Genomic DNA, 55,309 nt, shown 5'->3' on the forward strand with positions numbered 1-55,309 from the left:
TGCGGCGGTCACGGCACCGAAACGGGCCGGCGGCCTCAGAAGTCGCGCTTCTCCTTGATGCGGGCGGCCTTGCCCCGCAGGTTGCGCAGGTAGTAGAGCTTGGCGCGGCGGACGTCACCGCGGGTGACGACCTCGATCTTCTCGATCGAGGGGCTGTTGAGCGGGAAGGTCCGCTCCACGCCGACGCCGTAGCTGATCTTGCGGACCGTGAAGGTCTCCCGAGCGCCGCCGCCCTGCCGCCGGATCGCCACGCCCTGGAAGACCTGGATCCGGCTCCGGTTGCCCTCGGTGACGCGGACGTGCACCTTCAGCGTGTCGCCCGGACGGAAGTCCGGGACGTCGGCACGCAGCGCGGCCTTCTCGATCTCCTGGATCAGGGTGTGCATGACAGCGGTTCCTCATGGTCGGCAGCGGACATCGAGAGGCCCCTGATGAGGGTCGGGGCGTCGCGCCGCGCAAGTGGATCGTGCTTCGTGGAAGTCGTGAGGCAGCCCGGACACGGGGCGCCGACGCTCTAGTCTGCCACAGCTTTGCCACCGGGCGGCAATCCGGCTCCGGCGACGGCCTCGCCGCCGGGCGGCAGTCCGGCCTCGGCGAGCACCTGCCGGTCGCGTTCGTCCAGGTCCGCCGGGTCCAGCTCGGCCGCCAGCTCAGGGCGGTTGGCGACGGTACGGCGCAGCGCCTGGTCCCGGCGCCAGCGAGCGATCGCGCCGTGGTGGCCCGACAGCAGGACGTCGGGAACGGCCCGGCCCCGCCAGACCGGGGGCTTGGTGTAGACGGGCCCTTCCAGCAGAGTCTGCATGCGACCCGGGGCGAAGGAGTCGTCGGCGACCGATTCGGCGTTGCCCAGCACGCCGGGCACCAGCCGGCCGACCGCCTCGACGATGACCAGCACGGCGGCCTCGCCGCCGGCCAGCACGTAGTCGCCGATGCTCACCTCGTCGACCCGCATCCGGGTCCGGGCCTCCTCGACGACCCGCGAGTCGATGCCCTCGTACCGTCCGCAGGCGAAGACCAGCCACGGCTCCGCGGCCAGTTCCACCGCCATCGCCTGGGTGAACGGCCGCCCGCTCGGCGTCGGCACGATCAGCCGCGGCACCGGCGGCCGCCGTCCCTCCGTTGCGCCGTGCTCCGCACCGGCGGCCTGCTCATGCGCAATGGCCTGCACGTCAACTGTCTGCACGTCAACTGTCTGCGCATCAGTGGCCTGCCCGGCCGGGATGGATCGCGCGCCGGTGGCCGGTACGGACGGGGGCGGGGCGATGGTGTCGAGGGCCTCGCCCCAGGGGTCGGGCTTCATGACCATGCCCGGGCCGCCGCCGTACGGGGTGTCGTCGACGGTGCGGTGCCGGTCGTGCGTCCACTGGCGCAGGTCGTGGACGTGCACGTCGAGGAGGCCGCGGAGCCGGGCCTTGCCCAGCAGGGAGACCTGCAGCGGGGCGAAGTACTCCGGGAAGATCGAGATGATGTCGAGCCGCATGGTTCAGGACTCGTCCAGCAGGCCGGGAGGCGGGTCGATGACCAGGCGGCCGCCGGCGACGTCCACCTCGGGGACGAGGGCGGCGACGAAGGGGACGAGGGCCTCACCGCCGGTGTCGCGCCGGATGACCAGCAGGTCCTGGCCGAAGTGGCGGACCTCGGTAACGGTGCCGACGGTGCCGCCGCCGGTGGTCACCGCCGTCAGCCCGATCAGTTCCTGGTCGTGGAACTCGTCGGGGTCACTCAGAGGAACCAGGTCCCCGGCGTCGACGACCAGCCAGGTGCCGCGCAGATCCTCCGCGGCGGTGCGGTCGTCGACGCCGGCGAAGCGCAGGAGCAGACGTCCCGAATGCCAGCGGGCCTGCTCGACCGTCAGCGGGCCGGCCTGCCCGGGATCGGTGGCGAGCACGGTGCCCGGGGCGAACCGGACATCGGGATCGTCGGTCCGGACGTCCACCGTGACCTCGCCTCGGATGCCGTGCGGGCGGCCGATCCGGCCGACTACCACCTGATCGTCCATCGTCGGTCAGGCGTTCCGGGCGGCGCCGGGGCGGGTCACGGCGGTCATGTCAGCGGACCTCGTTGACGTCGAGCAGGTCCACCCGCACGTACCGGCCGCCGGACAGGCCGCCGATCACGGTGCGCAGGGCCTTGGCGGTACGCCCGCTGCGGCCGATGACCTTGCCGAGGTCCTCGGGGTGCACCCGCACCTCCAGGACCCGGCCGCCCTTGATCCGGCGGGGTCGCACCTGGACGTCGTCCGGGTGCTCGACGATCCCGCGGACCAGGTGCTCGAGCGCTTCTTCGAGCACGCGTCAGCCCTCGCTCTTGGCTTCAGCGGCCTCGCCCGAGTCGGCCTTGGCCTTGGGCTCGGCCTTCTTCTTGGACTTGGGGGTGGTGGCGGCGCCCTCGTCTTCCTTCATGGCCTCCTGGACGGCGGCCTGGTAGAGGGCCTTGCGGTCGGCCTTGGGCTCGGCGACCTTGAGCGTGCCCTCGGCGCCGGGCTCGCCCTTGAACTTCTGCCAGTCGCCGGTGATCTTGAGGATGTTCAGCACCGGCTCGGTCGGCTGCGCGCCGACGCCCAGCCAGTACTGCGCCCGCTCGGAGTTCACCTCGATCAGCGAGGGCTCCTCCTTGGGGTGGTACTTGCCGATCTCCTCGATGGCCCGCCCGTCCCGCTTGGTGCGGGAGTCGGCGACGACGATCCGGTACTGCGGGTTCCGGATCTTCCCCAGACGCTTGAGCTTGATCTTGACTGCCACGGGTGTGGTGTTCTCCAGATTCCAGATGGCTGAGCGGGCCCGCATCCAGGTGGGGACACCGTTGCCGGCCGCTCGATGGACTCCGGGCCGCCAGGACGAGAGAGGGCGCCTGCCGATACCGGGTTTCCAGCCTGCCATTGTGCCAGACGATGACCGTGGAGACGCAATCGATCAACGACGAGCCGTCACGCCGGGTGGCCGGCGCGGCCGGCCGGCACGCTCGCGTCCGCGAGTCCCCGCGGACGCACCGGACGACGTGCCGGGACCGTGCCGGAAGACCCGACCGGCCCGGCGGGGGCACCCCTCATCAAGCTCACCGAACGGCGCCGGAGTCCGGGACGGCGGGTGCTCCGGCCGTGCCGTTCGGCGGGGTCGCCGGACGGCACGGCGCGGATCACTTCTTCTTGCGGGTCTGCAGCTTGCCGAGGTCGGGCATCTGGAAGCCCGGCGGGAGCTGGCCGGGCAGGCCGCCCGGCAGACCGCCGCCCAGGCCCGGCGGCAGGCCCTGGGGCAGCGCGTCCGGCGTGGGCTGCCCGTCGCCGGCGCCCTTGGCCGCGGCGGCGCGCTTGCGGGGGTCGCCGCTGCGCTGCTTGCCCTTCTTGGTCTTGGCGTTCTTGCCCTTGGCGGCCTTGCGGCGGCCGCCGGGCATGCCGGGCAGGCCCATGCCGCCGGCCATCTGCCGCATCATCTTCTGGGCTTCGAAGAACCGGGTGACCAGGCTGCCGACCTCGCCGACCGTGGTGCCTGAGCCGGCCGCGATCCGGGCCCGCCGGGAGCCGTTGATGGCCTTGGGGTTGGCGCGCTCGTAGGGCGTCATCGAGCGGATGATGGCGGCGACCCGGTCCAGGTCCTTGTCGTCGATCTGGCTGACCTGGTCGCGCACCTGGCCCATGCCGGGCAGCATGCCCAGCAGGTTGCCGATCGGCCCGAGCTTGCGGATCATCATCATCTGCTCGAGGAAGTCCTCGAGGGTGAAGTCCTCGCCCGAGGCGAACTTGGTGGTCATCTTGGCGGCCTGCTCGGCGTCGAACGCCTTCTCCGCCTGCTCGATCAGGGTGAGGATGTCACCCATGTCGAGGATCCGGCCGGCCATCCGGTCGGGATGGAAGAGGTCGAAGTCCTCCAGCTTCTCGCCGGTGGAGGCGAACATGATCGGCCGGCCGGTGATGTGCCGCACCGACAGCGCCGCGCCGCCGCGGGCGTCGCCGTCCAGCTTGGTCAGCGCCACCCCGTCGAAGCCGACCCCGTCCATGAACGCCTGGGCGGTGTTGACCGCGTCCTGGCCGACCATGGCGTCGACCACGAACAGGATCTCGTCCGGGGAGACCGCGTCGCGGATGTCGACGGCCTGCTGCATCATCTCGGCGTCCACGCCGAGCCGGCCGGCGGTGTCGATGATGACCACGTCGTGCTGGGCGTGCCGGGCCTGCTCGATCGAGCGGCGGGCCACGGCGACCGGGTCGCCGACGCCGCTGCCCGGCTCGGGGGCGAACACCGGCACCCCGGCCCGCTCCCCCACCACCTGCAACTGCTGGACGGCGTTGGGCCGCTGCAGGTCGGCGGCCACCAGCAGCGGGGTGTGCCCCTCGCCCTTGAGCCAGCGGGCCAGCTTGCCGGCCAGGGTGGTCTTACCGGCGCCCTGCAGACCGGCCAGCATGACCACGGTCGGCGGGGTCTTGGCGAACCGGATCCGCCGGGTCTCGCCGCCGAGGATCTCGATGAGCTCCTCGTTGACGATCTTGACGACCTGCTGGGCCGGATTCAGCGCCTGGGAGACCTCGGCGCCGGTGGCGCGCTCCTTGACGTGCGCGATGAAGTCCTTGACGACGGGCAGCGCCACGTCCGCCTCCAGCAGCGCGATCCGTATCTCGCGCGCGGTGGCGTTGATGTCCGCTTCCGACAGCCTGCCCTTGCTGCGCAGCGAGGAGAAGACCGACGTCAGCCGGTCGGAGAGCGTCTCGAACACGTGTGCGACCCGTCCTAGAAGACTTGAAGGGAATCTACTTCAGGGTATCGAGGAATCCGGGGGACACCGTCCTGTATACGAAGTGCGCGCCGCCCCTCCACACCGGCGGTCGCAGGCAGTCTGGCCCAGCCCGTACCGTCGGGCTTATGACCAGGTATGGCCCCATGTTCGGCCCTGACTTCACCTTCCTCGGCGTGGACCGCTGCGACCTTACCGACCCGGAGTCGTTCGCCGACGCCGACATCGTCATCCTCGGCGCGCCCTTCGACGGCGGCACCTCGGCCCGCTCCGGCGCGCGGTTCGGCCCCAAGGCGCTGCGCGAGGCGTGCTACCTGCCCCACGACGGGTCCCGGCCCAGCCTGGCCCTGCGGGTGGACGGGCTGAAGGACCTGCGGGTGTACGACGCCGGCGACGTGGAGTGCTACTCGGGGGACGTGGAGACCAGCATCGCCAACATCGAGGAGGCCGTGCACACGATCGCCTCGTCCGGTGCGATCCCGCTGGTGCTGGGCGGCGACCACACGCTGGCGCTGCCGGACGCCCGGGGGGTGGCCCGCCACCACGGCTTCGGGCAGGTGTCGATGCTGCACTTCGACGCGCACGCCGACACTGGGAACATCGAGTTCGGGCACCTGTACGGGCATGGCCAGCCGATGCGGCGGCTGATCGAGTCGGGGGCGATCCGCGGCGACCGGTTCCTGCAGATCGGGCTGCGCGGCTACTGGCCGGAGCCGGAGACGCTGAGCTGGATGGCCCAGCAGCGGATGCGCTCGTACGAGATGACCGAGATCGTCAGCCGCGGCCTGGAGACCTGCCTGTCGGAGGCGTTCGCCATCGCGCTGGACGAGTGCGAGGGGGTGTTCCTGTCGGTGGACATCGACGTGTGCGACCCGGGCCACGCCCCCGGCACCGGCACCCCGGAGCCGGGCGGGCTGTCGGCCCGGCAACTGCTCGACTCGGTCCGGCGGATCTGCTACGAGCTGCCGGTGGTGGGCATGGAGATCGTCGAGGTGGCGCCGCCCTACGACCACGCCGACATCACCGCCTACCTCGGCAACCGGGTGGTGCTGGAGGCGCTGTCGGGCATGGCCCGCCGCCGCCACGACGCCGAGCACGGCACCACCTGGGACCCCACCCGCCCCCTGCTCGACGGCCGCTGACCCGTCCGTCCGCCACGGAACGCGTGCTCCAGACAGGCGCATGCTCTGGCCGGAACGCATGCTTCAGACGGAAGGCGTGCTCCAGACGGAAGGCATGCTCCAGACGGAAGGCGTGCTCTGGCCGTTGGCCTGCGGGTGACGGCGATCGCCAGGAGCCGGGGGGCCAGGGCGGCCGGCGCCGCCCGGCGGGGAGGGATTTAGCGGAGGGCGGCCAGGATTTTCTCGCGCAGGGACGACAGGGCGGCGGGGGTCTCCAGGGGGCGGCCCTCGCCGTCCACCACGTAGAAGACATCGACCGCCTCGGCGCCGAGCGTGTCCACCCTGGCGCCCACAACCTGCAGGCCGCAGGCGCCGATGGCCTGGCCGATCCGCCACAGCAGGCCAGGCCGGTCGTGCGCGCGGACCTCGACCACCGTGGCGGTGCTGGAGGCGTCGTCGACGATCGTGACCCGGGGCGGCGGCACCGGGACGCCGGGCCGCCTACGCACCGCGGCGGCGCGCTGCTCCAGCCGGGCCGCCACGTCCAGCCGCCCGGCGAGCATCCGGCGCAGGTCGGCCTCTAGGGCGGCGGGCTCGGGCGGGGTGCCGTACTCGGGGACGGCGACGAAGTCCAGCACGGCGGTGCCCACGTCGGCGGCCGAGAACACCCGGGCGGTCCGCACCACCAGCCGGTGCAGGGCCAGCACCCCGGCCGCCCGCCACAGCAGGCCGGGCCGGTCCCGTACCGCGACGGTGACCCGGGAGCCGACGACCCGGACGGACGCCCCGTCGTGGCGGGCCAGCGCCAGGTCCCCGGGGGCCGGGTGCAGGTCCTCGCGCGGGGGCGTGGTGCCGGTCAGCCGGGCGTCCACCCGCCGCACCAGCTCCTCGACCAGCCGGGCCTTCCAGGCGCCCCAGGCGGCGGGCCCGGTGGCCTGCGCGTCGGCGACCGCCAGCGCCGCCAGGATCTCCAGCACCTCCCGGCCCCGGCCGGGCACGGCGCACACGCCGTCCAGGACGGTCTGCACGGTCACCGGGTCGTCCAGGTCGCGCCGGGTGGCGGTGTCCGGCAGTAGCAGGTGGTGGCGGACGACCGTCTCCAGCACGTCGGCGTCGCCGTCGGCGAAGCCCATCCGGACGGCCATCTCGCGGGCCAGCACGGCGCCGGTACGGGAGTGGTCGCCGGGCAGCCCCTTGCCGATGTCGTGCAGCAGCGCCCCCACGAGCAGCAGGTCAGGGCGGGCGACGTCGCGGGTCATCGCGGCGGCCCCGGCGGCGGCCTCCACCAGGTGCCGGTCCACGGTGAACCGGTGGACGGGATTGCGCTGGGGCCGGTTGCGCACCCGCTCCCATTCGGGCAGCGCCCGGACGATCAGCCCGGCCTGGTCGAGGGCCTCCCACACGGTGATCGCCGGGGCCCCGGCGCCCAGCAGCGACACCAGAGCGTCCCGGGCCTCGGCGGGCCACGGCACCGGCAGCGGCGGGACCTTGTCGGCCAGCCGTTCCACAGTGGCGGGGGCCAGCGGCAGCCCGGCCTGGGCGGCGGCGGACGCCACCCGCAGCGGCAGCACCGGGTCGGTCAGGTCGGCGCCGCGGGCGAGTACGACCTCCCCGTCGTGCTCGACGGCCCCGTCGCCCACCGGCCGCCGTTCGATCCGGACGGCGCCCGCCGCGCGGACGCTGCGGCTCCGGTCGGCGCAGTAGCGGTCGACGTGCCGCCAAAGGTGGTCGGCGGCGTAGGTGACGGTACGGGCGGCCTCGACGATCGCGCGGAGCAGGGCGGTGCCGTCGGCCAGGCCCAGGGCCCGCGCCACGGCCTCGTGCTCCTGCAGGACGAGGCGGTCGGTGGCCCGTCCGGTCGTCTCGTGCAGTGCATGCCGGACGTCCAGCAGCAGGTCATGGGCGGCGCGCACCCGCTCGCCGGGGCCCGGCGCCGCCCAGGTGGCGGCCGCCGCCTGCATGACGTGGACATCGCGCAGCCCTCCCCTGGCCTCCTTGAGGTCGGGTTCGAGCAGAAACGCCAGCTCCCCTTGGTCGGCCCAGCGCCTCCGGGTCAGCTCGGCCAGCTCGGCCAGCCGCCGCCGGGCCTGCAGCCGCCAGTCGGCCAGCACCGCCGTGCGCAGCTGGTCGGCCAGCTCCTGGTCACCGGCCAGCCGGCGGGCGCCGAGCAGGCCCATGGCGGCCTTCAGGTCCGATCCGGCGACCTGCCTGGCCTCTTCGAGGGTGCGCACCGAGTGGTCCAGGCGCAGCCCGCGGTCCCAGATCGGGTACCACAGCCGGTCGGCGATCTCGGCGATGTCCGGCCGCCCGCGATGCACCAGCACCAGATCGAGGTCGCCGCCGGGGGTCAGCTCCCCGCGGCCGTGGCTGCCCACCGTGACCAGCGCGACCTCGTCCCCGGCCCCGGTCTCCGCCAGCAGTTCGGCCAGCCAGCGGTCGAGCTCGGCTCCCCGCCGCGCCCGCGCCGCCGCCAGCTCCGCACGCGCCCCGTCCGGCCCGCCGCCCCTGGCGTCCCCTCCGCCCCCCGCACCGTCCCGCCCAACGGCCGCAGCCGGCTCCTCAGCGGCCGGCCGGCCGGCCCCGCCGGTGGTCGCGGGCTGCGCTCCGGGGCCGTTCGCCGGTTCGGTGGGGGCGTCGATGTCCGTGTCCGTGCCCGTCTGCATGCCCGTCTCCGTGCTCACCGGCCGCTCCGCTCGCCGTCTCCGTCAAAGGTCGCCGTCTCCGCCAAAGGCGGAAGGGCGTCCCGTACCGCGGGCATCGCGGTTCGGGACGCCCTTCCTCGTCTCGCGTCCTGAGCGATCGCTCCCCCGATCCGAGGCCCCGGTTACAGGGCCTCGGCGCCGGTCTCCCCGGTGCGGACCCGCACGACCGTCTCGACCGGCACGGCCCAGACCTTGCCGTCACCGATCTTGCCGGTCTGCGCCGCCTTGACGATCACGTCGATGATGTCCTCGGCGTCGGCGTCGTCCACCAGCACCTCGACCCGCAGCTTGGGCACCAGGTCCACCTTGTACTCGGCGCCGCGGTAGACCTCGGTGTGGCCCTTCTGCCGGCCGTAGCCGCTGGCCTCGCTGACGGTCAGGCCCTTGACCCCGAAGGTCTCCAGGGCGGCCTTGACCTCGTCCAGCTTGAACGGCTTGATGACCGCGGTGATCAGTTTCATGGCTATGCCTCAACCTTCGTGGGGGCACTGTCGGCGACCTTCGCCGAGGGCAGCGGGGCGGCCGCCCCGGCACCGGCGTGGATGCCGCCGAAGTCGTAGGCGGTCTCGGCGTGCGAGGTGCTGTCGATGCCGGCGACCTCGTCCTCCTCGCCGATCCGGAAGCCCATCGTCATGTCGATGATCTTGCCGATGATGAAGGTGACGACGAAGGAGTACGCCAGCGTGGCGACCACGCCGACCGCCTGCTTGCCCAGCAGCCCGACGCCGCCGCCGGCCAGCAGCCCGTCGGCGCCGGCCTCGTTGACGGCCGTGGTGGCCAGGATGCCGATCAGCAGGGCGCCGACGATGCCGCCGACCATGTGCACACCGACCACGTCGAGCGAGTCGTCATAGCCCAGCTTGTACTTCAGGCTGACCGCAAAGGCGCACACGGCCCCGGTGACCAGGCCCAGCGCGATGGCGCCCAGCGGGGTGACGAACGCGCAGGCCGGGGTGATGCCCACCAGGCCGGCCACCGCGCCGGAGGCGATGCCCAGCGTCGTGGAGCTGCCGTCGCGCAGCTTCTCCACCACGATCCAGGCGAAGGCCGCCGCGCTGGTGGCGACGAGGGTGTTGATGAAGGCGACTGCGGCCGTCCCGTTGGCGCCCAGCGCGGAGCCGGCGTTGAAGCCGAACCAGCCGAACCACAGCAGCGCGGCGCCCAGCAGCACGAACGGCAGGTTGTGCGGGCGCATCGGGTCGCGCGGCCAGCCCTTGCGCTTGCCCAGCACCAGCGCCAGCGCCAGCGCGGCCGCACCGGCGTTGATGTGGACCACGGTGCCGCCGGCGAAGTCCAGCGCGCCCAGCCCGGCGCCGATCCAACCGCCCTCACCGTCCTCGGGGCCGAAGAACCACACCCAGTGGGCGATCGGGGCGTACACCAGGGTGGCCCACACGACCGTGAACACCACCCAGGCGCCGAACTTGGCACGGTCCGCGATCGCACCGCTGATCAGCGCGACGGTGATGATGGCGAAGGTGGCCTGGAAGGCCACGAAGACCAGCGAGGGGATGCCGCTGCCGTCGTCGGTGGTCGCCGAGGTCTCCAGCCCGACCAGGCCCCAGTCGCCCAGGCCGCCGATGAAACTGTTGAGGCCGCCGCCGTCGCTGAAAGCCAGCGAATAGCCGTACAGCACCCACACCATGCCCACGGTGGCCATGCTGACGAAGCTCATCATCATCATGTTCAGTACGCTCTTGGCCCGGGTCATGCCTCCGTAGAAGAAGGCCACGCCGGGGGTCATGAGCAGCACGAGTGCGGCGCTGGCCAGCACCCAGGCGGTACTACCGCTGTCGATCTTCATCTCGGAGAGAGCCCCTCCTCGGCACGGAACGTCTGACTGCGTTAGAGGTTCCGGCCCCGTGGTTTCACCCGAACGCCCCCGGTGTTTCAAGGGTGTGAAACCCGTACCCGTGATGTTTCGGAAGTGTTTCCGAAATCTCACCGCTGGTGCGTTCCAAGGCACCGGGGTTCCCGATCCCGCTATGGGATGAGCGACGTTTGGCATCCCTCCGGAAAGGGAAAGGCGCCCCACCCCGCGAAGGGTGGGGCGCCCGCGCCCAGATGACGGTCAGTCTCCGATGATGGCGTCCACGAACGCCTCCGCCTCGAACGGCGCCAGGTCGTCAGGGCCCTCGCCCAGTCCCACCAGCTTGACCGGCACACCCAGCTCGCGCTGCACCGCGATCACGATGCCGCCCTTGGCGGTGCCGTCCAGCTTGGTCAGCACGATGCCGGTGACGTTGACCACCTCGGCGAACACCCGGGCCTGCTGCATGCCGTTCTGACCGGTGGTGGCGTCCAGCACCAGCAGCACCTCGTCCACCGCGGCCTGCTTCTCCACCACCCGCTTGACCTTGCCGAGCTCGTCCATCAGCCCGGTCTTGGTGTGCAGCCGGCCGGCGGTGTCGACGATCACCGTGTCGACCTTGCCGTCGACGCCCCGCTTGACCGCGTCGAAGGCGACGCTGGCCGGGTCGGCGCCCTCGTCCTTACGCACCACCTGGGCACCCACCCGGGCGCCCCAGGTCTCCAGTTGGTCGGCGGCGGCGGCGCGGAAGGTGTCGGCGGCGCCCAGCACGACGCTGCGCCCGTCACCGACCAGCACCCGCGCCAGCTTCCCGCAGGTGGTGGTCTTGCCGGTGCCGTTGACGCCGACCACCATCACCACCGCGGGCCGGGTGCCGTGCGGCGCGGTGCGCAGCCCCCGGTCGGTGTCCTCGGCGAACCCGTCGCTGACCTGCTTGAGCAGCTCCTCCCGGAGCAGCCCACGGACCTGCGCGGGGGTGCGGGCGCCCAGCACCTGCACCCGGGTCCGCAGCGCCTCGGTGATCTCCCGGGACACCGTCACGCCGATATCGGCGCCGATCAGGGTGTCCTCGATCTCCTCCCAGGCCTCGTCGTCGAGCGTATCCCGCGACAGCAGCACCAGCAGCGTCCTGCCCAGCGCGTTCTGGGACCGCGCCAGCCTGGCCCGCAGCCGGACCAGCCGGCCCGCCGACGGCGGCGGGACCTCGATCTCCGGTTTGGGCGGCGCCACCGGCTCGGCCGGCGGCGCCGGCGGCGCGCGCTCCAGCGTGGGCGCCGCCTCTCGTTCCAGGACGGCGGTCGAGCCCTCGCCGGTCGGCTGCGACGGCGGCGGCGGAGCGGGCGGGCGGGTCGTGCGGCGCCCGGGCCTCAGCAGGAGCAGTCCGCCCACCACGACGGCGAGTACGGCCAGCGCGATGATGAGGAGGATCACAGGTTCCATAGCGCCCACCAGTGTTCCAGACACCCCGCCATGCCATCACCAAGGCCATCGCCAAGGCCACCGGCAGTTCCCCGGAGCGGACGGCGGGACGGCCCGTGTTCTCCGGGCCTTGCGGACATGCCCGGAAAAACGCCGATCAGGCCGATTCCCGCTCGCGCATCCGCTGGCTGATGACCTGGGTGACGCCGTCGCCGCGCATGCTGACGCCGTACAGCGCGTCGGCGCCCTCCATGGTGCGCTTCTGGTGGGTGATGATGATCAGCTGGGACGACTCCCGCAGTTCCTCCAGGATGCCCAGCAGCCGCTGGGTGTTGGTGTCGTCCAGCGCCGCCTCGACCTCGTCGAGCACGTAGAACGGGGAGGGGCGGGCTTTGAACACCGCCACCAGGATCGCGATCGCCACCAGCGACCGCTCCCCGCCCGACAGCAGCGACAGCCGCTTGACCTTCTTGCCGGGCGGGCGGGCCTCCACCTCCACGCCGGTGGCGAGCATGTCCTCGGGGTCGGTGAGCACCAGCCGGCCCTCCCCGCCGGGGAACAGCCGGGTGAAGATCCGCTCGAACTCGCGGGCGGTGTCGGCGAAGGCCTCGGCGAACACCCGCTGCACCCGGTCGTCCACCTCCTTGACCACGGTGAGCAGGTCGCGGCGGGTCTTCTTGAGGTCCTCCAGCTGGGAGGTCAGGAACGCGTGCCGCTCCTCCAGGGCGGCGAACTCCTCCAGCGCCAGCGGGTTGACCTTGCCGAGCTGGTTCAGCTTGCGCTCGGCGGCCTTGGCCCGCTTCTCCTGGACGGTCCGGTCGTAGGGCTCGGGCCGGGCGTCCTCCTCGGCGTCGGGCGCCGGGGGAACGAGCTGATCGGGGCCGTACTCGGCGATCAGGGTGGCGACCTCCAGCCCCATCTCCTCCATCGCCCGCTCCTGGAGCCGCTCCAGCCGCAGCCGCTGCTCGGCGCGGGCGACCTCGCTGCCGTGCACCACGTTGACCAGCTTCTCCAGCTGGGAGGACAGCTCCCGGACCTGGGTGCGTACCACCTTCAGCTCGGCCTCGCGGTCGGCCTTGGCCCGCTGCGCGGCCTCCCGTTCGGCGACGGCGGCGTGCAGGGACAGCTCGATCCGCTCCAGCGCGGCCCGGGCGCCCGCCAGCACGGCGCGGGCGACCTCGGCCTGCCGCCGCCGGCGGGCCCGTCGGGCGGCGGCCCTGGCGCGCTCCTCACGCTCGCGCCGCGCGCCCCGCTCCAGCGCGTCGGCCCGCCCGGCGATCGCCTGCACCCGCTCCTCGGCGGTACGGACCGACAGCCGGGCCTCCATCTCGGCGGAGCGGGCCTGCTGGACCCGCTCGGCGAGCAGTTCCCTGGTCTCGGTGTCCTCGCCGAGGTCGTCGGCGACCTCGGCGGCGGCCTCCGCCTCGGCCAGCTGAGCCTCCAGCTCGGCCACCGCCCGCAGGTCGTGCTCGCGGGCCTGGTTCGCGGCGTCCAGCGCCTTGCCGAGCCGCTCGACCTCGCCACGTGCCGCTCGCACCGCCGCCTCCAGTCGGGCGGCGTGCTTGGCCTCCTGCGCGGCCTGCGCCTCGAACTCCCGCAGCCTGCCGCGCGCCCGGTCCAGGACGGCCTGGGCCTGGTTGACGCCGCTCTGCGCCTGGTGGACAGCCGCCTGGGCGTCCTCCAGCGCCGCCTGGGCCGCGGCCTCGGCCTCGGCGGCGGCGGCCAGCGCGGACGCCGACTCCTCCGCCTGGGCGCGGGCGGCCTCCAGCGCCTCGACCGCCTCGTCCAGGGTGGCGCGCATCTGCAGCAGGCCCTGGGCGCCGCCTGCGCCGCCGCCCTGCGCCCAGTGCGCCCCGAGCAGGTCCCCGTCCCGGGTGACGGCCCGCAGGGCGGGCTCGCGCCGGACGAGCTCAGCGGCGGCGTCCAGGTCGTCCACCACGACCAGGCCGCGCAGCAGGGCCCGCAGCGCGGGGCGCAGCGCGTCGGGGACCGTGATCACGTCGGCCGCGTACCGCAGCCCCGGCGCCTGCGGCTCGTCGGGGGCCGGGCCGTCGCCGACGACCAGCCCGGCGCGCCCGGCGTCCTTGGCGCGCAGCAGCGCCAGCGCGGCCCGCGCGGTCTCCAGCGAGCCGACGGCGATGGCCTGCGCGGCCTCGCCCAGCGCGGCGGCCACGGCCGTCTCGTAGCCGGGCTCCACGGTGAGCTGGGACGCCACGGTGCCGAGCACCCCGTCCAGGCCCGCCGACAGCAGCACCTCGCCGCCGTCGGCGGCGCTGCCCAGCGTCAGCTCCAGCGCCTCGATACGGGCCTGGAGGGCGGCGACGTCCTTCTGGGCGGCCTGGTCGGCGCCGCGGGCCGCCGCGACAGCCTGGCGGGCGGCCTTGAGCGCCTGGCGGGGACCGTCCTCGGCGGCGCGGGCGGCCTCGACCGCCTCCTTGGCCGCCGCCAGCGCCTCCTGCGCCATCTCGTGCTCGGCGGCCAGCTCCGGGTCCTCGGCGACCTGGGCGTCGTAGGCCTCATACTCGGCCTGCGCGGCCTCGGCCCGCCGCGCAGCGTCGGCGCGGGCCTCGGCAAGGCGGCCGATCTCCGACTCGCCGGCCTGGGCCTTGCTGCGCAGCGCCCCGACCTGGCCGCGCAGCCGGGCCAGGCCCTCGCGGCGGTCGGCGGCGGCCCGGGCGGCGGCCTGCAGGCGGCGCTCCTCCTCGCGCAGGGCCTCCTCGGCCTCGGCGCGGGCCTCCACGGTGACCGACAGTCCCTCCTGAGCCTCCTCCAGGGCGGCGCGCAGCAGGTCCTCCTGCTCGCGGATCGCGACGGCCTCGCGTTCCATGTCCTCGGGGTCGCGGCCGCGCCGCTCCTCGCCGGTGTCCTCGGAGGCGTTGCGGTGGCGTTCGGCGGCCAGGTTGGCCACGCCCTGCAATCGTTCCTTCAACGACGACAGCCGGAACCAGGTGTCCTGGGCCCGGGCCAGCACGGGCGCGGCGGCCTGCTCCTCGGCCTCCAGCACGGCCTCGCGTTCCTGCGCGGCGGCCAGGGACTGCTCGACCTCGGCCCGGCGGCGCTTGACCGCGGCCTCGTCGGCGGCCTCCTGGTCGAGCCTGGTGCGCAGGGTGACCAGGTCGTCGGCCAGCAGCCGGGCCCGCGCGTCGCGCAGTTCGGCCTGGATGACGGCGGCCCGGCGGGCGATCTCGGCCTGCCGGCCCAGCGGCTTGAGCTGGCGGCGCAGCTCGCCGGTGAGGTCCTGGACGCGGGTCAGGTTGGCCTGCATCGCCTCCAGCTTGCGCAGCGCCTTCTCCTTGCGCTTGCGGTGCTTGAGGACCCCGGCGGCCTCCTCGATCACCGCGCGCCGCCCGTCGGGGCCGGAGTTGAGCGCGGCGTCCAGCATGCCCTGGCCGATGATCACGTGCATCTCCCGGCCGATGCCGGAGTCCGACAGCAGTTCCTGCACGTCCAGCAGCCGGCAGGGATCACCGTTGATGGCGTACTCGCTCTGCCCCGACCGGAACATCAGCCGGCTGATGGTGACCTCGGTGTAGTCGATGGGCAGGGCGCCGTCGGAGTTGTCGATGGTCAGCACGACCTCGGCGCGGCCCAGCGGGGGGCGGCTGGCGGTGCCGGCGAAGATGACGTCCTCCATCTTGCCGCCGCGCAGCGACTTGGCGCCCTGCTCGCCCATCACCCAGGCCAGGGCGTCCACGACGTTGGACTTGCCGGACCCGTTCGGCCCCACCACGCAGGTGATGCCGGGCTCGAAGCGCAGGGTGGTGGAGGACGCGAAGGACTTGAAGCCGCGCAACGTCAGACTCTTGAGGTACACGCGCGGACTCTCCTTGCCCTCCCTCGGGGATCACGCTCCGCACCCGGAACGGCGACGCCCCCGACTCGCTCCCGACCAGTGCGAACGATACCGCCCGTGCCTGCTCACGCAGCGGACCGCGGCCGTGGCCACCTGCTTGTTCCCAATGTGCCACGTTCGCCCGCGTTACGTCCTCGCTACGGCAAGAATGCGCAGGTCATGGGGTGTAGGCCCGGCACGGCCGGGGTACGAAAAGGGCAAAACATAAGGGACGCCGACTTCCGACGTCCCTGTGTTTTCCGTACCGGCACCCGTTACGTCAGTGCCGGTTCGCGGTCCTTCACTCCGAGAGACAGCACGTCCTCGCGCGCCTCCGCGGCCAGCGCGTCGTTCTCCGCCTGAAGCCGGACGAGCTCGGCTTCCAGATCACGTACTCGCCGCTGAAGGCGTCGCATCTCCGCGACCATCCGAGGGTCGGGACCGCCGACGTGGCCGAGTAGAGCCTTCGCCATGACTAAGGGTCCTCCACGCTGAGCAACCAGCAGGAATCGCGCCCGATGAGCGTTCATTACGGTGCGCGTATCATCTAGAGTCGCACCAGCCGGGGTGTCGGTCAAGATGGACATCACGGGCCGGTAACAACCTGTCGACACAAGTTTAGCAGGTACAAACCGGTTTCCCCTACCCGTCACCGCTCAACGAATCCGTCCAGGCCACCGCGGGGATCGGTCCAACGTTCGCTCACTCCGGCGACCCTTCCCGGGGCGCCCGGCCCGCGCAGCAGTTCCAGGAGCCGTTCACAGGAATCGCGGGGCCCCTCGGCGACCACCTCCACCCGGCCGTCGGACAGATTGGTGGCCGAGCCCACCAACCCCAGTTCCAGCGCCCGCGACCGTACCCACCAGCGAAAACCCACTCCCTGGACGCGTCCGCGCGCCCAGGCCGTCAGCCGTATCGGATCGTTGCCCGCCACGGCACGATCGTAGGAAATCAGAGTCTGGGGCGGCGCGGCCGGGGCTGGCAGCCGGGGCAACTGTAGGAGGAACGGTTCATGAACACGTCCCGGCGAATGGGCGTGCCGCACCGCCGGCACGGCTCGTCCCGCCGCCCGTACGCCTCCAAGGACCGTTCGAAGTAACCGCTCTCGCCGTTGACGTTCACGTACAGGCTGTCGAAGGAGGTGCCGCCGACGGCCAGCGCGGCCGACATCACCTCACGCGTCGCCTGGAGCACCCGCGTCACCTCCGCGCGGGTGAGATTCTCCGTGGCGCGGGCCCAGTGCAGCCGGGCCCGCCACAGCGCCTCGTCGGCGTAGATGTTGCCGACCCCGCTGATCAGCGACTGGTCCAGCAGCGCCCGCTTGATGCCGGTGCGCTTGCGGCGCAGCGCCCGGTAGAACGCCTCCTCGTCGAAGGCCTCCTCCAGCGGGTCGGGCGCGATGTGCGCCACCGGCTCGGGAACGGTCCCGTCGATCTCCGGGGCGCCCGGCCCGTCCCCGGCGGCGAAGGCGTCGGGGACCAGCTCGGTGACCATGACGTGGCCGAAGGTCCGCTGATCGACGAACCTCAGGTCATGGCCGTCGTCGGCGAACGTGACGCGGACCCTCAGATGCCTCTCCGGCGCCCGGTCCGGCTCACCGACCAGCAACTGGCCGCTCATGCCCAGATGGGCCAGCAACGCGCCCTCGCCGCCGGCCAGCGGCAGCCACAGGTACTTGCCCCGGCGGCGGGCGGCGGCGATCGTACGGCCGGCCAGCCGGCCCGCGAAGTCGTCGGCGCCGCCCGGCTGGCGGCGGACCGCCCGCGGATGCAGCACCTCGACCGCGGTGACGGTGCGGCCGCTCACCCAGCGGTCCAGTCCCCGGCGGACGACCTCCACCTCGGGCAGCTCGGGCACCTCAGCCGCCGTCCGCCGGAGCGGTCCGTTCGCCCTGCTCCGCGTGCTCGGCCTGCTCGACCTGCTCGACCTGGCGTTTGGCGGCCAGCTCGCGGATGGCGTGCCAGGTGGCCTCGGCGGCGTGCTGCTCGGCCTCCTTCTTGCTGCGGCCCTCGCCGGAGCCGTAGGTGACCCCGCCGACCCGCACGGTGGCGCGGAAGGTCTTCTGGTGGTCCGGGCCGCTCTCGGCCACGTGGTACTCGGGGACGCCCAGCTCCTCGACGGCGGTCAGCTCCTGCAGCGAGGTCTTCCAGTCCAGGCCCGCGCCGAGGCTGGCGGAACGATCGATCAGCCCGTCGAACAGCCGATGCACCAGCTTGGCCGCCTCATCCAGCCCGTGGTCGAGGTAGACCGCGCCGATCAGGGCCTCCAGGGTGTCGGCCAGGATCGAGGACTTGTCCCGGCCACCGGTGCCCTCCTCGCCGCGGCCCAGCCGGATGTGCGCGCCGGCGCCCAGCGACCGGGCCACCCCGGCCAGCGCCCGCATGTTGACCACCGCGGCGCGCAGCTTGGCCAGTTGTCCCTCGGGCAGGTCGGGATGGCCGCGGAACAGGGTGTCGGTGACGACCAGCCCCAGCACCGAGTCGCCCAGGAACTCCAGGCGCTCGTTGGTGGGCAGGCCGCCGTTCTCGTAGGCGTAGGAACGATGCGTCAGCGCCCGCTCCAGCAGCGCCTCGTCGATCGAGACGCCCAGCGCGCGCTCCAGTTCGGCACGGTCGGGGGCGGGGCCGGGGGCCGCCTTTCCGCTCACGGGTCCTCCTCGCGGACGTGGGGTGCCCGCCGCGCGGTGGCACGGGACGGTACGGCCGACGGCGTCGATGCCGACGACACCGCCCCGCGAGGGAGGTTCCACGAAGACGAGGTGCGCGCCGGAGCGTCGATCCCCGGCGTGCACCACGGCCTCGGGCGCCATCCCTTTCCGGGTCCGGCGGGGCGCAGCGGCCTCGCCGGCACCGTCGCCCGGCGGTCGTTACGACGACTGTCCATCGCATCGGGCGGCCCCCGGAGCAGAACTCGGCCGGCACGGCCGTGGCCCGCCGCCAGGGGCGCCCGTGGGGGCGGCCGCTGTGCGCGCTCCGCCCCCGGACGTCACCGGTCAGCCCTGCGGGATGACCTGGCGGCGGTTGTAGGTGCCGCAGTTCTCGCACGCCAGGTGCGAGATCTTGGGCTCACGGCATGTCGGGCATGCGACCAGGTTCGGCGCGGTGGCCTTCCACTGCGAGCGCCGGTGCCGCGTGTTGCTGCGCGACTTCTTCCGCTTGGGGACGGCCACTTCAGCCCTCCTGCTTTTCTTCTCGTTGGTCGGTCAGGCCCCGCAGCGCCGCCCATCGGGGGTCGGCGACCTCGTGGTGGTGGTCGGGTCCGGCGTCTGCCAGCCGTACACCACAGTCGGGGCACAGTCCGGGACAGTCGTCCCGGCACAGCGGGGACAGCGGCAGCGCGAGCACCACCGTGTCCCTCAGCACCGGTTCGAGATCGATCAGATCTCCCTCGATCCGGCGCTCGTCCTCCTCGGCCTCCCCGCCGGAGCGGGTGTCGGGGTAGACAAACAGCTCCTGGAACTCCGCCTCGAAGGTGTCCTCCAGCGGGTCCAGACAGCGCGCGCACTCCCCGGTGAGGGGCATCCGCGCCGTGCCCGTGACGAGCACGCCCTCCATCACGGACTCCAGCCGCAGATCCAGCTCGATGTCCGTGCCCTCGGGAACGCCGACCATCTCCACGCCCAGATCCGCCGGGGCCGGCACGGTACGGGTCAGCTCTCGCATCGATCCGGGGCGCCGGTCCAGGGCTCGGGTGTCGAGCACCAGCGGGGCACGCGGATCGAGGCGGTCCAGGGCTTTCCTGCTTTCGTGCGACATGATGGATCGTGGTCGTCTGGCGATGGCCGAATGGCGCCGACCAACAAGGGTACCCAACAGCCGGGACGGGACCCAACTCGAAGCCCCGCGGCCGGGCCGTCACTCCTGGCGCAACCGCTCCTCCAGCCGCCGGTGGACCACCTCGGGGACCAGCCCGGAGACGTCGCCGCCGTACTTGACGACCTCCTTCATCAGGCTGGAGGACAGGAACGCGTACAGCGGGTTGGTGGCCATGAACATGGTCTCCACCCCCGACATCCGGTGGTTCATCTGGGCGATCTGCAGTTCGTAGTCGAAGTCGCTGACCGCGCGCAGGCCCCGGACGATCACCGGGATGTCGTGCTGGCGGCAGTAGTCCACGGTCAGGCCGTGGAACTTGTCCACCTTGATGTTGCCGTACTCCTTGGTGACCTCATGGATCATCTCCACGCGCTCGTCCACGGTGAACAGGCTCGTCTTGGAGACGTTGATCAGCACGCCGACGACGACCTCGTCGTAGAGCTTGGACGCCCGGCTGATGATGTCTAGGTGCCCGTTGGTTACGGGGTCGAACGACCCAGGACAAAGGACACGGCGCACGAGGAGATCCCTTCCTTCGGCCAAACTCGCCACCCGCTCCACGAGGGACGATCCGCGGCGCGACGGTACCAAACCGGTCCAACCCGGCTTTCGCCCGGCATACCCCTTTCCACGGTGGCCGACCTCACCGGGCGTTCAGCCGGTGGCCCGCCCGTACCAGAAGACGGCCTCGCCGTAGCGGCGGTCCCGTTCCGGGGCGTATCCGTCCGGCCAGCGCAGCGCCGGGCCGCGCGCCGCCCGCTCCACCACCACCAGGGCGTCACCGGCCGGCCAGCGGTGGTCGCGCAGCGCCTCCAGCAGCCCGGTCACCGTCTCGTCGGTCACCGCGTACGGCGGGTCGAGGAAGATCAGGTCGTAGGGCTCGGCCGGGGGGCGCCGCAGCAGCCGCTCCACCCGGTCGGCGACCAGTTCGGCGCCGGACAGCCCGAGCGCGGCGATGTTCTGCCGGATCACCTTGACCGCGCGGGGATGCGACTCGGCCAGCAGGGCGTGGGCCGCGCCCCGTGACAGCGCCTCCAGGCCCACCGCGCCGGACCCGGCGAACAGGTCGGCGACCCGCAGCCCGTCCAGCGGACCGAGTAGTGCGCCCACCGTGGAGAACAGCCCCTCCCGGGCCCGGTCACTGGTCGGCCGGGTGTCCCGGCCGGGCGGCACGACCAGCCGCCGTCCCCCGGCGATCCCGGCGATGACCCTGCTCACTGTCCCCGCTCTCCTCCGGCGCACCGCAGGGCGCCGTCTTCCCTCGAAGTGTCACTCGCTTCGCCGGCGGCCGGTCCGCGTCGCGTTCCCTGGCTCGTCGTGAGCCTTGTTTCGCCGGCCGCCGGACCATGCCGCGTGTCCGTGGCCCGTCCTAGGCCTTCTCCAGGAAGCCGGCGCGTTCCTCGTCGAGCAGACTCGCCAGCTCGGCGGCCAGGCCGGGGCAGCCCTCCAGCTCGGGGTCGGCGTCCACCAGGACGGTGGCCTCCTCGCGGGCGCCGCGGATCAGGTCCTCGTCCTTCAGCAGGGTCAGCAGCCGCAGGCTGGAGGCGCGGCCGGCCTGGGCGGCGCCGAGGACGTCGCCCTCGCGGCGCTGCTCCAGATCCAGCCGGGACAGCGCGAAGCCGTCGGTGGTGGAGGCGACCGCGTCCAGGCGCTCCCGGGCCTTGCTGCCCGCCTCGGCGTCGGTGACCAGCAGGCACAGCCCGGGCAGCGAGCCCCGGCCGACCCGGCCGCGCAGCTGGTGCAGCTGGGAGACCCCGAACCGGTCGGCGTCCATGATCACCATGACCGTGGCGTTGGGCACGTCCACCCCCACCTCGATGACCGTGGTGGCCAGCAGGACGTCCAGCTCCCCGGCGGCGAAGCGGCGCATCACCGCGTCCTTGTCGTCGGGGTGCAGCTTGCCGTGCAGTACCCCGATGCGCAGGCCGCCGAGCAGCTCGTCCTCCAGCCGGGGCAGCAGGTCCAGGACGGCCAACGGCGCGCGGCGGCGGCCCTCCTCCTCGCCGGGGTCGCCGGGGTCGCCGAACACCGGGGCGCCCTCCTCGTCGCCCTCCTGGGCGCCGATGCGGGGGCACACGATGTAGGTCTGGCGGCCCTTGGCGGCCTCCTCGCGGATGCGTTCCCAGGTGCGGGCCAGGAAGTTGGGCCGTTCGGGCGGCACCACATGGGTCCGGATCTCCGCGCGCCCGCTGGGCAACTGCGCCAGGGTGGAGGTCTCCAGGTCGCCGAACACCGTCATCGCCACCGTGCGCGGGATCGGGGTGGCGGTCATCACCAGCACGTGGGGGCGGCCGGTGCCGACCTTCTCGCGCAGGGCGTCGCGCTGCTCGACGCCGAAGCGGTGCTGCTCGTCCACCACGACCAGGCCCAGGTCGGCGAACTGCACGTGCTCCTGCAGCAGGGCGTGGGTGCCGACCACGATGCCCGCCGCGCCGGAGGCTGCCTCCAGCAGCGCCTCCCGCCGGGCCTTGGCGCCCTGGGAGCCGGTGAGCAGCACGATCCGGGTGGCGTGGTCGGCGCCGCCGATTTGGCCGGCCTGGGCGAGCGGCCCCAGCATCCCGGTGATCGAGCGGTAGTGCTGCTGGGCGAGCACCTCGGTGGGGGCCAGCAGGGCGGCCTGCCCCCCGCCGTCGACGACCTGCAGCATCGCCCGCAACGCGACCATGGTCTTGCCCGCCCCGACGTCGCCCTGCAGCAGGCGGTGCATGGGGTGTTCGAGGGACAGGTCCTCGGCGATCTCCTCGCCGACGTCGCGCTGGCCCTGGGTGAGGGTGAAGGGCAGGGCGGCGTCGAAGGCGTCCAGCAGGCCGCCCTCGACACGTGGGCGGGCCTTGGCGGGCAGCGTGGCGGCCGCCAGCCGCCGCTGGGCCAGGGCGATCTGCAGCACGAACGCCTCGTCCCACTTCAGGCGGCGGCGGGCGCGCTCCAGCTCGGCCCAGTCACGGGGCCTGTGGATACCCCACAGGGCCTCCTTGAGGCCGATGAAGCCGTGCCGTTTGACGGTCAGCTCCGGCATCGGGTCGGGGCCGAGGTCGAGCTGGTTCAGCACGATCTCGACGCAGTCCTCGATCTTCCAGGACTCCAGGCCCTTGGTGGCCGGGTAGATCGGGATGATCTCCTCGGCGAACTCCCGGGCCGCCTCCTCGGCGGACCGGCCTGCCGACCGGTCGGCGGCGATCGGGCGGAACTCCGGATGGGTGAGCTGCCGCTGCACCCGGCCGCCGCGCGGCCGGTAGCTGGTGACCTTGCCGGAGAACAGGCCGCGGGTACCCGGCGACAGCTCCTTTTCAGCCCGGTAGGAGCCCTTGCGGCCGAAGAAGGTGAGCTTCAGCTCGCCATGGCCGTCGGTGACGGTGACCTCCAGCAGGTAGCCGGGGGCCCGGGTGATGGTACGGCCCTGGACCTTGGTCACCTCGGCCATGACGGTGACGTGCTCGCCGTCGGCCAGACCGGCCAGGTCGGTCAGCTCGCCGCGCTGGGCGTAACGCCGCGGGTAGTGGTGCAGTAGATCCCCGGCCGTGTGCAGGTCCAGGCCGCTCGCGAGCACCTTGGCCGTCTTGTCGCCCAGCAGGTTGCGCAACGGCTCGTCGAGTTTCGCCACGCTCTACTTTCTACCGCGCGCCACCGACGGGCACGCACCGCACGGCCGAAGGCCGCAGGCACACGGCCGGGTCCACCAGCGCATACCGGTGCGCCCGGCCGGGGACCGCCGATCGGGTCGGCGGCCGCGCACGACGAGGCCCACCGGCGGGCGCCGGTGGGCCTGGTCGGAAAACCGGTGGACCGCTCAGACGGTCGGGCGGGTGACCTTGCCGGCCTTGATGCACGAGGTGCAGGCGTTGATGCGCTTGGTCGTCCCGTTGACCACGGCGCGCACACGCTGGATGTTCGGGTTCCAGCGGCGCGGGGTGCGGCGGTGCGAGTGGGAGACGCGCATGCCGAAACCGGGTCCCTTGCCGCAGACGTCGCAAACGGAAGCCACGGGAAACTCCAAGTGATGTCGATGCTCTGTGGGCGCCCGGATCGAGCGCTCGCCGATGGCGCCCCTGACGGGCGCGCTCAGCCAGGGTAGCCGACCCTCGCTCGGGTGCGCGAATCAGTCCCTTCGGTGAAGGCTATCGCGAGTCGCCGCGGGCACGCTCCCTCCGCCGCCGGGCGGACCGGACAGTACGCTCTCGGCACGACAGGAGGAGTGGGTGTGGGCGAGGTCCTGGACGCGGCGGCGGTACGGCGGTGGTGCAGGCTCGCCTCCGAGGCCCTGGGGCGTACCCGCGCCGAGATCGACGCGCTGAACGTCTTCCCCGTCCCGGACGGGGACACCGGCACCAACCTGCACCTGACCATGCTCGCGGCGGCTGAGGCGGTCGAGGAACTGCCGGACGGCGCCGACAGCGCGCGGGTGTGGCGGGCGCTGTCCCAGGGGGCGCTGCTGGGGGCGCGGGGCAACTCCGGGGTGATCCTCAGCCAGGTGCTGCGTGGGCTGGCGGAGATCGTCGGCCCGGTGGCGGCCTCCGCGCCCGGCGAGGTGTCCGGGGACGTGCTGTGGGAGGCCCTGGGGTACGCCTCGGTGCTCGCCCGTACCGCCGTGGAGCATCCCGTCGAGGGCACCATCCTCAGTGTGCTGGAGGCCGCGTCCGCCGCGGCCGAGCCCGGCCCGGCGTCCGGCGGCGGGCCGACGCTGCGGCAGGTGGCGCGTTCGGCCGCGGACGCGGCGCATCGGGCGCTGCGGCGCACCCCCGGTCAGCTGGACGTGCTGGCCCGCAACGGGGTGGTGGACGCGGGCGCCGCCGGGTTGTGCGTGGTGCTGGACACGCTGGCGGCGGTCATCACCGACGAGTTCCCCGAACGCTACGAGGTGCCCGTCCCCGACCATCCGCCCAGCGTGCGCGACGAGGCCAGGGAGCGGGGCCCCGGCTATGAGGTGATGTACCTGCTGGAGGCTCCGGACGAGGCGATCTCCCGGTTGCGCCGGACCCTGGACGGGCTCGGCGACTCCCTGGTGGTGGTCGGCGGGGACGGCCTATGGAACGTGCACGTGCACGTCGATGACGCGGGCGCGGCGATCGAGGCGGGCCTGGCGGCGGGGCGGGCGTACCGGATCCGGGTGACGTACCTGCACGCCGCCGAGGGGCCGCAGGCGCCGTGCACCGGCCGCGGGGTGGTGGCGGTCACCGCCGCCGACGGGCTGGCCGCGCTGTTCGAGAGCGCCGGGGCGCGGGTGGTGCGGCGCGAGCCGGGCCGGGTGCCGCCGATCGCGGTGCTGGTGGAGGCGGTGCTGGCGGCCGGCGACGAGGTGGCGGTGCTGCCGAACGAGCCCGAGGTGCTGGCGCTGGCCGAGGCGGCGGCCGAGCGGGCCCGCGACAGCGGGGTGCGGATCGCGGTGCTGCCGACCCGGGCCTCGGTGCAGGGGCTGGCGGCGCTGGCGGTGCACGATCCGCTGCGCCGGTTCGACGAGGACGTGATCGCGATGACCCGGGCGGCCGGGGCGACCCGGTTCGGCCATCTGCAGATCGCCGAGGGCGAGGGCTTCACCAGCGTCGGCATCTGCCGGGCCGGTGACGTGCTCGGGCTGGTCGAGGGGGACGTCGCGGTGATCGGCACCGACCTGGCCGGAGTCGCCCGCGAGGTGCTGGACCGGATGCTGTGGGGCGGCGGCGAGCTGGTCACGCTGATCCCGGGGGCCACCGCGCCCGCGGGGCTGGCCGGGCTGCTGGAGGAGCATCTGCGGGAGACCAGGCCGGACGTCGAGCTGGTGACCTACGAGGGAGGCCAGCAGCGGTACCCGCTGCTCATCGGGATCGAGTAGGCCCCGTAGGCGGCAGTAGGTCCCGTGCACGGCGGCAGATGCCGCACGAGGCAGCAGGTCCTATGCGCGGTAGGTCCCGGGTGCGGCGGCAGATCCCACATAAAACGGCAGGTGCCGCATGAGGCGATAGGTGCCGCATGAGGCGATAGGTGCCGCATGAGGCGATAGGTGCCGCATGAGGCGATAGGTGCCGCATGAGGCGGCGGCGCCCCGGCCTGGCTTGGAGGATGGGACAGGCCGGCCGGGACGCCGCCGGGCAGGTGGTGGCCCGGGTTCCGTCCTGCGGGGATCCGGGCCTGGCGACAGGCGGGTCAGGCCGCGTCGCCGAGTACGCGGCGGATGCCGGTGATCGCGGTGTCGATGTCGTGGGCCGGCGCGATCCGCTCGGCCCACGCCCACCAGAACCAGGCCTCGTCGCTGACGCTCTCCACGATCACGTGCTCCTCCGCCACCGGCATGTCGGGATTGATCACGTGCAGGGTCGGCGGCCTGTCGAGCGGCTCGTCCAGCCGGGCGCACAGTCCTTCACGGCTCAGCCGTCCGGCGAGCTCCTCCAGCTGCCGGTAGGGCTCCTGGATCGGCATGGGTATTACCTCCACTGGCCCATCGGGTTTCGGGCCATGCATGAAGGATGTTTTGGCTTTACCTAAATAGGCAAACGGAACCGGCCTTCTTGCCCATAGCTTTACCTGCGGCTTTACCCGGAGCATGCCCCGGGCGGGTACCTCAGCCGCGCAGGTGCCAGCCGTGGTCGACCGGGCCGATGCCGGCGCCGAGGGGGAAGCCGGCCGCGATGGCCCCGGTGACGTACTCCTTGGCCAGCCGAACCGCGGTGGGCACGTCCTCGCCCAGCGCCAGGTGCGAGGCGATGGCCGAGGCCAGCGTGCAGCCCGTCCCATGGGTGTGCCGGTTGTCGTGCCGGGGGGCGCTGAAGCGGTACTCGCGCTCGCCGTCGAACAGCAGGTCGGCGGGCTCGCCGGGCAGGTGGCCGCCCTTGATCAGCGCCCAGCGGGGACCGAGCGCCTTGACCGCCTCGGCGGCCTCGCGCATCCCCGCCTCGTCCACCACCTTGACCCCGGTGAGCTGCTCGACCTCCCACAGGTTGGGGGTCGCCACGGTCGCGGCGGGCAGCAGGGCGGTGCGCACCGCGTGCACCGCCTCGGGGGCCAGCAGCGGGTCGCCGTGCTTGGAGACGCCGACCGGATCGACGACCACGGGCGCCTCCAGCCCCGCCAACATCTCAGCCACGATCTCCACCAGGACGGGTGAGGCCAGCATTCCGGTCTTGACCGCCTGCGCCCCGATGTCGGACAGCACCGAGTCCAGTTGGGCCCGCACCGCCTCCGGCGGCAGTTCCCAGTAGCCCTGCACGCCGAGGGAGTTCTGCGCGGTGACCGCCGTGATGACGCTCATGCCGTGCACGCCGAGGGCGAGCATCGTCTTGAGGTCGGCCTGGATGCCGGCCCCTCCCCCAGAGTCGGAACCGGCGACGGTGAGCACCCTGGCGGGGGCGGCGGCGGGGGTGTGATTCATGCGGCCCACCCTAGCCCCGGGGGTCCGCGGGCCGCCTGGACGAGCGGGTCAGATCAGCGTGCAGTCGGCCTTGTTGAACTTGCAGGCCGAGGGGCGCGAGGCGGTGCCGCTGGCGGTGAAGGTCATCCGGACGGAGGCGCCGGGCTCGATGGACGGCGTGGCGGACGGGTTGCGCACCCAGGTGACCTGGCCCTTCTTGACCACGGCCCCGTTGTCGAGGGTCAGCACCCGGGCGTCGGGGAACTTGAAGCCCAGCAGCCAGCCGTTGACCGGCTGGTCGGTACGGTTGGCGATGGTGACCGTGCCGGCGAAGCCGTCCGGCAGCCGCCGGGTGGCGCGGAAGGAGACCAGCACCCCGGCCCGCCCGCCGGCGACCCGGTCGCCGGGGACCTGCCCGTCGTCGATCCGGCTGTCCTGGGAGTCGGCCTGGGCCTGGCGCTGCGGCGGCCCGCCGGAGAAGTTCAGGGAGATCTGGGAGGTGCCCCAGGCGTAGGAGACGACCCCGATGGCGATCACCAGCGCGACCATCGGCAACAGCGGCATCGAGACGAGGGTCCTGACCCAGTTACGCCGCGGACGTTCCTGCGGAAGCTCTTCGTCGAGGGCCTCGTCGCCCTCGGGCAGCTTGGTGTGTCGTCCCATCCCGTCCTCTTCGGTCACAGGAAGGTATATCAAAGGGCGACCAAGCACGCCCACAGGAGCGATAATCCCGCACCGTGATCTTCCCGGCCGTACCGGACACCGCCGGAACGGGACCGCACACCGGAAATCAGAAGGTCAGGAAATCAGGAGCGGAAGTGGTCCCAGCCTCCGGCGGTGTACGGGCGCCCGTCCACCACGACGTCCCCCGTGCCCGGCGCCGCCTCCGCGACTCTGCCGATGACGGTCCAGGTGCCCGGGAGCCGGACGTCCGGGGGGAACGTCCCGGCGAAGGCGTGGTCGTCCCCGCCGGTGAGCACGTGGTGCAGCCCGGCCGGGCCGAGCACCGGCGGCACCGGCAGGGCGTCGCCGTCGAGTTCGATCCGTGTGCCGCTCGCCACCGCGATGTGGCCCAGGTCCTGCACGAGACCGTCGCTGACGTCCACCAGCGCGGTCGCGCCGAGTTCGCGCGCCTGCGGGCCCGCCTCGTAGGGCGGGCGGGGCCGGCGGTGGGCGTCCAGCAGTTCGGCGGGCCCGTCGCGTCCCTCGGCCAGCAGTCGCAGCCCGGCCGCGGCGAACCCGAGCCGCCCGCGCACCGCCACCACGTCGCCGGGGCGCGCGCCGGCGCGGGTCAGCGGCGGCCCGCCCGCCAGGTCGCCGAGCGCGGTCACCGCCAGCGTGATCTGCGGGGCCCGCACCACATCGCCGCCCGCCACCGAGGCTCCGGCCGGCGCGCACTCCTCGCGCAGCCCGTCGGCCAGCCGCAGCACCCACGCGACCTCGGTCTCGGGGGGCGCGGCCAGCCCCAGCAGCAGCGCGGTCGGCCGGGCGCCCATCGCCGCCACGTCGGCGAGGTTCTGCGCGGCGGCCTTGCGCCCGATCTCGTACGGGCCGGACCAGTCGCGGCGGAAGTGACGGCCCTCCACCAGAAGGTCGGAGGTGGCCACCACCCGCCCGTCGGGGGCGGCGATCACGGCGGCGTCGTCGCCGGGGCCCAGCCGGACCGCCGGCCCCTGCGGCAGCCGTGCGGTCAGCCGCTCGATGAGGGCGAACTCGCCCAGTTCCCCGATGGTCGTGGGCACCCGTTCATCCACCCGTCGTCGCCTCTGCCTGCCGGGACCCGGCCGGGCCGTAAGTTTTGCGGGGGCGCCTCCCCCGCCGTGCGGGATACACGATACGGTGACCAGTCCGACGGCTTTTTCTCCGCCCGGGGAGGACGTGATGGTGCAGGCCTACATCCTCATCCAGACCGAGGTAGGCAGGGCGGCGGACGTCGCTCACGAGATCTCGGGGATCACCGGAGTGACCCAGGCGGAGGACGTGACGGGGCCGTACGACGTCATCGTGCGAGCGGAGGCGCGCAATGTGGACGAGCTGGGCAAGCTCGTCGTCGCGCAGATCCAGACGGTGGAGGGGATCACCCGTACGCTCACCTGTCCCATCGTCCACATCTAGGCGCCGCGGGCGGGCGCTGCCGGCCGTCCGGGCGGTCGCGTCGGCGCTGCTGCCGGCGCTCTTGCTGGGCGGTTGCGGGGAAGGCGCGGTGAAGGTGCCGCCGCCGAGCCCGGACGCGGTGACGGCGCGGTTGTGCGCGGGGCTGCGGCTGCCGGAGCGGGTGCACGGCCAGGAGAGGCGCGAGACCTCCCCGGAGTCGCCGCTGACCGCCGCCTGGGGTTCACCGGCCATCGCGCTGCGGTGCGGCGTGCCACGACCGGCCGCCATGCGGCCCGACGCCGCGTTGGTCACCATCAACGGGATCAACTGGTTCCCGTATCCCGCCGACCGCCCGGTGACCTACACCGCGGTCGGCCGGCAGGCCTATGTCGAGGTGACGGTCCCGGCCAAGTACGAGCCGGCCGGCGACGTGCTGATCGAGCTGGGCGACTCCATCAAGGCGACCATCCCCGAGAAGCCCGAGGGGCGGCTGTAAAGCCACGGGACGTCCGAGCGGGGCGGCGTAGATTGAGGTGATGGACGTCAAACCGCTGGCAGACCTCGACCCGTTCGACCTCTTCGATGCCGAGGCGGCCCGGCTGGACGCGTACTTCAGTGGGCTCACCGAGGAGGAGTGGAACCGGTCGTCGCGGTGCGCGGGCTGGTCCGTGCGCGACGTGCTGGCCCATCTCGCCGGGGAGGAGCTCTACAACCACGCCTGCCTGGACGACGACCTGCCGGGGCTGTTCGCCACCCTGGAGGAGGAGGGCGTCGCCGATCTCGCCGCCTTCAACGACTGGTGCGTCACCACCCGCCGGGACCTGCCGGTGGCGGAGGTGCTGGAGGAGTGGCGGAGCAAGAGCGGCGACACCCGGCGGCGCATGCGCGAGCGGGGGCCCGACGCGACGATCCCCACCATGGCCGGGCTCTATCCGGTGGGCCTGCAGACCTTCCACTACGGCTCGGAGTACGCCACGCACGCCGATGACGTCGGCGTGCCGGTGACCGAGGCGGAGGCGCCGGGACGCGCGGACTGGCGGGCCCGCGTCGGGCTCTTCGCCCTCAGCGAGAAGGACACGCCGGTGCGGGTCCAGGAGAGCGGCGGCGGATACCGCGTGCGGCTCGGCGAGCACGGCGCCGAGCTGTCCAAGGCCGAGTTCGTCGACGCCACCACCGCCCGCCTCCCGGCCGGCCACCCGCTGCCGTCCGTGCTGCGCACCGCGCTGCGCTGCCTGGCCTGACCCGGCCGCCGGCGGGACCTGTCGCCGCGATCGCCTGCTCACCGCGGCACACGCGGACCGGGTCCACCGGGCACTGCCGCCGCGGTCCACTCGCCCGGGGCTAACGGCGCGGCGCGTGCGTGAACCTGGCCCCGCCGAGCGCCGCGCACAGAGCGTCCAGCGCCGCCGGGTAGTCCGCTTCGGGCGGGGTGCTGTAGCCGACGACGAATCCCTGGGGGTGGTCGCCGGGCCGGAGCCAGTGGTCAGCGAGGGGTTGCAGGGCCAGGCGGTGCGCCGCCGCCCGCTCCAGTACGTCCTGTTCGCCGGGGCCGGCCGGCGGCAGCCCGACCAGCGCGTGCAGCCCGGCCGCGACGCCGTCGACCCGGACGTGCGGCGCCCGCTGCCGCAGCCGGGAGACCAGCAGGTCGCGGCGGCGCCGGTAGCGCAGCCGACCGGCGCGCACGTGCCGGTCGTAGCCATGACCGGCGATCAGGTCCGCGAGGATCAGCTGGCCGAGCGACTCGGTCTGCGCGTCGGCGTAGAGCTTGGCCTCCGCGACCCGCTCGACCAGGCGTCCGGGCAGGACCGTCCAGGCCAGCCGCACCGCCGGAGCCAGCACCTTGGACGCGGTGCCGACGTGGACGACGTGCTCGGGCGCCATGCCCTGCACGGCGCCCACGGGCCGGCGGTCGTAGCGGAACTCGCCGTCGTAGTCGTCCTCGACGATCAGGCCCCCGGTGGTACGGGCCCAGACGGTCAGCTCGTGGCGGCGGCGCGGATGCAGGATCACGCCGGTGGGGTACTGGTGGGCCGGGGTGACCACCACCGCACCGGCCTGACCGAAGCCCTCGCCGGTGAGCAGATCGGTACGAGCGCCCAGGTGGTCCACGGGGAGGGGCAGCACGTTCAGCCCGGTGCGCTGGACGATGGCGCGGTAGTACGGATGGCCCGGTTCCTCCATGGCGATCGCCGTGACGCCGGACTCGATGAGGACCTGGGCGAGCAGGTTGAGCGCTTGGGCGTACCCGTTGGTGATCACGATCCGGTCCGGCGCGGCCAGCACCCCGCGGGCACGCCCCAGATAGCCGGCCAGTGCGGTGCGCAGCTCGACGCGTCCGCGAGGGTCGCCCAGCGCGTGCGCCCCCGCGGGCATGGCGGCCAGCACCCGGCGGGTGGCGCGCAGCCACGCCGCCGCCGGGAAGGTGGTCAGGTCGGGGCGTCCCGGCCTCAGGTCGTACCGGGGCGGGTCGGTGCCGGTCTCGGCCGCGGACGCGCCGGGTGCGGCGTCGGGCACCTCCGCGACGGACGTGCCCGATCCCGGCCGGCTGATCAGGTAGCCCTCGGCGACGAGCTGGTCGTAGGCGGCGCTGACCGTGCCGCGGGCCATCCCCAGCTCGCGGGCCAGCGCCCGGGTGGAGGGCAGCACGGTGCCCGGCCCCAGCCGGCCCGTGCGGATCGCGTCCCGCAGCGCGCGTTCCAGACCCGCCCGGCGACCGGCCGCCGGATCGAGTTCCAGATGAAGGTCGAGCCCGGAACCGGACCAGTCTTTCGGCATGCGACTGGATCTTAATCGTGGACCGGTTCCTCCCTAAGGTCGGTGCGAGGAAGACCGGAAGGAGCCCGTCCGTGCTCGTTTTCGCTCAGCTCAGCGACCTTCACCTGGACGGCGGCGTGGCGCGCGCCCGCCGGGCCGAGGCGGTGCTGCGGCATCTGACCTCGCTGTCCGCCCCGCTCGACGCGGTGCTGGTCACCGGCGACATCGCCGACCACGGCCTGCCCGCCGAGTACGAGCAGGCCCGCAAGGCCCTGGCCTGCCCGTATCCGGTGCTCACCTGCCCCGGCAACCACGACGCACGCGCCGCCTACCGGCGGGTCCTGCTCGGCGAGGACGGCGGAACCGGCCCGGACGCCCCGATCAACCGGGTGCACCGGGTGGGCTCGCCCGCCAAGGCCGTCTTCGCGCTGTGCGACTCCACCATCCCCGGCCACGACGACGGCCGCCTCACCGACGAGACGCTCCACTGGCTCGACTCCGTGCTCGCCGAAGAGCCCGGCGTCCCCGCGTTCGTCTGTTTCCACCACCCGCCCGTGGTCCTGCACGCGCCTTACGTCGATGAGATACGCCAGTTCGACGAGCGGCGGCTGGCCGACGTCATCGCCCGGCATCCCCAGGTCGTGGCCGTGCTGTGCGGGCACGCCCACACCGCGGCGGCCACGACGTTCGCCGGACGCCCCTGTCTCGTGGCGCCCGCCGTCGCCTCGACCGTGCGCCTGGCCTGGGAACGCGGCGACCCGCTCGACCACCTGGCCCCTCCCGCCGTGGCCTTCCACATCCTGGACGACCAGGGGCGGTTGACCACCCACCACCGCGTCATCACCTGACCCGCCCCTACCCCCTCACCGGGTCCTGCGGCACAGCCGGAAACCGATGTTGGGGGTCAGGTGATCGCCCCACTCGCCGGACCTCCAACTGTCGGCTCCACGGGACATCCGGAACGACACGGTGACCGCCTCGGCGCAGTCCGTCCAGGAGCCGCCGCGCAGCACCCGCTCCTCCCCCTTGGCGGGGCCGGGCGGTGCGGTGGCCGGGCTCTCCTTGTAGTACTCCGCGTCGTACCAGTCCGACGTCCACTCCCACACCGACCCCGCCATCGCGTACAGGCCGTAGCCGTTGGGAGGCAGGCGGCGGGACGGCAGGATGGACAGCTCGTCGAAGCGGTCGAAGTCGCATCGCTGCGGCGTGGGCGGTTCGTCTCCCCAGGGGTAGCGGCGGCCGATGAGGCCGCCGCGTGCCGCGCGTTCCCACTCGGCCTCGGTGGGGAGGCGATACTGGACCTTCCCGGTGGTCAGCCGTTCGCACAGTTCCTCGGCGTCCTGCCAGGAGACGCTGACCATGGGCTTGGTGTCGTACCGCCACGGGCGGTTCGCGTCCTCCCGGGGCGGGGTGCCGAACAGGTCGCGCGAGTCGATCTCCTCGCCGTCGCCCCGTCTCCACGTGTGGGGGGCGGCGTGGGCGTGCCAGTCGACGGCCCGGGTGGTGTCGTCCTCGCAGTACTGGAGGCGGATCTTGTTCTCCTCGTGCAGGTGGAAGCCCTGCATCTGTTCGACGGTGTCCGGCGGGAACCCGTGCGGCGGGGGCTGCCAGCCCATGAGGTCGCAGTAGGCGGCCCAGCTGATCGGGGCCTCGGACATCCAGTAGTCGTCCAGGCGCACCGGATGCACCGGCCGTTCGTCGGGCTCCCCGTCGGCCGAGCCCATCAGGAACGTGCCGGCGGGGATGTAGCGGAACCTGATGCCGTGCTCCTCCACGGACATCGCGTCCAGCAGCGCCCATCGGGCCTCGGCCACCTCGGCGTCGGACGGATCGAGCGCGTGGGCCCGGTCGTAGGCCGTGGCCGCGAGCCGTCGCCGGCCCGCGTCCTCCAACTCCCGCGCCAGCCTCAGCAGCTCGCCGGGATCGCCGGCCGTGTCGTGGGCGTCCAGCAGCCCGTCGTGTTCCATGCCGCTACCCGCACGTTCCCGAGCAGGCGGGACGATGCCGGGGCGTCACATCGAGGACGACCAGCGGGTTGTGCACCGCCTGCGGTGAGCTTCGCTCCATCTCCACCTGGCCCTCGATCCAGGGGTCGGGCGCGTTGACCGAGCCGTTCAGCACGAGCGCGCGGGCCCGGCAGCCGCCGGCGAAGGTGGCCGTGTGGCCCCGCTCGCTGGACGGCTCGGCGTGGGGCAGCGCCCTGATCGCCTGGAACCCGGCGCTATGGTGCCAGATCTCGGCCAGTGAGCTTTCCCGCACGTTCGCCGCCACGAACTCCGGACCCAGGAAGCTGCACGGGTTGACCCCGCCCGACACCGAGATCGAGCAGACCAGGTTGCCCGCGCCGCATCCGTAGTTCTGGTGCACGACCGACTGCGTCTCCTGCCGGGAGTGGGGGCTGAACGGGTCGATGTGGCGCAGGTCCATCGCCCCGCCGTCCATCCGGGCCAGCGTGTTGAGCGCCGTGTTGTACTCGGCGAAGCCCGGCATCAGCTCCAGGTGGTCGCGGGCGACCCCCACCGGGTACAGCGGCCGGAACACGGCGGTGTCGGCGCCGACCTCGTGGGCGAGCCGGGCGCACGCCTCGATCTCCCCGACGTTCGTCCGCATGATCGTGAACGCCAGGGTGAAACGGGCATGACGGCGCAGCACCGCCAGCCGGTCCAGCACCTTGGCGAACGTGCCCGCGCCCCGCACCCGGTCGTTGGTGGCGGCGCTGGCGCCCTCCAGGCTGACGTTCAGCCACACCAGTTCCCGCCTGCCGAACTCGCGGGCGATCTCCTCGGTGATCAGCAGGCCGTTGGTGGTGATGCAGGGGGCCAGGCCGTGCTCCAGGGCCAGGTCGATGATCTGGAAGATGTCCCTGCGCAGCAGCGGCTCCCCGCCGGTCAGGCCCAGCCGGAAACTGCCCAGCGCCGCCATCTCGGCGAACAGCCGATCGATCTCGTCGAGGGTCAGCCGCCGCTCCCGGCGCGGCAACTCACCGGCGAAGCAGTGAGTGCAGGTGAGGTTGCAGGCCGACACGACCTCCAGGTGCACCGCCAGCGGCCCGGCGAGATGGCCCGGCGGAACGTGCACGCCGTCCAGCACCTCCCCGGCGAACCGCCCGTCCACGGTGAAGAAGCCCAGCTCGTAGAAGTGCTCGAAGAAGCGCACGACGCGGCCGCGCTCCTCCTCGCCGGCCGCCTCCGCCAGCGCCCTCTCCAACGGCACATCGCGCAGCCGCCTCAGCAGCGCGGTGGCGTCGGCGTCGAACGGCAGGTAACGCGACGTCCTGCGGTCGAACACCAGGCTGCCGAAGAACTGCGGGACCAGCACCAGCGGGGCTCGGTCCGCCGCCATCACGCCTCCTCCCCCGGCCCGGGGATGGTGAAGACCTTGCGGATCCACACCCGCTCTCCCCGTCCCTGCACGCCCAACCCGGTCGCGCCGAAACCGGCCAGCCTGTTCAGCTTGTAGGAGGCCGGATCCCAGGTCTGGCCCTCGGGCAGCGGCAGCCTGTCCTCCTGCCGCACCATGGGCGACCAGCCGGAGTCGTCGAACCCGGGGAACATCCAGGCATCACCGTCGGGCTCGGTGAAGGTGTACCGCCAGCTCCCCTCCGCCTCCGACACGAGGGTCACCTCCGACGCCTCGGGGGCGGACCTGCGCAGGTCGCGTGCCGCATCGGGCCGGTGCCCGGCGGCGAACATCAGCACCATGAACGCCGGGTCCACCTCGGTCATCGTGAACGTCAGCACGTGCTCACCGAAGGGGACCAGCGGCCGCGACGACGGTGGAACGGCCCCGTCCAGCCGCAGTTCGCACGTGCCTCCGGTGTACAGCCACATGGTGAAAGGCACCCCGGCCTGCGGGTTGCGCCACCGCAGCACCACTCCCCCGCACCCCGCCGGCACCTCGCAGTGCCCGTGCTCTTCGAGGATGTACAGCGGCGACTCCTTGGAATACCTCCCCAACGAGTTGAGCTTCAGTTCCCGATCCGCCATGGTCCCCTTCCAGCACCGGCCCCGAAGCCAACATCCTGTCACCTGCCCGGCGCCGAAAACGCCGGATCGACGCCATGGCCCGCGGGCACGCCGTGCGGCTCGGCCTGTGGGGCGGGTGGGATTCGAACCCACTCAGCGTGAGGCACCTGCTTTACAGGCAGGCCCGACTCTCCTACGTCGGCGCCACCCCGGGAGGAGCCTTACCGGCTCACACCGTGCCCCCGGCAGGATTCGAACCTGCAGCCTCTTCGTTCTCGACGAAGTGTCTCTGCCCGTTGGACTACGGGGGCGGCGTGCGGCTCCCGGGATTCGAACCCGGAACATCCACTTCCTGAGAGTGGTCTCTCTGCCTGTTGGAGTAGAGCCGCGTGGGAACCGAGGGGGCGTCGCTCGGATCGTCGCGGCCGGGAGGTCAGTACTCCAGGGTCCGGCCGTGGCGGGCGAGGGACGCCGAGGGCAGTCGGTGATATAGCCGCCGTATGGCCATGGCCGGTCCTCCTCTCAGGTCTTCGCCGCCGTTCTCGTCGGGCTGACGTCCATAACAGTGCCAGCCGGGATGCGGCGGGGCAAAGGGTTTTCCGGGAAGCCGGCGGTGGACTGTTCCAAGGGGAACGGCCGGACGGGAATCGCTACTGACGGCCGGAACGGCCTCGGCCCGCCGGGGTCTCGCCGTCCCGGCGCGCCGACCGCAGGTCCGCGTCGTCCTTGTCGCGGCCCAGGAGTTCCTTCCACTCCAGCGTCCGTTCCACCGACAGGAAACGGAATCCGTCGACGACGTCGGCTTCGTCGATGAGCCGATCGACCTTCCAGCCCAGGGTCTCGGGGAACCATCCATCCAGGACCTCGACCTCGCCGCCGTGCAGGAAGACCGCGCGCACCCTGTCATAGGGCGCCGACTCGACCCGGCCGCGGGCGGCGGCCGCCGCCCAGGCCGCTCCGCGCGCCACCACGTCGACGTCGTTGATCGACTCGCGCAGCCCGTGCACCAGCAGCGGCGCGCTGCCCGCGACCACGTAGTCCTCTTGGGGCAGGCCGAGATCCTCCAGGATCTCGAAAAGCTCACACCTGTTGATGGGCAATCCGGCCCCCTACATAGGACTCAGGCCGAGCGCCAGCCGCACGATGACCGCCCACAGTATACCCGCCAGTACACTACTGAACGTTCCCACGATGAAATACCGCCCGAATTCGGGATTATGCTCAATGGCGGGATAACGGGCGATCGATTTCGCGGCCAGCGCCATCGCGGCGGCCTCGGCCTGACCCGCCACGATGAACGAGAAAATGAGCGCCCTTTCGAACCAGCCGATGTAGATGCTGGGATCGCTCAGATTGAAGTAGTCGATCGACTCCGCCGGCCGGGTGCCGCCGAACCTGGTCGAGAAGAAGGTCACCGGCGCATGGCTGACCAGCACCGCGGCCAGCAGCCCGGAGACCACGATCGCCAGGGCGTGGTCCTCGTCCAGCCGGTGGAAGAACCTCGCCGTGCCGCCGGCGTCCACGAGGAACGCCATGGCCACGACGGTGACCAGCGCGCACACCGTCAGGACGGCGAACCGCCGCCCGCCCGGCGACCCCAGCAGCGTCCGCACCCGCGCGTTGGCCTGCGAGAACTCCCCGTCCGCGGAGGGGAACAGCGAGACGAAGCGGTGCCGTGCGCGGCGCAGCGGCCCCCGGTAGCTGACCGGCGGCGGGCCGCCCGGCGGCCGTCCGGCCCGCCCGGCCGCCGAGGCCGACCACACGTAGAACGACCACCCCAGCAGGAGCGCGAAGATGACCGCGGCCTGCCATGTCCACAGAATGGTCGCCAGGATCCACGTTCCATAGGCCACGGAGATGCCCAGAGAGGCGACCAGGCTTTTCCGGGTGAACGGAAGGCAGTGCGGCAGGAGCGCGGCCGTAACGACGCCGAGCACGATGCGAGCCGTCTCCACTGCCACCAGTCCTCAGAGTGGGCCGCCCATCGGCGGCCGCACGGGGGGTACGGAGCGGGTCGCGCATCCGCGCCTGCACCGTCCGGGATCGGCACAACCTTAGGAGAGGCCGGATCGGCCCGTCCACATCGGACGATCGTGATACCCGGCCCGATCCTCACCGGATCGGTCACGGCGGGCGCGGGAGGAAGGCCGGGTCAGGCGGCGTCCGGGTCGGGGAGGAGCATGGGGGCGGTGATGCCGAAGCGTTCGACTCCGCGCTTGGTCAGGTTGATCCGCAGGTCGATCCAGCCGGGCAGCGGGGCGTCTGCGCAGTCCGCGGTGTCCGGGGCCGGGAAGTGCAGGTCGCCCACCGAGAGTTTGGCGCCCCGGGCGTGGACCGGCAGCAGGATGCGGGAGCCGGCGGTCAGCGGGGCGATCGAGCAGCCGACGACCTCCCGGCCGCGGGCGGCGGTCGGCACGGCCTCGGCCGCCACCCGCTCGTAGCCGGCCAGCCCGGGACGGCACCGGCCGAGCAGGGCGCCGTCCGGGCCGGCGGCGGGGACGCCCACCGCGCGCACACCGGGCGCGGCGGGAGCGCAGCCGATGACCCCCGGATGGCCGAAGGGGGAGTAGCGGCCGTCGGAGCGGCCGACGTCCAGCACGTCCACCGCGATCACGTCGCCGGCCTCGGCGCCGATCACCACGATCGGCCCGCACAGCACGGCCTCCTCCCCCGGCGGCCGGCCCTCGCACTCCAGGCGCACCGCACCGCCGGTGATCACCTCGGCGACCCCGGGGATGTCGGGATGCCAGCGGTTGTGGCCGGGGACCGCCTGCGCGCAGGCCGGTACGGGCGGGTACGGCCGCAGCGTCGTCGGCGAGAGCATCAAGGATCTTCCTTCCTGGACGGAGGTCGCGATGCCACATCGTGCCCGTACCGCTGTTTCGAGACCGTTTCCGCGGCCTTACGGGCCAGTAAGGCCGCCATCACCGCCATGGGGGCAGCGCCCGGCCGGAGGCCGCAAGACGGACGTATGGGTGCAGCGGCCCTGTCTTGCTACGCTGCTGCGCGGATGCGGGCCGGTCCAGGTGAGGATCACGTGCGGACCGGGTGAGACCGATCGGCCCGGGATACAGCAGCAATGGGGATGGCTTGATGCGGATTGCCGTGTTGTTCGGAGGAGCGAGCTCGGAACGGGACGTTTCGATCGCCAGCGCCGCACAGGTGTTCACGGCTCTGCGCGACCGCGGGCACGAGGTCCTCGCCATCGACACGGCCACGGGGGTGCTGGGCCCCGGCGAGGTGGCCGCGTTCGTCAGCGCCACCGTCGCCTACGACCCGCCTGGCCTGGCCGACATCCCGGCCGCCGAGCTGACCGCCCGGCTGACCGCCGAGGGCGGCGAGCTGCGCGAGGTGGACGTGGTGTTCCTGGCGCTGCACGGCGGTTCCGGTGAGGACGGCACGCTGCAGGCGCTGCTGGACTCGGCCGGCCTCCCCTATACCGGCAGCGGGGTGCTGGGCAGCGCCGTCGCGATGGACAAGGACGTGTCCAAGAAGCTGTTCCGCTGCGCCGGGGTGCCCACCCCGGACTGGATCATGGCGCCGGCCACCGTCGCCGAGGTGGCCGGCCGGCTCGGCTTCCCGGCCATCGTCAAGCCCAACACCCAGGGCTCCACCATCGGGCTCACCGTGGTCAAGGCGCCCGAGCAGCTGCCCGCCGCGCTCGCGGCCGCCGCCGCCTGGGACCGCGAGGTGATGATCGAGCGGTTCGTGCCCGGCCGGGAGTTCGTGGTCGGGGTGCTGGACGGCCGGGCGTTGGCGGTCGGCGAGATCGTCCCGCAGCTCGGCGAGATCTTCGACTACCAGAGCAAGTACCAGGTGGGCGGCGCGGTCGAGACGTTCCCCGCCGACCTGCCCGCGGCGGCGACCGCCGAGCTGCAGCGCCTGGCGGTGGACGCGCACCGGGCGCTCAAGCTGGGCTCCTACAGCCGCATCGACTTCCGGATGGACGAGACCGGCGCGCTGTGGTGCCTGGAGGCCAACACGCTGCCCGGCATGACGGCCACCAGCCTCATGCCGCAGTCCGCGGCGGCGGCCGGCATCGGCTTCGCCGACCTGTGCGAACGGCTGTGCGAGCTCGCCCTCACCGAGCACCGCGACCGCTGACCCGAGGCCGCCGACCCGAGGCTGCCGACCCGCGAACGCCGGTCCGGGCACGCCGACCCGCGACCGCCGGTCCGGGGCCGGACGTGGCCGGTCAGACCCCGTAGCGCTCCGGCTTGGGCGAACGGGACATCAGCAGGGACGCGGCCTCGGAGATGCTCATGCCGTGGTGCATCACCGCCGCCACCACCTCGGTGATCGGCATCTCGACGCCGTGCTTGCGGGCCAGTTCCAGCACCGCCTCGGAGGTCTTGACGCCCTCGGCGGTCTGCTTGGTCACCGCGATGGTCTGCTCCAGCGTCATGCCGCGGCCCAGGTTCTCCCCGAACGTCCGGTTGCGCGACAGCGGGGAACTGCAGGTGCCGACCAGGTCGCCGAGCCCGGCCAGCCCGGCGAAGGTGTGCTCGTCGGCGCCCAGCGCCGCGCCCAGCCGGGCGATCTCGGCCAGGCCCCGGGTCATCAGCAGCGCCCGGGTGTTGTCGCCGAAGCCCAGCCCCGCGGCGATGCCGACGCACAGGGCGATGACGTTCTTGACCGCCCCGCCCAGCTCGCAGCCCACCACATCGGTGTTGGTGTAGACCCGGAAGTAGGGCGTCATGCAGGCCGCCTGGATCCGCCGCGCGGTGGCCTCGTCGGCGCAGGCGGCCACCGCGGCGCCCGGCTGGCCCTCGGCGATCTCGCGGGCCAGGTTGGGGCCGCCGACCACGGCGATCCGGTCGGCGGGCGCGTCGGTGGTCTCGGCGATCACCTCCGTCATCCGCCGGCCGGTGCCCAGCTCGATGCCCTTCATCAGGCTGACCAGGACGGCGTCGGGCGGCAGCAGGGAGCGCCAGGCGCGCAGGTTCTCGCGCAGCGTCTGGGACGGCACCGCCAGCGCCACGATGTCGGCGCCCTTGAGCGCCTCGGCCGGGTCGACCGTGGCGCGCAGCCCCTCGGGCAGCCCGACACCCGGCAGGTAGTCGGTGTTCTCGTGCCGCTCGTTGATCGCCTCGACGATCTCCGGGCGGCGGGCGCAGAGCACGACCTCGGTGCCGGCGTCGTGGAACAGCTTGGCGAACACCGTGCCCCAGGAGCCCGCGCCCAGTACTGCCGCTGTGGTCAATGCACCGCTCCGTACTCCGTCACCTGATCCGGCCGGGCCCCCGGCAGTGGTCCGGTCACGAGGCGGCTGCTCCCCGCTCGTCCCGCCTGCGGCGCTCGGCGATCGCCTTCTTGTGGTCGTAGAGCTCCTTGGGCGGCTCCTCGCCGCGCAACTCGCCCAGCAGTCCGGCGATCGCTCTCATGATCTCACCCGTCGCCTCGTGCAGCACCGCCGCGGTCATCGGCCGGTCGGCGTAGCGGGACAGGTCGATCGGCTCTCCGGCGATGACGTGCATGGTCTTGCGGGGGAACGGGCGGAACCTCTTGGTGCCGTAAGGCCACAGCTCGTGCGCGCCCCAGTGGGCGACCGGCAGCACCTTGGCCCCGGTGGTGATGGCCAGCCGGGCCACGCCGGTCTGCCCGGTCATCGGCCACAGCCGCGGGTCCCGGGTGCAGGTGCCCTCGGGATAGAACATCAGGCATTCGCCGGCCCGCAGCGCCTCCTCGGCGGCCTTGAGCGCCAGCCTGGCGTCCGAACGGTCGCGGTAGACCGGGATCTGGCCGGTGCCGCGCAGCACGGGCCCGACGAACCGGTTGCCGAACAGCGAGGACTTGGCCAGGTAGACCGGGTAGCGCCCGGACTCGTACACGAAGTGCGCCAGTGCGAGGGGGTCCGTCCAGGACAGGTGGTTGGCGGCCACGATCATGCCGCCCTCCGCGGGCACGTTGCGCCGGCCCCGCCAGTCGCGTTTGAGCAGCGCGAACAACAGCGGCCGCAGCACCGCGATCGTGAACTTCCGCCAACGCGGCGAGTAGCCGTGACTCATCTCTGCCTTCCCTTGAACATGACCCCGCGGGAGCGCACACCGCGGAGTAGTCCTCCAGTTTCACCGTTGGCGGCGCATAGTGTCGAGTTGAGATGGCTGCTGAAACGTCATGCGACGATGGACTCAGATGGTCCCTGGTGCTGCCGGTCAAGGTGCTGGCCAGGGCGAAGACCCGGATGGCGGCCGCCGCCGGGCCGCTGCGCGAGGCGCTGGCGCTGTCGGTGGCGGCCGATACCGCGGCCGCCGCGCTGCGCTGCCCGGCGGTCGCCGAGGTGATCGTGGTCACCGACGATCCGCTCGCCGCGGCGGAGCTGTCGGCGTTGGGCGCCCGGGTGGTGCCCGACGAGCCGGACCGCGGGCTGAACCCGGCTCTGGCGCACGGGGCGGCGCTGGCCAGGCGGGACCGGCCGGACGCCGGGGTGGGCGCCATGTCGGCGGACCTGCCGGCGCTGCGCCCGGCGGAGCTCGCCCGTGTGCTGGAGGCCGCCGCGCGCGCTCCGGAGTCGTTCGTACCGGACGCACTCGGCGTGGGCACCACCCTCTACACGGCCCGGCCGGGCGTGCCGTTCTCCCCCGCGTTCGGGACCGGCTCACGTGCCCGCCACGCCGCCCAGGGCGCCCGTGAGCTGCTCATGGACGGCATCGACAGCGTCCGGCGGGACGTGGACACCCCCGACGACCTGCGGGCCGCCCTGACGCTGGGCGCGGGCCCGCGCACGGCCGAGATCGCCGCCCGGCTGCCGGCGCTCAGTCCGGGAGGGGGAACGTGGACAGCGTGACGACAGTGATCCGGCCGCCCTCGACGGCCAGGTTGACCCGTTGCCCCAGCCGCAGCAGCCGCAAGCCGCCGGCCGCGAACGCCTCCGCGTCGAAGGCCAGCTCGGTCCCGTCGTCCAGCAGCACGGTGCCGGTCCGTGTCGCCGTGTCGTACGTACCGACCGTGCCCTGCATCCGCGTCCTGTCCGACATGCCGCAAGCCTAGCGAGCCCATGTAGACGCGCCCGGGGTCCGTACCTGGTGGTACGGACCCCGGGCGCACTGACCTGTGTTGTTGTCTACTTCTTGCCGGCGACCAGGTTTTTGAAATCCGCGCCCGCCTTGAACTTGGGCACCGATGTGGCGGGCACCTCGATGGTCTTGCCGGTTGCCGGGTTGCGGGCCGTGCGGGCAGGCCGGTCGGCCTTCTCGAACGAACCGAACCCGGTGATCGCGACCTTGTCGCCCTTGGCGACTGCGGTCTGGATCGTCTCCAGGATCGCGTCGACGGCCTCGGCTGCGGCCTTCTTGCTGCCCAGTCGCTCCGAGATGGCGTCGACCAGCTCACGCTTGTTCATTGGGTTGCTCCTCCGGTTCCCCCCTTGCCCGCACGAAACTAGGGGACGTGCGGCGGGGAAACAATCACCTGCAAGCAATACTTGCCGTGTCGCAGGCGATTTCGTCGCTCTGAGGGCCCTCGGACGAAGAGAATGAACCCGATGTGTCCGACTCATCACCGTCTGTGTTCACTCGTTCCGCAAGGTCGACCAGGAACGCCTCCAGCCTGCGGGCGGCCAGCTCGCAGTCCCGTTTGGCCAGATCCGTGATCGTCAGCAGATGCCGGATCAGCCGGCGGCGGGGTTCGGCGGGCAGCGGGGCGACCATGCGGTGGGCGTCCCGCAGCCGGAGCGCCAGCCGGGTCAGTGCCGGGTCTTCCCACCGCGGGCCGGCCCACACCGGACTCCCCGGTGAGATCCGTGAACTGTTCACGCTTGTGCCCCCAAAAACCACATCGAGCGTGTCTCCCAACAGGAATTGTCTCCTGCCGGGAGGCACGCTCGTGTGGCGAGTCCCCGTGAAGGGCTCCACGGGGTCCTGCGGGCCGCCAGATCCCCCCGCCGTCCGCGCCACGCCCGGTACGCGCGTCACGGGGTCCTGCGGGCTCCGGATCCGTGGCTCAGGTGGTCACGGGCAGCCAGGACGCGCGGCCCTGTTCGAAGGCGGTGATGTCGTCGGCGTGGCGGAGGGTCAGGCCGATGTCGTCCAGGCCCTCCAGCAGCCGCCAGCGGGTGTAGTCGTCGATCTCGAAGGCGGCGGTGATCCCGGCGCCGCGCACCTCGCGGGCCTGCAGGTCGACGGTGATCTCGGTGGCCGGGTCCTGCTCGGCGGCCCGCTGCAGCGCCTCCACGGTCTCGGCGGGCAGCACCACCGGCAGCAGCCCCATCTTGGTGGAGTTGTTGCGGAAGATGTCGCCGAAGCGCGGGGCGATGACGGCGCGGAACCCGTACTGCTGCAGCGCCCACACGGCGTGCTCGCGGGAGGAGCCGGTGCCGAAGTCGGGCCCGGCGATCAGGATGCTGGCGCCCTCGTACTGCGGCTGGTTCAGCACGAACGACGGGTCCTCGCGCCAGGCCGAGAACAGGCCCTTCTCGAAGCCGGTGCGGCTGACCTGCTTCAGCCACACCGCGGGGATGATCTGGTCGGTGTCGACGTTGCTGCGCCGCAGCGGCACGCCGCGGCCGGTGTGAACGGTGAACGCTTCCATCGTCAGAGGTCTCCAGAGGTTCGGGTGAGGGACGGGCGGGGCGCCGCTAGAGGTCGGCCGGAGCGGCCAGCCGCCCGGTGACGGCGGTGGCGGCGGCGACGGCGGGCGACACCAGGTGGGTGCGGCCGCCGGGGCCCTGCCGGCCCTCGAAGTTGCGGTTGGAGGTCGAGGCGCTGCGCTCCCCGGCGGCGAGCTTGTCGGGGTTCATGGCCAGGCACATCGAGCAGCCGGCCTCCCGCCAGTCGGCGCCGGCGGCCTTGAAGACCTCGTCCAGCCCCTCGGCCTGGGCCTGCGCCTTGACCTTCATCGAGCCCGGGACGACCAGCATGCGCACGCCGTCGGCGACCTTGCGGCCCCTGAGCACCTCGGCCACGGCGCGCAGGTCCTCGATGCGGCCGTTGGTGCACGAGCCCACGAAGACGGTGTCGACCTCGATGTCGCGCAGCGGGGTGCCGGCGGTCAGGCCCATGTACTCCAGGGCGCGCTCGGCGGCCTGCCGCTCGACCGGGTCGGCGAAGGAGGCCGGGTCGGGCACCGACTCGCCCAGCGGCAGCCCCTGGCCCGGGTTGGTGCCCCAGGTCACGAACGGGGTCAGCGTGGCCGCGTCGATCACGACCTCCTTGTCGAAGACCGCGTCGTCGTCGGTGCGCAGGGACTTCCAGTACGCCACGGCCGCGTCCCACTCGGCGCCCTGCGGGGCGTGCGGGCGGCCCTTGAGGTAGGCGAAGGTGGTCTCGTCCGGGGCGATCATGCCGGCCCGGGCGCCCGCCTCGATGGACATGTTGCAGACCGTCATGCGGCCCTCCATCGACAGGCTCCGGATGGCCTCGCCGCGGTACTCGATGATGTAGCCCTGGCCGCCGCCGGTGCCGATGCGGGCGATGACCGCCAGGATCAGGTCCTTGGCGGTGACGCCCTCGGGCAGCTCGCCGTTGACCGTGATGGCCATGGTCTTCGGCTTGACCTGCGGCAGCGTCTGGGTGGCCAGCACATGCTCGACTTCGCTGGTGCCGATACCGAAGGCCAGCGCGCCGAACGCGCCGTGCGTGGAGGTGTGGGAGTCGCCGCACACCACCGTCATGCCGGGCTGGGTCAGGCCCAGCTGCGGGCCGATGACGTGCACGATGCCCTGTCCGTCGTCGCCCATCGGGTGCAGCCGGACGCCGAACTCGGCGGCGTTCTTGCGCAGGGTCTCCACCTGGGTGCGCGAGACCGGGTCGGCGATCGGCGCCAGCAGGTTCTGGGTGGGGACGTTGTGGTCCTCGGTGGCGATGGTCAGGTCCGGCCGGCGCACGGTGCGGCCGGCCAGCCGCAGCCCGTCGAACGCCTGCGGGCTGGTGACCTCGTGCACCAGGTGCAGGTCGATGTAGAGAAGGTCCGGCTCGCCTTCGGCGCGTCGCACGACGTGCGCGTCGTAGACCTTGTCGGCCAGTGTCCGGCCCATGAGCTCCACCTCACCTGATCATCACCTTGGGTCACCTCCGCGCGCCGGTGCGCGAAGGCCGAGGTCCCGAACTTGCATCTCATATTTCAAGACTGCAATATCGAGGTATGGACAACTCTAGCGGAGTCGGCGTACTTGACAAAGCGGTACTGGTACTGAACGCGCTGGAGGCCGGCCCCGCGTCGCTGGCCAGCCTGGTGCAGACCACCGGGCTGGCCAGGCCGACGGCCCACCGCCTCGCCGTCGCGCTGGAGCACCACCGTCTCGTCCACCGAGACGCGCAGGGGCGCTTCATTCTCGGCCCCCGGCTGGCCGAACTGGCCGTGGCGGCCGGCGAGGACCGGCTGCTGGCGATCGCGCAGCCCGTCCTGGCCCAGTTGCGCGACCTGACCGGCGAGAGCGCCCAGCTCTACCGGCGGCAGGGCGACGTACGGGTGTGCGTCGCGGCGGCCGAGCGCAGCAGCGGCCTGCGCGACACCGTGCCGGTAGGCAGCGCGCTGCCGATGACCGCGGGCTCGGCGGCGCAGATCCTGCTGGCCTGGGAGGAGCCGGACCGGCTGCACCGCGGGCTGCGCGGCGCCAAGTTCGAGGCGGCCACGCTGGCGTCGGTACGGCGGCGCGGCTGGGCGCAGAGCGTCGGGGAGCGCGAGCAGGGGGTGGGGTCGGTGTCGGCCCCCATCCGGGGTACGGGCGGGCGGGTGGTCGCCGCCATCTCGGTGTCCGGCCCGCTGGAACGCCTCACCCGCTCCCCCGGCCGCCTGCACGCCGCCCCCGTGGTCGCCGCCGCCGAACGCATCTCCGAGGCGATGCGCCGCACCGCCACCTGACCTGTCCCGGACCCGGCGGTCCCCGCTCCGCCACGGTCACCTGGACGGAGAGTCCGGGGCGCCCCTCGGGACGCCGGCCGGGCAGCACCCGCCCGGCCGGCGTCCCACCGAGGTCAGGCGACCAGCGCCGCCACGGCAGGGGCCAGTTGCCCGGCCCACAGGCGATAGCCCTCGGTGGAGGGATGGAACCGGTCGGCGGCGTAGAGACGCTCGTCGCTCAGGTCGGGCGCGGCGGCCCGCAGGTGGACGACCTGGGGCAGCCGCGCCGCGACCCGGCGGACGGCGTGGTCCATCGCCAGCGCCCGCAGCCCCATGACGCCCCGTAGCGGCTGCGGCAGGCTCGGAAACCTGTGGACGTGCGGCATTCCGGCCACCAGCACGGGCACCGGGCCGCCGGCCGCGCGGACGGCGGCGATGAGCTCGGTCACGTCCTGCTCCCAGCGCCGCAGCGGGCGCAGCTTGAGCAGGTCGTTGATGCCGACGAGGATCACCACCACGTCGGCGGGCGCGCCGGCCAGGCCCGGCGCGAACTCCTCGCGCACCTGCCGGGCGGTCGCCCCGGAGCGGCCGGCGGTCCGCCAGGCCACCGGCCGCCCGGTGGCGGCGGCGAGGGCCACCGCCAGGCGGCCCGGCAGCGCCTGGTCGTGCCGCTCGGCCCCGACCCCGGCGGCGGTGGAGTCGCCCAGCACGGCCAGCCGGATCACCGGTCCGTCCCCGGCGGCCGTCCCGTGGTCGGGACCGGCGGCCTCGGGCAGGCGGGGCGTCCTGGCCCGCACACCCCGCCCCTGGACGGCCAGGATGGGGGCGAGCGGCAGCGCGAGCGGCTGGACGGCCCTGAGCGCGGCGAACCTCACCGTTCCTCCGAAGGCTGCGCCAGGCGCTTTTCGGCCTCGGCCCACAGGCCGGCCGCGCCGTTCCGGTCCCGGGGCAGCCCGTCGGCCGGGATCTCCCAGAATCTGAAGTCCGCTTCCAGCGTCCACGGCCGGATCCGCTTCATGATCCGGCCGTGCGGGTCGGTGCGGGCGTAGCCGTACAGCGCCCTGCGGTCCGTCCAGGCCGACAGTGTCCAGAAGGTCCCCCGGACCGGGCTCGCGCGCAGCGAGACGCCGAGGGCGCCGGGCGAGCGCCGGGCCTGCCGCCACAGCCGCAGCGAGTGGATCAGGAAGACCGGCGAGCGCCAGGCCGTCCGGAGCCGGAACCTGGAGGCCATGACCAGGGCGACCGTGCCGGTGTCCGGGTCTGCCGACGAGGTCCAGGGGATTTCCATGGGGTTCACTCCTGTGGGGTCAGCGGGCGGTAGAGGGGGATGCCGGCGTCCTCCAGCTCCGTGCGGAGGGCGAAATAGGCGTCGCCGAAGGGGTCCTCGCCGGTGAGCGGCATGAGCCCGCGGCGGATGGCGATGTCGTGCGGGGCCAGGGCCGCCGCGGCGTCCAGATGGCGGCGGGCGGCTTGCGCGCGTCCCCGCCGGGCGAGCCAGACCGCCAGCCGGGCGTGCGCGCGGGCCCGTCGTTCCTGCATGGTCGGCACCCGCAGGTGCTCACGGACCTGCTCGGCGTCCAGGCCGGCGTCGTCGTCGACCACCCAGCGGCGCAGCGCCTCCAGCGACCTGGCGGAGTCGAGCCCGTTCATGGAACGGAACAGGTCGGTGGCGGTCTGGGTGTCCTGGGGGCGGGCGATGCGGCCCTGCTCGTCCACCCAGACCACGGTCGGCACGTTGATCACGTTGTAGCGCTCGGCGACCAGCCCCTCGGCGTCGACCAGCGCCGGATGCGGCGACGGACGGCCGGCGTGCGCCTCGGCGATCCAGGGACGGGCGTCCTCGGCGGCGCGGTCCAGCGCCACGCTCAGCACGGTGAACCCGTGCCGTTCCAGCGCCTCGTGCCGTTCCTGCCAGGCGGGCAGGTCGTAGCGGCAGCCGCACCAGGACGCCCAGAAGACGATCGCCACCTTGCGGCCCCGGAAGTCCGCCAGGGACACACCGTCCAGCGTGAAGTCCGGGGCCCGCTCGGCGGTGAGGCCGCCGGCGGCGAACGGCCCGGCGCCCTCGGCGAAGGCGACCGCCCGCTCGTCCTCGTCGATCACGGCGAGCCTGCCGACCAACTCGGCGAAGGCCGCGACGTCGACGCCCTCGGGGGTCTCGGCGGCGGCCGCGCGATGGACGGGCAGGCACGCCTCGTCCCGGCACCAGCCGTGCGGCTTGCGGGTCCAGCCGAGCAGCGGGCGGTCGAGGGGGGCCAGCAGCCGGCCGTCCCCGGCCGGGCGCGCGTCCAGCGTGTACGTCCCGTCGGCCTCGATCGCGGTGAACGTCCTGGCGAGCGTCTCGGCGGGCCTTGCAGTGGTCATGGCGATCCCCGTCCTTGGATACCTTCACTATCCAACGATTGGATAGTACTACTATCCAAAGGGAGGTGTCATGAGGATTTCCGAGCTGAGCGAGCGCAGCGGGCTGCCGGTGCAGACGATCAAGTTCTACATACGGGAGGGGCTGCTGCCGAGGGGCGTCGCATCCGCCGCCACCCGGGCCGAGTACGACCAGACCCATCTGGACCGGTTGCGGCTCATCCGGGCGCTGCGCGAGGTCGGCAACCTGCCGGTCGCGGCGATCCGACGCATCGTCGAGGCGGTGGAGGACCCCGCCGTCGGGCTACACGACCTGTTCGGCACCGCCCAGTACGCGCTCCGCCCGCGTGTCCAGGCTCCCGAAGACGACCCGGACTGGGGGGCGGCCCGCCGGGACGTGGACGCGCTGATCGCCGAACTGGGCTGGCAGGTCACCGAACGGGCGCCCGCCCGCGACCTGCTCACCCAGACCTTCGTGGCGCTGCGCCGGCTGGACTTCACGGTCACCCCCGATGACCTGCGCCCGTACGTGGAGGCCGCGGTGGCACTGGCCGAGCACGAGACCGGAGGGCTCGCCGAGGACGCCTCGCGCGCCCGCGCGGTGCGCGGCATGCTGGCGACCGTGCTCTACGAGCAGGTGCTGATCGCCCTGCACCGGCTGGCCCAGGAGGACGCCTCGGCGCGGCACTTCGGCCCCTCGTGAACGGCCCGGCCGTGGGTAAAGGACCCGTGTGGATCTCGCCACCGTCGCACACGAGCTTTACGAAGTCAGGCCCGAGGAGTTCACCGACGCCCGCAAGCGCCTGGTGACCGCGGCCCGCTCGGCCGGTGACGCCGGGCTGGCCGGGCGGATCGGACGGCTGCGCAAGCCGACCGTGTCGGCCTGGGCGGTCAACCGGCTGTCACGGGCGGCCGGTGACGACCTGGCCGGGCTGCTGCGGCTGGGCGCCGAGCTGCGCGCGGCCTGGTCGTCCGGCGGCCCCATCGCGGAGCTGGAGCAGCGCCGCGGCGAGATCGTCGCACGACTGCTGCGCACCGCCGAACGGCTGGCGGCCGACGCCGGCCGGCCGCTGCGCGAGACGGCCCTGCGGGAGGTCGAGGACACCCTGCAGGCCGCCGCCGTGGACCCGGACGTGGCCGAGGAGGTCCGGACCGGCACGCTGGACAGACCGCGCAGCCACACCGGCTTCGCGCCCGCCGCCTTCGCCGTCCCGCCCGGACCGCCCACATCGCCCACATCGCCCGCACCGTCCGGAAAGGACGGGCCACCGGCCACCTTGCGCGAGCCTCCCAAACCCTCGAAAGCTCCCCGGGAGCAGCGCGCCGAGCGGGAGCGGCAACGGCGTGCCGAAGCCGCGCGGGCCGCCGAACGCCGGGCCGAGGAGGCCGACAGAGCACGAGCGGAGTGGGAGTCGGAGGTTGCCGCGGCACGGCGGGAGCTCGACGAGCGCACCGCCGAGACCGACGAGCTGCGCCGCCGGCTCGACGAGGCGCTCGACCGCCGCGAGGCCGCCGAACGCCGGGTCCACGTCGCCCACCGCGAACTCGCCCGGGCGTCCCGCGCCGCCGACGAGGCCCGCCGCAGAGCTGCCGAGACCGCCCGGACCGCCCGCCGCTGACCGGGTCAGCCCACCAGGTCGTGGGCGGCGGCCAGGTCGAAGGCGGCCCGCGCGGCGGGGGCGAGCAGATCCCGTTCGCCGGCGCCGACATAGACGCACTCGTCGATCTCCCCGGCCGGGCCGATCCGGCCGTGGAAGCCGGCGGTGAAGCAGGCCATCCGGACGTGCGTGTGCTCCGGCTGGTCATGGGCGGGGGCGTGCACGACGCCCAGTTCCCGGAACGTCCCGTGGTCCAGCTCGACGGCCAGTTCCTCGCGCACCTCCCGCGACAGCGCCGCCCAGTCCTCCTCCCCCGCTTCCCGCTTACCGCCCGGCAGGTAGAGCAGGTCACGGCCACGGGCCCGGACGGCGAGCATGCGGCGGTCGGCGGTGTGGATCCAGGCGACGACGTCCAGCATGCCGATGATCCTTCCAGACCGGGGGCGCACCGGTTCCGGGCACGTCCGGGCCGGAGGACGACGTCGGAAAATTTCCATAAAAAGGACGTATTGGGCGGCCGTGTTCGCGGGTACAACCGAGGTCGAGCTTCCCACCCCGACGTGCGGAGGCTTGACGATGCCCGCGACGGCTCCACCCCCTGCGGCCCAGACGGTGAACGTGCTGCGGGGCATGGCCGAACAGGAGATCTCCCGGCTGCTGGCGGGCTCGCGCCCGTGGACGTGGTGGCTGGAACACGCGGCCCGCTACGGGCGGCACGGCTTCACCAACACGGTGCTGATCGCGGCGCAGTGGCGCTTCGCCACGGACGTCCGCTCGTACGAGGAGTGGCGGGCGGCCGGGCGCCAGGTCCGCCGGGGCGAGACCGGGATCCGGATCATCTCCCGCAACGGGCGCTCGCGGGCGGTCTTCGACATCTCGCAGACCGACGGGCTGCCGGTGGAGACGGCCCGGGTGCCGCCGGAGACGGCGTACGAGCGACTGCGGCAGGCGGCGCACGGCCTCGGCCTGCGGCTCGACCACGAGACGCCCGCCGGCCGGGACGCGCTGACCGCGCTCGCGCTCCGGCTGGGCCACCGGCTGCTGCCCTCGCACACCGCGTCCGTGGCCTATCTGGTGCTCGCACATCTGGGCGTTCCAGGCTCGCACCTGGTCTTTCCCGAGGTGCGAAGCTGGGCGGAGGACACCGCCTCCGTCGTCACCACCGGTGACCGGATCCTGCGCGCGGCGCGGGCCGTCGTGGACAGGCTCGACCTGGCCGAGTCCGCGCGCTCCTGCCTGCGGAACGCGCACGCGTTCTTCCTCGCCCAGGCGCCCGCCGGCCCGGTCCCCGCCCACCTGGCGCAGCGGGGGTTCCCGCCGGACGTCCTGGCGCGGTGGGAGATCGGGTACGCGCCGAACTCGTGGCGGGCGCTCACCGAGCATCTGCGCGGGCTGGGGCACGACGACGAGACGATCCTCGGCGCCGGGCTGGCCCGGCGGGGCCGCGGCGGCGCGCTCTACGACCTCTTCCGCGACCGGGCCGTGTTCGCCCTGCGCGACGGCGACGGCGCGATCGCGGGCTTCATCGGCAGGCGCCTGGACGGGGCGGACGGGGCGGACGGGCCGAAGTACCTCAACAGCCCCGAGTCGGCGATCTTCCGCAAGGGCCGGCTGCTGTACGGGCTGCACGAGACCCGGGACAGGCTGGCCGGGGGCGCGCGGCCGGTCATCGTGGAGGGGCCGTTCGACGCCGTCGCGGTGAACATCGCCGCACCAGGCCACGCCGCCGTCGCCACCTGCGGCTCGGTCGTCACTGCGGCGCAACTGGAGGCGCTCGGCGTCGCCCTCCGGGCATTCGGCGCCGGGAGGGGGACGGACGCGGACGGGCCTGGAGTGCTGCTCGCCCTGGACGGCGACCAGGCGGGCCGGGCCGCCGCGATCCGGGCGTGGGACGTGCTCGCCAGGGTGAACGCGCCGGTGGACGTGGCGCTGCTTCCCGACGGCGGCGATCCGGCGGAGGTGCTGCGCGGGCGGGGACCGGCGGCGTTGCGGGAGGCTCTGGCGTCCGCGACCCCGCTGGCCGACCTGGTGGTGGACACGGCCGTCGAGCGGGCGGGCGGGGCGCTGCGTTCGCCCGAGGAACGGCTGGCGGCCCTGCGGGCGTCCACCGCGCTGATCGCCCGGACGGCCCCCGTCCACGTCGCCCGGCAGGTCGGCCGGGTCGCCCGGCGGCTGGGCCTCGACCACGCGACCGTCACGTCCGCGCTGGTCGAAGCCGTCACGGCGCCCCGCGGGCAGGAGTTCCCCCGCCCGTCCGGATCCTCCTGACGCCGTCAGCCGCCCTCGGCCCGCTCCTTGGACAGTTCGAGGGCGATGTCGATGAGCTGGTCCTCCTGGCCGCCGATCAGCTTGCGCTCACCGGCCCGCACCAGGATCTGGGCGCCGGAGACGCCGTAGCGCTCGGCGTGCCGGGCGGCGTGCTTGAGGAAGCTGGAGTAGACCCCGGCGTAGCCCATCATGATCTCCATCCGGCCCAGCAGGCACTCGGAGTCCATCACCGGGCGGACCACGTCCTCGGCGGCATCGACGATCTTGAACACGTCGATGCCGGTGCGGATGCCGAGCCGGTCGCACACGGCCACGAACGCCTCGACCGGGGTGTTGCCCGCCCCGGCGCCCAGCCGGCGGACCGAGCCGTCGATCTGCTTGGCGCCCGCGCGGAGGGCGGCGATGCTGTTGGCCACGCCGAGGCCGAGGTTCTCGTGGCCGTGGAAGCCGACCTGGGCGTCGTCGCCGAGCTCGGCGACCAGCGCGGCGACGCGGTCGGAGGTGTCCTCCAGGATGAGGGCGCCGGCCGAGTCCACCACGTACACGCACTGGCAGCCGGCGTCGGCCATGATCCGCCCCTGCCGGGCCAGCACCTCCGGCGGCTGGGAGTGCGCCATCATCAGGAACCCGACGGTCTCCAGGCCCAGCTCGCGGGCCAGCCCGAAGTGCTGCACCGACACGTCGGCCTCGGTGCAGTGGGTGGCGATGCGGCAGATCCGCGCACCGTTGTCGGCGGCCTCGCGGATGTCGTCCTTGACGCCCACCCCCGGCAGCATCAGGAAGGCGATCTGGGCCTGGGTGGCGGTCTTGACCGCGGCCTTGATCAGCTCCTGCTCGGGGGTCCGGGAGAAGCCGTAGGTGAAGGAGGAGCCGCCCAGCCCGTCGCCGTGGGTGACCTCGATGACCGGGACGCCGGCCTCGTCGAGGGCGGCGACGACCGAGGTCACGTGGTCGACGGTGAACTGGTGGCGCTTGGCGTGCGAGCCGTCGCGCAGCGAGGAGTCGGTGACGCGGATGTCGAGCGTGTCGGAGTAGGGCATGTCAGGCTCCAGCCTCGATCTCCTGGGCGAGGACCTCGCCGACCTCGGTGGCGGCGGCGGTCATGATGTCGAGGTTCCCGGCGTAGGGGGGCAGGAAGTCGCCCGCGCCCTCGACCTCCAGGAAGATGGCCACCCGGGCCATCCCGCCGGTCTCCGGCGCCGGGTCGTCGAACTGCGGCTCGGCGCGCAGCCGGTAGCCGGGGACGTAGCCGGACACCCGGCCGACGACGTCCAGCACGGACTCGGTGATCTTGTCGCGGTCGGCGTCGGCCGGGATCGCGCAGAACACCGTGTCCCGCATGATCACCGGCGGGTCGGCCGGGTTGAGGATGATGATGGCCTTGCCCCGGCGGGCGCCGCCGATGGTCTCGATGCCGCGCGCGGTGGTCTTGGTGAACTCGTCGATGTTGGCGCGGGTGCCCGGCCCGGCCGACAGCGACGCCACCGAGGCGACGATCTCGGCGTACTCGACCGGCACCACCCGCGAGACCGCGTACACCATCGGGATGGTGGCCTGCCCGCCGCAGGTGGTCAGGTTGACGTTGTCGGCGCCCAGGTGCTCGCGCAGGTTGGCGGGCGGCACCACGGCGGGACCGACCGCGGCGGGCGTCAGGTCGATGGCCCGGATCCCCGCCTCCCGGTAGCGGGACGCGGCGGCCCGGTGCACGTACGCCGAGGTCGCCTCGAACACCAGGTCGGGCTTCTCGGGCCGGGCCAGCAGCCAGTCGATGCCCTCGTGGCTGGTCTCCAGGCCCAGCTCGGCGGCCCGCTTGAGCCCCTCGCTGTCGGGGTCCACCCCGACCATGTAGCGGGGCTCGATGTGCCGGCTGCGCAGCAGCTTGTACAGCAGGTCGGTGCCGATGTTGCCCGGCCCGACGATCGCGGCGGTCGCCGTCATGGGTCACCCCCTGGGGGTCATTTGAACGTGAGCGAGACGGAGCCGAGGTCGGTGAAGTCGGCGGTGAAGGTCTGTCCGGCGGCCACGTCGATCGCGCGGGTGCACGAGCCGGGCAGCACCAGGTGGCCCGCCCGCAGCCGGACGCCGAACGAGGCGACCTTGCGGGCCAGCCAGGCCACGCACGTCACCGGGTTGCCCAGCACGGCGTCGGAGCGGCCGGAGACGACGGGCTCGCCGTCGCGGTACAGCGTGGCCTCGATCGCGGTCAGGTCCAGGCCCGCGGGCGGGCGGCCCGCGCCGATGACGTAGCCGGCCGAGGAGGCGTTGTCGGCGATGGTGTCGGCCAGCGCGATCCGCCAGTCGACGATCCGGCTGTCGATCAGCTCCAGGGCGGGGACGACCCGCTCGGTGGCGGCCAGTACGTCGTCCTCGGTGCAGTCCTCGCCGGGCAGGTCGGCGCCGAGCACGAACCCGACCTCGACCTCGACCCGCGGGTAGCAGTAGCGGGCGGCCTCCACCGGCTCGTCCTGCCGCAGTGCCATGTCGCCGAGCAGGTGACCGTAGTCGGGCTCGTCCACGCCCATCATCTGCTGCATCGCCTTGGACGACAGGCCGACCTTGTGGCCGCCCACCACCGCGCCCGCCGCCACCCGGCGGCCGATGTTGATGAGCTGGATCTCGTAGGCGTCCACGGCGTCGATGCCCGGGAAGGTCTCGACGAGCGGCGGGATCGGCGCCCGGTTCAGCTCGGCCTCGCGCAGCCGGTCGGCGGCGTCGCGGCGCTGTTCCTCGGTGAGCATGTCCGTGACG

57 protein-coding genes, 2 tRNA genes and 1 pseudogene are annotated in these 55,309 nt (G+C 73.1%); 12 read left to right on the plus strand and 48 right to left on the minus strand.

From position 1 onward, the window contains the following. Positions 1 to 35: 35 nt before the first annotated feature. The 6 genes from rplS to ffh form a co-directional block, all read right to left on the minus strand. Positions 36 to 386 carry a 50S ribosomal protein L19 gene (gene rplS, locus C4U03_RS31515; protein ID WP_103943070.1) on the minus strand — a complete coding sequence of 117 codons (351 nt, stop codon included), beginning with the start codon at positions 384 to 386 and terminating at the stop codon, positions 36 to 38. A gap of 128 nt (positions 387 to 514) precedes the next feature. Next, entirely contained in the window at positions 515 to 1,480 is a 966-nt protein-coding gene (gene trmD / locus C4U03_RS31520; RefSeq protein ID WP_103943072.1) for a tRNA (guanosine(37)-N1)-methyltransferase TrmD, read from the minus strand. A 3-nt stretch (positions 1,481 to 1,483) separates the two neighbouring features. After that, positions 1,484 to 1,999, minus strand: coding sequence for a ribosome maturation factor RimM (gene rimM / locus C4U03_RS31525; RefSeq protein WP_103943074.1), 516 nt, complete (start codon positions 1,997 to 1,999; stop codon positions 1,484 to 1,486). A 49-nt stretch (positions 2,000 to 2,048) separates the two neighbouring features. Further along, on the minus strand, positions 2,049 to 2,291 hold the full coding sequence (locus tag C4U03_RS31530; RefSeq protein WP_103943076.1) for an RNA-binding protein: 243 nt from the start codon (positions 2,289 to 2,291) through the stop codon (positions 2,049 to 2,051). A 3-nt stretch (positions 2,292 to 2,294) separates the two neighbouring features. Continuing rightward, positions 2,295 to 2,741, minus strand: coding sequence for a 30S ribosomal protein S16 (gene rpsP, locus C4U03_RS31535; protein WP_103943247.1), 447 nt, complete (start codon positions 2,739 to 2,741; stop codon positions 2,295 to 2,297). Between the two features lie 394 nt (positions 2,742 to 3,135). Next, a complete protein-coding gene (gene ffh, locus C4U03_RS31540; RefSeq protein WP_103943078.1) occupies positions 3,136 to 4,707 on the minus strand; it encodes a signal recognition particle protein in 1,572 nt (523 codons plus the stop codon). 146 nt (positions 4,708 to 4,853) lie between these two features. Between ffh and speB the strand changes: the two genes are divergently transcribed. Beyond that, positions 4,854 to 5,867, plus strand: a complete 1,014-nt coding sequence (speB, locus tag C4U03_RS31545) for an agmatinase (protein WP_103943080.1) — start codon at positions 4,854 to 4,856, stop codon at positions 5,865 to 5,867. A 197-nt stretch (positions 5,868 to 6,064) separates the two neighbouring features. On the opposite strand, the gene C4U03_RS31550 is transcribed toward speB, so the two are convergent. The 15 genes from C4U03_RS31550 to rpmB all read right to left on the minus strand — a co-directional run bounded on the left by C4U03_RS31550 (position 6,065) and on the right by rpmB (position 23,406). Further along, complete coding sequence (locus C4U03_RS31550) at positions 6,065 to 8,527, minus strand: [protein-PII] uridylyltransferase (protein ID WP_235018268.1); 2,463 nt, start codon at positions 8,525 to 8,527, stop codon at positions 6,065 to 6,067. A 143-nt stretch (positions 8,528 to 8,670) separates the two neighbouring features. Next, positions 8,671 to 9,009 (minus strand): P-II family nitrogen regulator, encoded by a 339-nt coding sequence (locus tag C4U03_RS31555; RefSeq protein ID WP_103943084.1) that lies wholly within the window; start codon positions 9,007 to 9,009, stop codon positions 8,671 to 8,673. 2 nt (positions 9,010 to 9,011) lie between these two features. After that, positions 9,012 to 10,352, minus strand: a complete 1,341-nt coding sequence (locus C4U03_RS31560; protein ID WP_103943086.1) for an ammonium transporter — start codon at positions 10,350 to 10,352, stop codon at positions 9,012 to 9,014. 267 nt (positions 10,353 to 10,619) lie between these two features. After that, positions 10,620 to 11,798, minus strand: a complete 1,179-nt coding sequence (ftsY, locus tag C4U03_RS31565; RefSeq protein ID WP_103943088.1) for a signal recognition particle-docking protein FtsY — start codon at positions 11,796 to 11,798, stop codon at positions 10,620 to 10,622. Between the two features lie 136 nt (positions 11,799 to 11,934). Next, complete coding sequence (gene smc, locus C4U03_RS31570) at positions 11,935 to 15,591, minus strand: chromosome segregation protein SMC (RefSeq protein WP_103943090.1); 3,657 nt, start codon at positions 15,589 to 15,591, stop codon at positions 11,935 to 11,937. 293 nt (positions 15,592 to 15,884) lie between these two features. Further along, positions 15,885 to 16,082: a hypothetical protein gene (locus C4U03_RS31575; protein WP_103943092.1), complete on the minus strand. Its 198-nt coding sequence runs from the start codon at positions 16,080 to 16,082 to the stop codon at positions 15,885 to 15,887. Between the two features lie 176 nt (positions 16,083 to 16,258). After that, complete coding sequence (locus tag C4U03_RS31580; RefSeq protein ID WP_103943249.1) at positions 16,259 to 16,543, minus strand: acylphosphatase; 285 nt, start codon at positions 16,541 to 16,543, stop codon at positions 16,259 to 16,261. 17 nt (positions 16,544 to 16,560) lie between these two features. After that, entirely contained in the window at positions 16,561 to 17,466 is a 906-nt protein-coding gene (mutM, locus tag C4U03_RS31585; RefSeq protein WP_103943094.1) for a bifunctional DNA-formamidopyrimidine glycosylase/DNA-(apurinic or apyrimidinic site) lyase, read from the minus strand. Position 17,467: 1 nt separating this feature from the next. After that, positions 17,468 to 18,256, minus strand: a complete 789-nt coding sequence (gene rnc / locus C4U03_RS31590) for a ribonuclease III (protein WP_200827601.1) — start codon at positions 18,254 to 18,256, stop codon at positions 17,468 to 17,470. A 345-nt stretch (positions 18,257 to 18,601) separates the two neighbouring features. Continuing rightward, positions 18,602 to 18,778 carry a 50S ribosomal protein L32 gene (gene rpmF / locus C4U03_RS31595; protein WP_103943096.1) on the minus strand — a complete coding sequence of 59 codons (177 nt, stop codon included), beginning with the start codon at positions 18,776 to 18,778 and terminating at the stop codon, positions 18,602 to 18,604. A 1-nt stretch (position 18,779) separates the two neighbouring features. Continuing rightward, a complete protein-coding gene (locus C4U03_RS31600; RefSeq protein WP_103943098.1) occupies positions 18,780 to 19,364 on the minus strand; it encodes a YceD family protein in 585 nt (194 codons plus the stop codon). A 99-nt stretch (positions 19,365 to 19,463) separates the two neighbouring features. Next, positions 19,464 to 19,943: a pantetheine-phosphate adenylyltransferase gene (gene coaD, locus C4U03_RS31605; RefSeq protein WP_146087587.1), complete on the minus strand. Its 480-nt coding sequence runs from the start codon at positions 19,941 to 19,943 to the stop codon at positions 19,464 to 19,466. A 135-nt stretch (positions 19,944 to 20,078) separates the two neighbouring features. After that, the gene (rsmD, locus tag C4U03_RS31610; RefSeq protein ID WP_103943102.1) at positions 20,079 to 20,642 is read right to left on the minus strand and encodes a 16S rRNA (guanine(966)-N(2))-methyltransferase RsmD; all 564 of its coding nucleotides are present in this window, start codon (positions 20,640 to 20,642) and stop codon (positions 20,079 to 20,081) included. 151 nt (positions 20,643 to 20,793) lie between these two features. Further along, entirely contained in the window at positions 20,794 to 23,025 is a 2,232-nt protein-coding gene (recG, locus tag C4U03_RS31615) for an ATP-dependent DNA helicase RecG (RefSeq protein WP_103943104.1), read from the minus strand. A gap of 186 nt (positions 23,026 to 23,211) precedes the next feature. After that, the gene (gene rpmB, locus C4U03_RS31620) at positions 23,212 to 23,406 is read right to left on the minus strand and encodes a 50S ribosomal protein L28 (protein WP_103943106.1); all 195 of its coding nucleotides are present in this window, start codon (positions 23,404 to 23,406) and stop codon (positions 23,212 to 23,214) included. A gap of 216 nt (positions 23,407 to 23,622) precedes the next feature. Between rpmB and C4U03_RS31625 the strand changes: the two genes are divergently transcribed. Then, positions 23,623 to 25,230 carry a DAK2 domain-containing protein gene (locus C4U03_RS31625; RefSeq protein ID WP_103943108.1) on the plus strand — a complete coding sequence of 536 codons (1,608 nt, stop codon included), beginning with the start codon at positions 23,623 to 23,625 and terminating at the stop codon, positions 25,228 to 25,230. A gap of 311 nt (positions 25,231 to 25,541) precedes the next feature. On the opposite strand, the gene C4U03_RS31630 is transcribed toward C4U03_RS31625, so the two are convergent. From C4U03_RS31630 to C4U03_RS31645, 4 genes are all read right to left on the minus strand, one after another. Continuing rightward, entirely contained in the window at positions 25,542 to 25,814 is a 273-nt protein-coding gene (locus tag C4U03_RS31630; protein WP_235018269.1) for a hypothetical protein, read from the minus strand. Between the two features lie 142 nt (positions 25,815 to 25,956). Further along, on the minus strand, positions 25,957 to 26,763 hold the full coding sequence (thiD, locus tag C4U03_RS31635) for a bifunctional hydroxymethylpyrimidine kinase/phosphomethylpyrimidine kinase (protein ID WP_103943110.1): 807 nt from the start codon (positions 26,761 to 26,763) through the stop codon (positions 25,957 to 25,959). 48 nt (positions 26,764 to 26,811) lie between these two features. Next, positions 26,812 to 27,405 (minus strand): cellulose binding domain-containing protein, encoded by a 594-nt coding sequence (locus C4U03_RS31640; protein WP_103943112.1) that lies wholly within the window; start codon positions 27,403 to 27,405, stop codon positions 26,812 to 26,814. A gap of 143 nt (positions 27,406 to 27,548) precedes the next feature. Next, positions 27,549 to 28,484, minus strand: a complete 936-nt coding sequence (locus C4U03_RS31645; RefSeq protein ID WP_103943114.1) for a thiamine-phosphate kinase — start codon at positions 28,482 to 28,484, stop codon at positions 27,549 to 27,551. 139 nt (positions 28,485 to 28,623) lie between these two features. Between C4U03_RS31645 and C4U03_RS31650 the strand changes: the two genes are divergently transcribed. The 3 genes from C4U03_RS31650 to C4U03_RS31660 all read left to right on the plus strand — a co-directional run bounded on the left by C4U03_RS31650 (position 28,624) and on the right by C4U03_RS31660 (position 30,077). Then, positions 28,624 to 28,857 (plus strand): Lrp/AsnC family transcriptional regulator, encoded by a 234-nt coding sequence (locus C4U03_RS31650; protein WP_103943116.1) that lies wholly within the window; start codon positions 28,624 to 28,626, stop codon positions 28,855 to 28,857. A gap of 61 nt (positions 28,858 to 28,918) precedes the next feature. Further along, the gene (locus C4U03_RS31655) at positions 28,919 to 29,332 is read left to right on the plus strand and encodes a DUF3515 domain-containing protein (RefSeq protein WP_327374044.1); all 414 of its coding nucleotides are present in this window, start codon (positions 28,919 to 28,921) and stop codon (positions 29,330 to 29,332) included. Positions 29,333 to 29,372: 40 nt separating this feature from the next. Further along, a complete protein-coding gene (locus C4U03_RS31660; RefSeq protein WP_103943121.1) occupies positions 29,373 to 30,077 on the plus strand; it encodes a maleylpyruvate isomerase family mycothiol-dependent enzyme in 705 nt (234 codons plus the stop codon). 100 nt (positions 30,078 to 30,177) lie between these two features. On the opposite strand, the gene pdxR is transcribed toward C4U03_RS31660, so the two are convergent. Continuing rightward, on the minus strand, positions 30,178 to 31,611 hold the full coding sequence (gene pdxR, locus C4U03_RS31665) for a MocR-like pyridoxine biosynthesis transcription factor PdxR (RefSeq protein ID WP_103943124.1): 1,434 nt from the start codon (positions 31,609 to 31,611) through the stop codon (positions 30,178 to 30,180). Positions 31,612 to 31,682: 71 nt separating this feature from the next. Between pdxR and C4U03_RS31670 the strand changes: the two genes are divergently transcribed. Next, positions 31,683 to 32,438 (plus strand): metallophosphoesterase, encoded by a 756-nt coding sequence (locus C4U03_RS31670; RefSeq protein WP_103943126.1) that lies wholly within the window; start codon positions 31,683 to 31,685, stop codon positions 32,436 to 32,438. A gap of 15 nt (positions 32,439 to 32,453) precedes the next feature. Here C4U03_RS31670 and C4U03_RS31675 read toward each other — a convergent pair whose 3' ends face one another. From C4U03_RS31675 to C4U03_RS31715, 8 genes are all read right to left on the minus strand, one after another. After that, positions 32,454 to 33,557 carry an SUMF1/EgtB/PvdO family nonheme iron enzyme gene (locus tag C4U03_RS31675; RefSeq protein WP_103943128.1) on the minus strand — a complete coding sequence of 368 codons (1,104 nt, stop codon included), beginning with the start codon at positions 33,555 to 33,557 and terminating at the stop codon, positions 32,454 to 32,456. Between the two features lie 4 nt (positions 33,558 to 33,561). Further along, positions 33,562 to 34,932: a radical SAM protein gene (locus C4U03_RS31680; protein WP_103943130.1), complete on the minus strand. Its 1,371-nt coding sequence runs from the start codon at positions 34,930 to 34,932 to the stop codon at positions 33,562 to 33,564. Then, positions 34,932 to 35,576, minus strand: a complete 645-nt coding sequence (locus tag C4U03_RS31685) for a hypothetical protein (protein ID WP_103943132.1) — start codon at positions 35,574 to 35,576, stop codon at positions 34,932 to 34,934. The genes C4U03_RS31680 and C4U03_RS31685 overlap by 1 nt, the downstream gene beginning before the upstream one ends. A 216-nt stretch (positions 35,577 to 35,792) precedes the next feature. Further along, a tRNA-Leu gene (locus C4U03_RS31695) sits at positions 35,793 to 35,866 on the minus strand. 4 nt (positions 35,867 to 35,870) lie between these two features. Next, positions 35,871 to 35,944, minus strand: a tRNA-Leu gene (locus C4U03_RS31700). Positions 35,945 to 36,205: 261 nt separating this feature from the next. Then, the gene (locus C4U03_RS31705) at positions 36,206 to 36,655 is read right to left on the minus strand and encodes a hypothetical protein (protein WP_103943135.1); all 450 of its coding nucleotides are present in this window, start codon (positions 36,653 to 36,655) and stop codon (positions 36,206 to 36,208) included. A gap of 9 nt (positions 36,656 to 36,664) precedes the next feature. Continuing rightward, positions 36,665 to 37,516, minus strand: a complete 852-nt coding sequence (locus tag C4U03_RS31710) for a hypothetical protein (RefSeq protein ID WP_146087588.1) — start codon at positions 37,514 to 37,516, stop codon at positions 36,665 to 36,667. Between the two features lie 191 nt (positions 37,517 to 37,707). Beyond that, a complete protein-coding gene (locus C4U03_RS31715) occupies positions 37,708 to 38,379 on the minus strand; it encodes an acetamidase/formamidase family protein (protein WP_103943139.1) in 672 nt (223 codons plus the stop codon). Between the two features lie 269 nt (positions 38,380 to 38,648). Here C4U03_RS31715 and C4U03_RS31720 point away from each other — a divergent pair, with 269 nt between their 5' ends. Further along, the gene (locus tag C4U03_RS31720) at positions 38,649 to 39,659 is read left to right on the plus strand and encodes a D-alanine--D-alanine ligase (RefSeq protein ID WP_103943141.1); all 1,011 of its coding nucleotides are present in this window, start codon (positions 38,649 to 38,651) and stop codon (positions 39,657 to 39,659) included. A gap of 91 nt (positions 39,660 to 39,750) precedes the next feature. Here C4U03_RS31720 and C4U03_RS31725 read toward each other — a convergent pair whose 3' ends face one another. After that, positions 39,751 to 40,758: an NAD(P)H-dependent glycerol-3-phosphate dehydrogenase gene (locus C4U03_RS31725; protein ID WP_103943142.1), complete on the minus strand. Its 1,008-nt coding sequence runs from the start codon at positions 40,756 to 40,758 to the stop codon at positions 39,751 to 39,753. 55 nt (positions 40,759 to 40,813) lie between these two features. Continuing rightward, entirely contained in the window at positions 40,814 to 41,563 is a 750-nt protein-coding gene (locus tag C4U03_RS31730) for a lysophospholipid acyltransferase family protein (RefSeq protein ID WP_103943144.1), read from the minus strand. A 92-nt stretch (positions 41,564 to 41,655) separates the two neighbouring features. Here C4U03_RS31730 and cofC point away from each other — a divergent pair, with 92 nt between their 5' ends. Beyond that, positions 41,656 to 42,342 (plus strand): 2-phospho-L-lactate guanylyltransferase, encoded by a 687-nt coding sequence (gene cofC, locus C4U03_RS31735; RefSeq protein WP_103943146.1) that lies wholly within the window; start codon positions 41,656 to 41,658, stop codon positions 42,340 to 42,342. Here cofC and C4U03_RS31740 read toward each other — a convergent pair. The 5 genes and pseudogenes from C4U03_RS31740 to leuC form a co-directional block, all read right to left on the minus strand. Next, a complete protein-coding gene (locus C4U03_RS31740; RefSeq protein ID WP_235018271.1) occupies positions 42,311 to 42,532 on the minus strand; it encodes a hypothetical protein in 222 nt (73 codons plus the stop codon). The genes cofC and C4U03_RS31740 overlap by 32 nt on opposite strands. Before the next feature lie 86 nt (positions 42,533 to 42,618). Then, entirely contained in the window at positions 42,619 to 42,897 is a 279-nt protein-coding gene (locus tag C4U03_RS31745) for an HU family DNA-binding protein (protein WP_103943150.1), read from the minus strand. A 175-nt stretch (positions 42,898 to 43,072) separates the two neighbouring features. Further along, a pseudogene (locus tag C4U03_RS43165) lies at positions 43,073 to 43,276 on the minus strand (SCO5555 family protein); the annotation flags it as partial. 220 nt (positions 43,277 to 43,496) lie between these two features. After that, on the minus strand, positions 43,497 to 44,084 hold the full coding sequence (leuD, locus tag C4U03_RS31755; RefSeq protein ID WP_103943152.1) for a 3-isopropylmalate dehydratase small subunit: 588 nt from the start codon (positions 44,082 to 44,084) through the stop codon (positions 43,497 to 43,499). A gap of 46 nt (positions 44,085 to 44,130) precedes the next feature. Beyond that, positions 44,131 to 45,528, minus strand: a complete 1,398-nt coding sequence (leuC, locus tag C4U03_RS31760) for a 3-isopropylmalate dehydratase large subunit (protein ID WP_103943253.1) — start codon at positions 45,526 to 45,528, stop codon at positions 44,131 to 44,133. Positions 45,529 to 45,635: 107 nt separating this feature from the next. Here leuC and C4U03_RS31765 point away from each other — a divergent pair, with 107 nt between their 5' ends. Beyond that, the gene (locus C4U03_RS31765) at positions 45,636 to 46,355 is read left to right on the plus strand and encodes an IclR family transcriptional regulator (RefSeq protein ID WP_103943154.1); all 720 of its coding nucleotides are present in this window, start codon (positions 45,636 to 45,638) and stop codon (positions 46,353 to 46,355) included. A gap of 113 nt (positions 46,356 to 46,468) precedes the next feature. On the opposite strand, the gene C4U03_RS31770 is transcribed toward C4U03_RS31765, so the two are convergent. The 3 genes from C4U03_RS31770 to C4U03_RS31780 are packed head-to-tail and all read right to left on the minus strand — an operon-like array spanning position 46,469 to position 48,698. Further along, positions 46,469 to 47,209 carry an SGNH/GDSL hydrolase family protein gene (locus C4U03_RS31770; RefSeq protein WP_200827602.1) on the minus strand — a complete coding sequence of 247 codons (741 nt, stop codon included), beginning with the start codon at positions 47,207 to 47,209 and terminating at the stop codon, positions 46,469 to 46,471. Then, positions 47,206 to 47,622, minus strand: a complete 417-nt coding sequence (locus C4U03_RS31775; protein ID WP_103943156.1) for a hypothetical protein — start codon at positions 47,620 to 47,622, stop codon at positions 47,206 to 47,208. The genes C4U03_RS31770 and C4U03_RS31775 overlap by 4 nt, the downstream gene beginning before the upstream one ends. A 5-nt stretch (positions 47,623 to 47,627) precedes the next feature. Continuing rightward, positions 47,628 to 48,698 carry a TlpA disulfide reductase family protein gene (locus C4U03_RS31780; protein WP_103943158.1) on the minus strand — a complete coding sequence of 357 codons (1,071 nt, stop codon included), beginning with the start codon at positions 48,696 to 48,698 and terminating at the stop codon, positions 47,628 to 47,630. Between the two features lie 70 nt (positions 48,699 to 48,768). Between C4U03_RS31780 and C4U03_RS31785 the strand changes: the two genes are divergently transcribed. Together C4U03_RS31785 and C4U03_RS31790 are read left to right on the plus strand one after the other, a co-directional pair. Beyond that, a complete protein-coding gene (locus C4U03_RS31785) occupies positions 48,769 to 49,398 on the plus strand; it encodes a MerR family transcriptional regulator (RefSeq protein ID WP_103943160.1) in 630 nt (209 codons plus the stop codon). A 28-nt stretch (positions 49,399 to 49,426) separates the two neighbouring features. Beyond that, positions 49,427 to 50,314, plus strand: coding sequence for a hypothetical protein (locus C4U03_RS31790; RefSeq protein ID WP_103943162.1), 888 nt, complete (start codon positions 49,427 to 49,429; stop codon positions 50,312 to 50,314). A 5-nt stretch (positions 50,315 to 50,319) separates the two neighbouring features. Here the strand turns inward: C4U03_RS31790 and C4U03_RS31795 are convergent, their stop codons facing one another. Further along, positions 50,320 to 50,712, minus strand: a complete 393-nt coding sequence (locus C4U03_RS31795) for an NUDIX hydrolase (protein WP_103943164.1) — start codon at positions 50,710 to 50,712, stop codon at positions 50,320 to 50,322. A 157-nt stretch (positions 50,713 to 50,869) separates the two neighbouring features. Between C4U03_RS31795 and C4U03_RS31800 the strand changes: the two genes are divergently transcribed. Then, complete coding sequence (locus tag C4U03_RS31800) at positions 50,870 to 52,561, plus strand: toprim domain-containing protein (RefSeq protein ID WP_160147155.1); 1,692 nt, start codon at positions 50,870 to 50,872, stop codon at positions 52,559 to 52,561. Positions 52,562 to 52,566: 5 nt separating this feature from the next. On the opposite strand, the gene dmpG is transcribed toward C4U03_RS31800, so the two are convergent. Genes dmpG through C4U03_RS31815 form a run of 3 tightly spaced genes read right to left on the minus strand, consistent with a single transcriptional unit; the run spans position 52,567 to position 55,299 of the window. Continuing rightward, positions 52,567 to 53,601: a 4-hydroxy-2-oxovalerate aldolase gene (gene dmpG, locus C4U03_RS31805; protein WP_103943167.1), complete on the minus strand. Its 1,035-nt coding sequence runs from the start codon at positions 53,599 to 53,601 to the stop codon at positions 52,567 to 52,569. Between the two features lies 1 nt (position 53,602). Further along, positions 53,603 to 54,499: an acetaldehyde dehydrogenase (acetylating) gene (locus tag C4U03_RS31810; RefSeq protein WP_103943169.1), complete on the minus strand. Its 897-nt coding sequence runs from the start codon at positions 54,497 to 54,499 to the stop codon at positions 53,603 to 53,605. Positions 54,500 to 54,516: 17 nt separating this feature from the next. Beyond that, a complete protein-coding gene (locus C4U03_RS31815; RefSeq protein WP_103943171.1) occupies positions 54,517 to 55,299 on the minus strand; it encodes a 2-keto-4-pentenoate hydratase in 783 nt (260 codons plus the stop codon). Positions 55,300 to 55,309: the final 10 nt, after the last annotated feature.

Source organism: Thermomonospora echinospora, from assembly GCF_900108175.1.
GTDB lineage: Bacteria > Actinomycetota > Actinomycetes > Streptosporangiales > Streptosporangiaceae > Thermomonospora > Thermomonospora echinospora.

Bases quoted from the DNA above. Each gene is read 5' to 3' on its own strand.
- rplS (WP_103943070.1), bottom strand. From the start codon at position 386: ATGCACACCCTGATCCAGGAGATCGAGAAGGCCGCGCTGCGTGCCGAC.
- trmD (WP_103943072.1), bottom strand. From the start codon at position 1,480: ATGCGGCTCGACATCATCTCGATCTTCCCGGAGTACTTCGCCCCGCTG.
- rimM (WP_103943074.1), bottom strand. From the start codon at position 1,999: ATGGACGATCAGGTGGTAGTCGGCCGGATCGGCCGCCCGCACGGCATC.
- speB (WP_103943080.1), top strand. From the start codon at position 4,854: ATGACCAGGTATGGCCCCATGTTCGGCCCTGACTTCACCTTCCTCGGC.
- C4U03_RS31555 (WP_103943084.1), bottom strand. From the start codon at position 9,009: ATGAAACTGATCACCGCGGTCATCAAGCCGTTCAAGCTGGACGAGGTC.
- C4U03_RS31560 (WP_103943086.1), bottom strand. From the start codon at position 10,352: ATGAAGATCGACAGCGGTAGTACCGCCTGGGTGCTGGCCAGCGCCGCA.
- ftsY (WP_103943088.1), bottom strand. From the start codon at position 11,798: ATGGAACCTGTGATCCTCCTCATCATCGCGCTGGCCGTACTCGCCGTC.
- C4U03_RS31575 (WP_103943092.1), bottom strand. From the start codon at position 16,082: ATGGCGAAGGCTCTACTCGGCCACGTCGGCGGTCCCGACCCTCGGATG.
- C4U03_RS31600 (WP_103943098.1), bottom strand. From the start codon at position 19,364: ATGTCGCACGAAAGCAGGAAAGCCCTGGACCGCCTCGATCCGCGTGCC.
- C4U03_RS31630 (WP_235018269.1), bottom strand. From the start codon at position 25,814: ATGCCGATCCAGGAGCCCTACCGGCAGCTGGAGGAGCTCGCCGGACGG.
- thiD (WP_103943110.1), bottom strand. From the start codon at position 26,763: ATGAATCACACCCCCGCCGCCGCCCCCGCCAGGGTGCTCACCGTCGCC.
- C4U03_RS31640 (WP_103943112.1), bottom strand. From the start codon at position 27,405: ATGGGACGACACACCAAGCTGCCCGAGGGCGACGAGGCCCTCGACGAA.
- C4U03_RS31650 (WP_103943116.1), top strand. From the start codon at position 28,624: ATGGTGCAGGCCTACATCCTCATCCAGACCGAGGTAGGCAGGGCGGCG.
- C4U03_RS31660 (WP_103943121.1), top strand. From the start codon at position 29,373: ATGGACGTCAAACCGCTGGCAGACCTCGACCCGTTCGACCTCTTCGAT.
- pdxR (WP_103943124.1), bottom strand. From the start codon at position 31,611: ATGCCGAAAGACTGGTCCGGTTCCGGGCTCGACCTTCATCTGGAACTC.
- C4U03_RS31675 (WP_103943128.1), bottom strand. From the start codon at position 33,557: ATGGAACACGACGGGCTGCTGGACGCCCACGACACGGCCGGCGATCCC.
- C4U03_RS31680 (WP_103943130.1), bottom strand. From the start codon at position 34,932: ATGGCGGCGGACCGAGCCCCGCTGGTGCTGGTCCCGCAGTTCTTCGGC.
- C4U03_RS31685 (WP_103943132.1), bottom strand. From the start codon at position 35,576: ATGGCGGATCGGGAACTGAAGCTCAACTCGTTGGGGAGGTATTCCAAG.
- C4U03_RS31715 (WP_103943139.1), bottom strand. From the start codon at position 38,379: ATGCTCTCGCCGACGACGCTGCGGCCGTACCCGCCCGTACCGGCCTGC.
- C4U03_RS31720 (WP_103943141.1), top strand. From the start codon at position 38,649: ATGCGGATTGCCGTGTTGTTCGGAGGAGCGAGCTCGGAACGGGACGTT.
- C4U03_RS31730 (WP_103943144.1), bottom strand. From the start codon at position 41,563: ATGAGTCACGGCTACTCGCCGCGTTGGCGGAAGTTCACGATCGCGGTG.
- cofC (WP_103943146.1), top strand. From the start codon at position 41,656: ATGGCTGCTGAAACGTCATGCGACGATGGACTCAGATGGTCCCTGGTG.
- C4U03_RS31740 (WP_235018271.1), bottom strand. From the start codon at position 42,532: ATGTCGGACAGGACGCGGATGCAGGGCACGGTCGGTACGTACGACACG.
- C4U03_RS31745 (WP_103943150.1), bottom strand. From the start codon at position 42,897: ATGAACAAGCGTGAGCTGGTCGACGCCATCTCGGAGCGACTGGGCAGC.
- leuD (WP_103943152.1), bottom strand. From the start codon at position 44,084: ATGGAAGCGTTCACCGTTCACACCGGCCGCGGCGTGCCGCTGCGGCGC.
- leuC (WP_103943253.1), bottom strand. From the start codon at position 45,528: ATGGGCCGGACACTGGCCGACAAGGTCTACGACGCGCACGTCGTGCGA.
- C4U03_RS31765 (WP_103943154.1), top strand. From the start codon at position 45,636: ATGGACAACTCTAGCGGAGTCGGCGTACTTGACAAAGCGGTACTGGTA.
- C4U03_RS31775 (WP_103943156.1), bottom strand. From the start codon at position 47,622: ATGGAAATCCCCTGGACCTCGTCGGCAGACCCGGACACCGGCACGGTC.
- C4U03_RS31780 (WP_103943158.1), bottom strand. From the start codon at position 48,698: ATGACCACTGCAAGGCCCGCCGAGACGCTCGCCAGGACGTTCACCGCG.
- C4U03_RS31785 (WP_103943160.1), top strand. From the start codon at position 48,769: ATGAGGATTTCCGAGCTGAGCGAGCGCAGCGGGCTGCCGGTGCAGACG.
- C4U03_RS31795 (WP_103943164.1), bottom strand. From the start codon at position 50,712: ATGCTGGACGTCGTCGCCTGGATCCACACCGCCGACCGCCGCATGCTC.
- C4U03_RS31800 (WP_160147155.1), top strand. From the start codon at position 50,870: ATGCCCGCGACGGCTCCACCCCCTGCGGCCCAGACGGTGAACGTGCTG.
- dmpG (WP_103943167.1), bottom strand. From the start codon at position 53,601: ATGCCCTACTCCGACACGCTCGACATCCGCGTCACCGACTCCTCGCTG.
- C4U03_RS31810 (WP_103943169.1), bottom strand. From the start codon at position 54,499: ATGACGGCGACCGCCGCGATCGTCGGGCCGGGCAACATCGGCACCGAC.
- C4U03_RS31815 (WP_103943171.1), bottom strand. From the start codon at position 55,299: ATGCTCACCGAGGAACAGCGCCGCGACGCCGCCGACCGGCTGCGCGAG.